At 41.3% G+C, this 57671-nt stretch carries 53 protein-coding genes, 2 pseudogenes and 1 other annotated feature (1 of these 56 only partly in view); of the genes and pseudogenes, 33 read left to right on the top strand and 22 right to left on the bottom strand.

Annotation, left to right across the window (positions count from 1 at the left end; all coding sequences use genetic code 11):
- The 9 genes from ruvA to pal all read left to right on the top strand — a co-directional run.
- A protein-coding gene (gene ruvA, locus F907_RS10165; protein WP_016652017.1) for a Holliday junction branch migration protein RuvA crosses the window boundary here: on the top strand, window positions 1-142 show its 3' end. The gene continues 464 nt to the left of window position 1, outside the view; the window shows 142 of its 606 coding nt (coding positions 465-606); the start codon falls outside the window, past its left edge; it ends in the stop codon at window positions 140-142.
- 7 nt (window positions 143-149) lie between these two features.
- Window positions 150-1148 (top strand): Holliday junction branch migration DNA helicase RuvB, encoded by a 999-nt coding sequence (gene ruvB, locus F907_RS10170; protein WP_016652016.1) that lies wholly within the window; start codon window positions 150-152, stop codon window positions 1146-1148.
- 13 nt (window positions 1149-1161) lie between these two features.
- Entirely contained in the window at window positions 1162-1824 is a 663-nt protein-coding gene (locus tag F907_RS10175) for a hypothetical protein (RefSeq protein ID WP_016652015.1), read from the top strand.
- Window positions 1825-1915: 91 nt separating this feature from the next.
- The gene (gene ybgC, locus F907_RS10180; protein WP_016652014.1) at window positions 1916-2323 is read left to right on the top strand and encodes a tol-pal system-associated acyl-CoA thioesterase; all 408 of its coding nucleotides are present in this window, start codon (window positions 1916-1918) and stop codon (window positions 2321-2323) included.
- A 24-nt stretch (window positions 2324-2347) separates the two neighbouring features.
- A complete protein-coding gene (gene tolQ / locus F907_RS10185; protein ID WP_005242694.1) occupies window positions 2348-3046 on the top strand; it encodes a protein TolQ in 699 nt (232 codons plus the stop codon).
- Window positions 3046-3498: a protein TolR gene (gene tolR / locus F907_RS10190; RefSeq protein ID WP_005274084.1), complete on the top strand. Its 453-nt coding sequence runs from the start codon at window positions 3046-3048 to the stop codon at window positions 3496-3498. Before tolQ ends, tolR begins: the two co-directional genes overlap by 1 nt.
- A gap of 3 nt (window positions 3499-3501) precedes the next feature.
- A complete protein-coding gene (gene tolA, locus F907_RS10195) occupies window positions 3502-4890 on the top strand; it encodes a cell envelope integrity protein TolA (protein ID WP_016652013.1) in 1389 nt (462 codons plus the stop codon).
- Window positions 4891-4989: 99 nt separating this feature from the next.
- On the top strand, window positions 4990-6273 hold the full coding sequence (gene tolB / locus F907_RS10200; protein WP_016652012.1) for a Tol-Pal system beta propeller repeat protein TolB: 1284 nt from the start codon (window positions 4990-4992) through the stop codon (window positions 6271-6273).
- 22 nt (window positions 6274-6295) lie between these two features.
- On the top strand, window positions 6296-6862 hold the full coding sequence (pal, locus tag F907_RS10205; protein ID WP_005242702.1) for a peptidoglycan-associated lipoprotein Pal: 567 nt from the start codon (window positions 6296-6298) through the stop codon (window positions 6860-6862).
- Between the two features lie 58 nt (window positions 6863-6920).
- Here the strand turns inward: pal and F907_RS10210 are convergent, their stop codons facing one another.
- The gene (locus F907_RS10210) at window positions 6921-7106 is read right to left on the bottom strand and encodes an NF038105 family protein (RefSeq protein WP_005274078.1); all 186 of its coding nucleotides are present in this window, start codon (window positions 7104-7106) and stop codon (window positions 6921-6923) included.
- 176 nt (window positions 7107-7282) lie between these two features.
- On the opposite strand from F907_RS10210, the gene F907_RS10215 reads away from it, so the two are divergent.
- The 5 genes from F907_RS10215 (at window position 7283) to F907_RS10235 (ending at window position 10553) form a co-directional block, all read left to right on the top strand.
- The gene (locus F907_RS10215; RefSeq protein WP_005274075.1) at window positions 7283-8254 is read left to right on the top strand and encodes a class 1 fructose-bisphosphatase; all 972 of its coding nucleotides are present in this window, start codon (window positions 7283-7285) and stop codon (window positions 8252-8254) included.
- 56 nt (window positions 8255-8310) lie between these two features.
- Window positions 8311-9087, top strand: a complete 777-nt coding sequence (locus F907_RS10220; RefSeq protein WP_016652011.1) for a TrmH family RNA methyltransferase — start codon at window positions 8311-8313, stop codon at window positions 9085-9087.
- 159 nt (window positions 9088-9246) lie between these two features.
- The gene (locus F907_RS10225; protein ID WP_016652010.1) at window positions 9247-9864 is read left to right on the top strand and encodes an RNA polymerase sigma factor; all 618 of its coding nucleotides are present in this window, start codon (window positions 9247-9249) and stop codon (window positions 9862-9864) included.
- Window positions 9851-10174: a hypothetical protein gene (locus tag F907_RS10230; protein ID WP_005274069.1), complete on the top strand. Its 324-nt coding sequence runs from the start codon at window positions 9851-9853 to the stop codon at window positions 10172-10174. Before F907_RS10225 ends, F907_RS10230 begins: the two co-directional genes overlap by 14 nt.
- Entirely contained in the window at window positions 10164-10553 is a 390-nt protein-coding gene (locus tag F907_RS10235; protein ID WP_016652009.1) for a DUF3106 domain-containing protein, read from the top strand. The genes F907_RS10230 and F907_RS10235 overlap by 11 nt, the downstream gene beginning before the upstream one ends.
- Window positions 10554-10618: 65 nt before the next feature.
- Here the strand turns inward: F907_RS10235 and F907_RS10240 are convergent, their stop codons facing one another.
- The 4 genes from F907_RS10240 to cxpE all read right to left on the bottom strand — a co-directional run bounded on the left by F907_RS10240 (window position 10619) and on the right by cxpE (window position 17052).
- Window positions 10619-13135: a CSLREA domain-containing protein gene (locus tag F907_RS10240; RefSeq protein ID WP_016652008.1), complete on the bottom strand. Its 2517-nt coding sequence runs from the start codon at window positions 13133-13135 to the stop codon at window positions 10619-10621.
- A 16-nt stretch (window positions 13136-13151) separates the two neighbouring features.
- Window positions 13152-15026 carry a rhombotarget A gene (gene rbtA / locus F907_RS10245; protein ID WP_016652007.1) on the bottom strand — a complete coding sequence of 625 codons (1875 nt, stop codon included), beginning with the start codon at window positions 15024-15026 and terminating at the stop codon, window positions 13152-13154.
- Window positions 15027-15139: 113 nt separating this feature from the next.
- Entirely contained in the window at window positions 15140-15838 is a 699-nt protein-coding gene (locus tag F907_RS10250; RefSeq protein WP_005274057.1) for a DnaA ATPase domain-containing protein, read from the bottom strand.
- 20 nt (window positions 15839-15858) lie between these two features.
- Window positions 15859-17052 carry a chloramphenicol efflux transporter CxpE gene (cxpE, locus tag F907_RS10255; protein WP_005274054.1) on the bottom strand — a complete coding sequence of 398 codons (1194 nt, stop codon included), beginning with the start codon at window positions 17050-17052 and terminating at the stop codon, window positions 15859-15861.
- A 134-nt stretch (window positions 17053-17186) separates the two neighbouring features.
- Between cxpE and purM the strand changes: the two genes are divergently transcribed.
- Together purM and purN are read left to right on the top strand one after the other, a co-directional pair.
- The gene (gene purM, locus F907_RS10260) at window positions 17187-18257 is read left to right on the top strand and encodes a phosphoribosylformylglycinamidine cyclo-ligase (protein ID WP_016652006.1); all 1071 of its coding nucleotides are present in this window, start codon (window positions 17187-17189) and stop codon (window positions 18255-18257) included.
- Complete coding sequence (gene purN / locus F907_RS10265) at window positions 18254-18883, top strand: phosphoribosylglycinamide formyltransferase (RefSeq protein WP_171067829.1); 630 nt, start codon at window positions 18254-18256, stop codon at window positions 18881-18883. The genes purM and purN overlap by 4 nt, the downstream gene beginning before the upstream one ends.
- A 35-nt stretch (window positions 18884-18918) precedes the next feature.
- Here purN and F907_RS10270 read toward each other — a convergent pair whose 3' ends face one another.
- The gene (locus F907_RS10270) at window positions 18919-19710 is read right to left on the bottom strand and encodes an alpha/beta fold hydrolase (protein WP_016652005.1); all 792 of its coding nucleotides are present in this window, start codon (window positions 19708-19710) and stop codon (window positions 18919-18921) included.
- 132 nt (window positions 19711-19842) lie between these two features.
- Entirely contained in the window at window positions 19843-20865 is a 1023-nt protein-coding gene (gene sppA / locus F907_RS10275; RefSeq protein ID WP_016652004.1) for a signal peptide peptidase SppA, read from the bottom strand.
- 138 nt (window positions 20866-21003) lie between these two features.
- On the opposite strand from sppA, the gene F907_RS10280 reads away from it, so the two are divergent.
- Window positions 21004-21960 carry a lysophospholipid acyltransferase family protein gene (locus F907_RS10280; protein WP_016652003.1) on the top strand — a complete coding sequence of 319 codons (957 nt, stop codon included), beginning with the start codon at window positions 21004-21006 and terminating at the stop codon, window positions 21958-21960.
- Between the two features lies 1 nt (window position 21961).
- Here the strand turns inward: F907_RS10280 and F907_RS10285 are convergent, their stop codons facing one another.
- The 3 genes from F907_RS10285 to F907_RS10295 all read right to left on the bottom strand — a co-directional run bounded on the left by F907_RS10285 (window position 21962) and on the right by F907_RS10295 (window position 26385).
- Window positions 21962-24388: a DNA internalization-related competence protein ComEC/Rec2 gene (locus F907_RS10285; protein ID WP_032861962.1), complete on the bottom strand. Its 2427-nt coding sequence runs from the start codon at window positions 24386-24388 to the stop codon at window positions 21962-21964.
- 85 nt (window positions 24389-24473) lie between these two features.
- Window positions 24474-25157 carry a lipoprotein-releasing ABC transporter ATP-binding protein LolD gene (gene lolD, locus F907_RS10290; protein ID WP_005273891.1) on the bottom strand — a complete coding sequence of 228 codons (684 nt, stop codon included), beginning with the start codon at window positions 25155-25157 and terminating at the stop codon, window positions 24474-24476.
- Window positions 25150-26385, bottom strand: a complete 1236-nt coding sequence (locus tag F907_RS10295) for a lipoprotein-releasing ABC transporter permease subunit (RefSeq protein WP_005273887.1) — start codon at window positions 26383-26385, stop codon at window positions 25150-25152. Before F907_RS10295 ends, lolD begins: the two co-directional genes overlap by 8 nt.
- Before the next feature lie 25 nt (window positions 26386-26410).
- On the opposite strand from F907_RS10295, the gene F907_RS10300 reads away from it, so the two are divergent.
- Window positions 26411-26992: a PilZ domain-containing protein gene (locus F907_RS10300; RefSeq protein ID WP_016652001.1), complete on the top strand. Its 582-nt coding sequence runs from the start codon at window positions 26411-26413 to the stop codon at window positions 26990-26992.
- Window positions 26993-27004: 12 nt separating this feature from the next.
- Here the strand turns inward: F907_RS10300 and F907_RS10305 are convergent, their stop codons facing one another.
- Both F907_RS10305 and F907_RS10310 read right to left on the bottom strand, forming a co-directional pair.
- Window positions 27005-27898 (bottom strand): DMT family transporter, encoded by an 894-nt coding sequence (locus tag F907_RS10305; protein ID WP_005273881.1) that lies wholly within the window; start codon window positions 27896-27898, stop codon window positions 27005-27007.
- Window positions 27899-27905: 7 nt separating this feature from the next.
- Entirely contained in the window at window positions 27906-28376 is a 471-nt protein-coding gene (locus tag F907_RS10310; protein WP_016652000.1) for a YaiI/YqxD family protein, read from the bottom strand.
- Window positions 28377-28607: 231 nt separating this feature from the next.
- Here F907_RS10310 and F907_RS10315 point away from each other — a divergent pair, with 231 nt between their 5' ends.
- Together F907_RS10315 and F907_RS19030 are read left to right on the top strand one after the other, a co-directional pair.
- Window positions 28608-29546 carry a hypothetical protein gene (locus tag F907_RS10315; RefSeq protein WP_016651999.1) on the top strand — a complete coding sequence of 313 codons (939 nt, stop codon included), beginning with the start codon at window positions 28608-28610 and terminating at the stop codon, window positions 29544-29546.
- Between the two features lie 36 nt (window positions 29547-29582).
- Complete coding sequence (locus F907_RS19030) at window positions 29583-29726, top strand: hypothetical protein (RefSeq protein ID WP_005242759.1); 144 nt, start codon at window positions 29583-29585, stop codon at window positions 29724-29726.
- A 77-nt stretch (window positions 29727-29803) separates the two neighbouring features.
- On the opposite strand, the gene serC is transcribed toward F907_RS19030, so the two are convergent.
- Window positions 29804-30883 (bottom strand): 3-phosphoserine/phosphohydroxythreonine transaminase, encoded by a 1080-nt coding sequence (serC, locus tag F907_RS10320; protein ID WP_005273875.1) that lies wholly within the window; start codon window positions 30881-30883, stop codon window positions 29804-29806.
- Between the two features lie 348 nt (window positions 30884-31231).
- Between serC and F907_RS10325 the strand changes: the two genes are divergently transcribed.
- The 10 genes and pseudogenes from F907_RS10325 (at window position 31232) to F907_RS10370 (ending at window position 41368) form a co-directional block, all read left to right on the top strand.
- Window positions 31232-32728: a TolC family protein gene (locus tag F907_RS10325; RefSeq protein WP_016651998.1), complete on the top strand. Its 1497-nt coding sequence runs from the start codon at window positions 31232-31234 to the stop codon at window positions 32726-32728.
- A 12-nt stretch (window positions 32729-32740) separates the two neighbouring features.
- Complete coding sequence (locus tag F907_RS10330) at window positions 32741-33901, top strand: HlyD family secretion protein (RefSeq protein ID WP_016651997.1); 1161 nt, start codon at window positions 32741-32743, stop codon at window positions 33899-33901.
- A 3-nt stretch (window positions 33902-33904) separates the two neighbouring features.
- The gene (locus F907_RS10335; RefSeq protein ID WP_016651996.1) at window positions 33905-35035 is read left to right on the top strand and encodes an ABC transporter permease; all 1131 of its coding nucleotides are present in this window, start codon (window positions 33905-33907) and stop codon (window positions 35033-35035) included.
- Window positions 35032-36120 carry an ABC transporter permease gene (locus tag F907_RS10340; protein ID WP_016651995.1) on the top strand — a complete coding sequence of 363 codons (1089 nt, stop codon included), beginning with the start codon at window positions 35032-35034 and terminating at the stop codon, window positions 36118-36120. Before F907_RS10335 ends, F907_RS10340 begins: the two co-directional genes overlap by 4 nt.
- A 120-nt stretch (window positions 36121-36240) precedes the next feature.
- Complete coding sequence (locus F907_RS10345) at window positions 36241-37035, top strand: ChbG/HpnK family deacetylase (RefSeq protein WP_016651994.1); 795 nt, start codon at window positions 36241-36243, stop codon at window positions 37033-37035.
- Window positions 37032-37457, top strand: a pseudogene (locus tag F907_RS10350) (glycosyltransferase family 2 protein); the annotation flags it as partial. The gene F907_RS10345 and the pseudogene F907_RS10350, both read left to right, overlap by 4 nt.
- A 49-nt stretch (window positions 37458-37506) precedes the next feature.
- Window positions 37507-38726 (top strand): IS3-like element ISAba19 family transposase gene (locus tag F907_RS10360; protein WP_087486619.1). Its coding sequence is split into 2 segments (ribosomal slippage): window positions 37507-37783 and window positions 37783-38726, totalling 1221 coding nucleotides; the frame shifts between segments, so codons are not numbered across the junction.
- Window positions 37782-37898 (top strand) — a sequence feature (AL1L pseudoknot). It overlaps the preceding gene by 117 nt.
- Before the next feature lie 40 nt (window positions 38727-38766).
- Window positions 38767-39324: pseudogene (locus F907_RS0118000) on the top strand (glycosyltransferase); the annotation flags it as partial.
- Window positions 39324-39707 (top strand): GtrA family protein, encoded by a 384-nt coding sequence (locus F907_RS10365; RefSeq protein WP_016651991.1) that lies wholly within the window; start codon window positions 39324-39326, stop codon window positions 39705-39707. The pseudogene F907_RS0118000 and the gene F907_RS10365, both read left to right, overlap by 1 nt.
- Before the next feature lie 14 nt (window positions 39708-39721).
- Window positions 39722-41368: an ArnT family glycosyltransferase gene (locus F907_RS10370; protein WP_016651990.1), complete on the top strand. Its 1647-nt coding sequence runs from the start codon at window positions 39722-39724 to the stop codon at window positions 41366-41368.
- 46 nt (window positions 41369-41414) lie between these two features.
- Here the strand turns inward: F907_RS10370 and gyrA are convergent, their stop codons facing one another.
- From gyrA to xerA, 4 genes are all read right to left on the bottom strand, one after another.
- Window positions 41415-44144: a DNA gyrase subunit A gene (gyrA, locus tag F907_RS10375; RefSeq protein ID WP_016651989.1), complete on the bottom strand. Its 2730-nt coding sequence runs from the start codon at window positions 44142-44144 to the stop codon at window positions 41415-41417.
- A 741-nt stretch (window positions 44145-44885) separates the two neighbouring features.
- Window positions 44886-45821, bottom strand: a complete 936-nt coding sequence (locus tag F907_RS10380) for an electron transfer flavoprotein subunit alpha/FixB family protein (protein WP_016651988.1) — start codon at window positions 45819-45821, stop codon at window positions 44886-44888.
- A gap of 17 nt (window positions 45822-45838) precedes the next feature.
- A complete protein-coding gene (locus F907_RS10385) occupies window positions 45839-46588 on the bottom strand; it encodes an electron transfer flavoprotein subunit beta/FixA family protein (protein ID WP_005242778.1) in 750 nt (249 codons plus the stop codon).
- Between the two features lie 438 nt (window positions 46589-47026).
- Window positions 47027-47914 carry a site-specific tyrosine recombinase/integron integrase gene (gene xerA, locus F907_RS10390; protein WP_162616968.1) on the bottom strand — a complete coding sequence of 296 codons (888 nt, stop codon included), beginning with the start codon at window positions 47912-47914 and terminating at the stop codon, window positions 47027-47029.
- A 161-nt stretch (window positions 47915-48075) separates the two neighbouring features.
- Here xerA and F907_RS10395 point away from each other — a divergent pair, with 161 nt between their 5' ends.
- Window positions 48076-48690, top strand: coding sequence for a LysE family translocator (locus tag F907_RS10395; protein WP_016651986.1), 615 nt, complete (start codon window positions 48076-48078; stop codon window positions 48688-48690).
- 52 nt (window positions 48691-48742) lie between these two features.
- Here the strand turns inward: F907_RS10395 and dapF are convergent, their stop codons facing one another.
- The 5 genes from dapF to F907_RS10420 all read right to left on the bottom strand — a co-directional run bounded on the left by dapF (window position 48743) and on the right by F907_RS10420 (window position 54472).
- The gene (gene dapF, locus F907_RS10400; protein ID WP_005242784.1) at window positions 48743-49597 is read right to left on the bottom strand and encodes a diaminopimelate epimerase; all 855 of its coding nucleotides are present in this window, start codon (window positions 49595-49597) and stop codon (window positions 48743-48745) included.
- A 6-nt stretch (window positions 49598-49603) separates the two neighbouring features.
- A complete protein-coding gene (gene lysA, locus F907_RS10405; RefSeq protein WP_005273835.1) occupies window positions 49604-50854 on the bottom strand; it encodes a diaminopimelate decarboxylase in 1251 nt (416 codons plus the stop codon).
- A gap of 22 nt (window positions 50855-50876) precedes the next feature.
- Window positions 50877-51116: an LPS translocon maturation chaperone LptM gene (gene lptM / locus F907_RS10410; RefSeq protein ID WP_005273833.1), complete on the bottom strand. Its 240-nt coding sequence runs from the start codon at window positions 51114-51116 to the stop codon at window positions 50877-50879.
- A gap of 141 nt (window positions 51117-51257) precedes the next feature.
- Window positions 51258-52670, bottom strand: a complete 1413-nt coding sequence (locus F907_RS10415) for an amino acid permease (RefSeq protein ID WP_005242790.1) — start codon at window positions 52668-52670, stop codon at window positions 51258-51260.
- 293 nt (window positions 52671-52963) lie between these two features.
- Window positions 52964-54472, bottom strand: a complete 1509-nt coding sequence (locus tag F907_RS10420; protein ID WP_016651985.1) for an alanine/glycine:cation symporter family protein — start codon at window positions 54470-54472, stop codon at window positions 52964-52966.
- Window positions 54473-54831: 359 nt separating this feature from the next.
- Between F907_RS10420 and radA the strand changes: the two genes are divergently transcribed.
- The gene (gene radA / locus F907_RS10425) at window positions 54832-56220 is read left to right on the top strand and encodes a DNA repair protein RadA (protein WP_016651984.1); all 1389 of its coding nucleotides are present in this window, start codon (window positions 54832-54834) and stop codon (window positions 56218-56220) included.
- Window positions 56221-56302: 82 nt separating this feature from the next.
- Window positions 56303-57298, top strand: coding sequence for a Tim44 domain-containing protein (locus tag F907_RS10430; protein ID WP_016651983.1), 996 nt, complete (start codon window positions 56303-56305; stop codon window positions 57296-57298).
- Window positions 57299-57671 lie beyond the last annotated feature (373 nt).

Here is a 57671-nt window from a genome sequence, read left to right as displayed (position 1 = left end):
ACCTGTTGCGGAAGCGGAAGCCGCTTTACAATCGTTGGGCTATAAACCAGCAGAAGCACAAAAAGCAGTAGCAGCAGTCAAAGCAGACTATACTGAATCGGCTGACATTATCCGTGCTGCGCTTAAATCCATGATGAAGTAATAGATATATGCAAGATCGTCTTATTAGCGGAACAGAAAAACCTGAAGATCATTTTGATCGTGCCATTCGTCCAACCTCGTTGGCTGACTATATTGGTCAGCCCGTGGTTCGTGAGCAAATGGAAATCTTCATTGGTGCAGCGCGCGGCCGTGGTGAAGCACTCGACCATACCTTGATCTTTGGTCCACCAGGTTTAGGTAAAACCACCTTGGCCAACATTATCGCAAGAGAAATGGGCGGTAATTTAAAATCAACTTCTGGCCCTGTATTGGAACGTGCGGGTGACCTAGCCGCAATGCTCACCAACCTAGAAGAAGGTGATGTTCTGTTCATTGACGAGATTCATCGTCTTTCTCCAGTGATCGAAGAAATTCTTTATCCAGCCATGGAAGATTACCAACTCGATATTATGATTGGTGAAGGCCCTGCTGCCCGCTCAATCAAGCTAGATCTCCCCCCTTTCACTTTAGTCGCGGCAACAACACGTGCAGGTCTTTTGACCTCTCCTTTACGTGACCGCTTCGGGATCGTACAACGTTTAGAATTTTATTCAGTTGAAGACCTGACCCATATCGTGACACGTTCAGCCAACTTGATGGATGTGCCGATTACTCACGAAGGTTCAACAGAAATCGCTCGTCGTGCCCGTGGTACACCCCGTATTGCCAATCGATTATTACGCCGTGTCCGTGACTATGCCCAAGTCAAAGGCACAGGTGAAGTGACTCAGGAAATGGCACAACGGGCTTTGGACATGCTCAATGTCGATAAAGCAGGTTTAGATACGCTCGATCGGCGTTATCTCAGCATGTTACTGGAACGTTTTGAAGGACGACCAACTGGTGTTGAAGCTTTAGCCGCAGCCATGGCGGAAGATAGCGGAACGCTTGAAGATGTAATTGAACCGTATTTGATTCAGCAAGGTTATGTGATGCGGACTGCACGCGGTCGTATTGCAACCAATATGGCATATTTACAATTTGGTATGACACCACCTGAATCATAAATATAGATAAATCATGACTCAAACCCTAGATGAACAACAACTTATAGAAAGAATTAAAGTATCGTATCAAGACGTTATTTCTGATTTACCGCCTATCGAAGAGTTGCCTCGATATGTTATGTTCTCAGAATATCGCCAAGAACAAAGACAATTTTTAGATGCGCTTCTCAAAGCTCATTCGGCATTGTCACTCTCTTGTCAACTTGTCGATTCAAAACAACAAGCTGTTTCCCTTTCTAGTGAGCAGCTTGAACAATTCAACATTACCTCACATTTGGACTGGTCACTCACAAGCCTTGCCTTTGACCATACACACGCTACAATCTTTATTTCATTATGCTTTCAAGACGATCTAAAGCAGATGGTCGAGGAACATCGCCCACCGTGCAAACCTATACTGAGTTTTAAAAACTTGGCAATTTTATTGATCAGTTGCTGTATGCTCGGCATTTCACTTTACTTATTTAACCAAGCCTCAGAATGGTTGGTATTTATCATTTTTGCAGTTGGTTTTTTAGGTTTATGTATGCTATACGACAGCGTAAAAGATTACGTTCAATACAATAAAGTAAAAGATGATCCTCTAAAAAACCTGATTGTTGCAGGCTATTTCGCTGAACATTTAGAAGATTATGCAACACAGACTTTAATCTTGGATAAAAACTCAAACGAATAGCTTGCTTGATCTGTTGTGCCATTTGCCCCAAAAATCAATATGCTAAACTGCGACACTCTTCAACACCTCGTATCAAGAATGGATTTTTATCATGGTCAATCATTTTGAGTTCAACATTCGCGTTTATATCGAAGATACAGATGCAGGCGGTATCGTTTACCATGCCAACCATATCCGTTTTATGGAACGTGCTCGTACCGAATGGTTACGTGCAGCAGGTGTTGATCACTACTGGCACCAAAAAGATTACAGCTTCGTGGTACATCAGATTCAGGTCAAATATGTACGCCCAATATTAATGGATGATTTAATTACCGTTACAGCACGTGTTATTTCGTGTAAAGCCGCATCTTTTGTGTTGCAACAAAATATTTATCGTGGTGAAATCTTGCTGGCTTCAGGTGAGGTTGTGTTGGCATGTTTAAATAAAGATTTAATGCCACGTCGACTTCCTGATGAAATTCGTGATCTAATTCAAAAAGAGTTAGCACAGGACTAAAATAAACTTTCGGCACAGCGACTTATGGCAACTAACTTAGAATCTTCCCTGCATATTTCTGACCTAATTTTACAAGCAAGTCCTGTTGTACAACTGGTCATGCTGATCTTACTTCTTGCTTCAATTTTTAGCTGGTATTTGATCGCTAAATTACATATGGGCTTTAAAAAAGCAGAACAAGAGGATGAACATTTTCAAAAAATGTTCTGGTCAGGTGCCGAGTTAAATACGCTTTATAACAATGCGCAACTCAATTCTAAGCGCCGTGGTCTAGAAGATATTTTCTACCAAGGCTTAGGTGAGTTTTTCAAGCTACAGAAACGTAAAGCCGATACCAACCAAACCATCGAAGGAACCGAGCGTATTCTTCGTGTTGGCCTAAGCCGTGATCAAGGTGGTTTAGAGCAAGGCTTAGGTTCACTTGCCAGCATCGGCTCTGTTGCCCCTTATATCGGCTTATTCGGTACGGTTTGGGGCATTATGAATGCCTTTATTGGCCTTGCTGCCGTTGATCAAGTGACTTTGGCAACTGTTGCACCTGGTATTGCAGAAGCCCTCATTGCAACTGCAATTGGTTTATTTGCAGCAATTCCTGCGGTACTTGCGTTTAACCACTTTACCGCTAAAGGTGAATCAACCTATTCAGATCGTGCCTTATTTGCAGAAGAAATGGTTGCTCTTTTACAGCGTCAAGCGATTGGAACGACACAGGAAGATGCATAATGGCGATTCAACGATCTGGACGTTTTGAACGCATTAAAAAGCCACTCAAAAGTGATATGAACGTCGTTCCTTATATCGACGTGATGTTGGTGTTATTGGTTATTTTCATGGTGACAGCCCCCATGATCACCAGCGGTATTAAAGTAGATCTACCTCAGGCCAATAATCACCCTATCGAGTCCAAAGATATGCCTGCCATGGTGACGATTGGTAAAGATGGCAATATCTTTTTGCAATACCAAGAACATAAAGGCAGTGACCCTCTTTCGCTCAAAGAACTGGAAAGTGTTTTAAGTGAAGCTCAAACTCAAGCTGAGCAAGACAACAAACAACTAACTGTTCTGGTTAATGGTGATAAATCTCGCCCATATGGTGAAGTAGTTTCACTCATGGCGAGCCTACAAGAAGCAGGCCTTACCCAAGTAGGCTTACTGACAGAGCCGTTAAAATAAGCTATGAAAAAATTTCAAGAGCCACCTTTTAAACAAAATGCGATTGCGCTGAGTTTCACGCTTGGCGTCCATGCAATCGCGATTGTTGGCTTACTGTTTTTAGGCTTGAGTAAACCACCTGAAGAGCCTAAGAAACTCACCACTATTTTGGTGAAGCCAGAAGATTTACCTCAATCTCTACAGCAACCAGAGCAACAAGTCACAGCAGATCACCAAGCTGAACAGGTTGAAAGCCCAATTGTTGATAAGACATTGCCTGAGAATATTCCCGTAATACCTCCACCACCAACTGCGCAACAGCTTGCTGCTGAAAAGCAAAAAGCTGAACAGGCTCAGCAAGCCAAGCTTGCCGAACAAAAACGTAAAGCTGATGAAGCTGCGCGAGCTCAGCAGGTTGAAGAACAACGTAAACTCTCAGAAGCGCAAGCACAAAAACAACGTGCAGACGCTGAAGCCAAACGCCAAGCTGAGGCAAAGGCGAGAACAGAGGCTGAAAAACATAGAGCTGAACAATCTGCCAAAGCCGAGGCGGAAGCCAAAGCACGCCAAAAAGCGGAACAAGATGCTAAATTAAGACAGCAAAAAGCTGCCGAGAACGCAAAACTTCAAGCCCAGCAAGATGCAAAACGTAAAGCCGATGCAGATGCTAAGGCTCGTGCTGAAGCCGATGCAAAACGTAAAGCAGAACGAGATGCGAAAGCTCGCGCGGACGCAGATGCTAAACGCAAAGCTGACGCTGACGCAAAACGTAAAGCCGATGCAGATGCCAAAGCTCGCGCGGAAGCCGATGCAAAACGTAAGGCGAATGCAGATGCCAAAGCAAAATCTGAGGCTGATGCCAAACGCAAAGCCGATGCAGATGCCAAAGCAAAAACGGACGCTGACGCTAAGCGTAAAGCTGATGCAGACGCGAAACGTAAAGCCGATGCAGATGCCAAAGCAAAAACGGACGCTGATGCCAAACGCAAAGCCGATGCAGATGCGAAACGCAAGGCCGATGCAGATGCGAAAGCAAAAGCGGACGCTGATGCCAAACGTAAAGCCGAAGCTGAAGCAGATGCCAAAGCTGCTGCAGCCAAAAAAGCGGAACAAGAAGCAGCTCAGAAAAAGGCTGATGCGAAACGTGTGGCTTCAACGGCTAAACGCGACTTTGAACAAAAAATCTATCGGGCTTGGAATATGCCATCGGGTTCTTCAGGACAACGCGCCAGTGCACGTGTAACCTTAAGTGACAGTGGTGCAGTACTTTCTGTTGTTGTTTCTGCAAGTGATCCTGATGTGAAAGCCAGTGTAGAAGCAGCTGTTCGCGCCGCAGCACCCTATCCAATGCCAGATGATCCTGTTGCCCGCCGTGAAGCAAGAAGCTTTACTTCTAGTTTTACTGCAAAATAGTAATGAATAGTTAACGTTACATGCTTTTAATAGCACAAAGCATGTAACTATGTTAAATAATCAACAGCCACAAAAATACGAACGCAAGTAATTGTAACTATGGACAAGACTCGTAAACACCTCATCTCTTTAGCAGTTTTCACTGCGATTAGCACAGTTGTTCCAACAGCAACTTTCGCACAATTACACCTCGAGATTGCAAAAGCCCCTGAACAAGCCCCTAAAATCGCGATTGTCCCCTTTGCAAATGACAATGCGATCTATCCTATCGTGGAAAGCGATTTAAATCGTTCAGGTCGTTTTACCAGTGCATCTCAAAATTTACCAGCAACTGCGAGCCTGAATCAGGTTCAAGCAGGTGATTGGCAAAATACGGGTGTACCTTACGTTGTCGTTGGGCAAATGAAAGCGGTTGATGCCAATACCTTTGAAATTCATTACCAGCTTTATGATGTACAAAAACAAAAATATCTACTGAATGAGGTACTCACTGTACCAAGCTCACGTATACGCCAAGCTGGTCATATGATCAGTGATACGATTTATCAAGCGTTAACGGGTATTGCGGGTGACTTTAGTGGTCGTATTGCCTATGTATTACGTAATCAGGCAACGCCAGCCCAACGTTATACTCTGCAAATTGCTGATACTGATGGCGAACAGCCTAAAACTGTCCTGTCATCACGAGACCCTATTCTTTCTCCAGCCTGGACACCAGATGCCAAGAAAATTGCATATGTGTCCTTTGAGACCAAGCGTCCTGCGATTTATCTGCAAGACTTAGCCACAGGCCAACGCGAAGTTCTAGCCAGCTTCCGTGGATTAAATGGTGCACCAAGCTTCTCACCAGATGGTAAATCAATGCTATTTACCGCATCGATGAATGGTAATCCTGAAATCTATCAAATGGATTTAAGCACGCGCCAAGTACAACGCATGACCAATGACACTGCCATTGATACTGAAGCACGCTACGCACCTGATGGTAAATCATTCATCTTTACCTCAGACCGCGGCGGTTCACCACAAATTTATCGCTACAGCTTTGATGATAGTTCAGTTAAACGCTTAACCTTCAAAGGCGCATTCAATGCACGCGGTACGCTAAGTGCTGATGGTAAAAAAATTGCTTTAGTGCACCGCCCAAGCGGCAGCAACTATAAAGTAGCAATTCAAGATATCAATACAGGTATTACCAACATTCTTACACCAACCAGTTTAGACGAATCGCCAAGCTTCTCACCAAATGGACAAATGGTGGTTTATGCAACCCGTGAAGGTAGTCGTGGCTTATTATCGGTTATGTCTACTGACGGCCGTTTCCGCATGAATTTACCAAGTGAGCAAGGTGAAGTTCGTGAACCAGCTTGGGCACCAAAATAAGTTTAATTTATTGGAGAATCATATGAACATTAAATATCTAACGCTTCCACTCATTGCTGCAACACTTGTATTTACAGGTTGTGCAAGCCGTAAACCTGCTGCCGAAATTACCACAGGTACTAACCCAAATGGCTCATCAACGGTCAGCACCGAGGGTTTAAGTGAAGATGCAGCACTCAATGCACAAAACTTGGCTGGCGCATCTTCAAAAGGTGTAACTGCTGCAAACAAAGCATTCTTGGCAAAACGCGTTGTTCACTTTAACTATGACAGCAGTGATTTATCAAATGAAGACTATCAGACACTTCAAGCACACGCTCAGTTCCTAGTTGCCAATGCCAACTCTCGTGTTGCTCTTACAGGTCATACGGATGAACGTGGTACACGTGAATACAACATGGCACTTGGCGAACGTCGCGCAAAAGCGGTTGAAAGCTTTTTGATTACCAACGGTGTAAACCCACAGCAACTTGAAGCAGTCAGCTACGGTAAAGAATCACCTGTCAACGCAGGCCATGATGAAGCTGCGTGGAAAGAAAACCGCCGCGTAGAAATTAACTATGAAGCAGTTCCACCACTATTAAAATAATCGTGGTTAGGCTTTAAATAAAAATGCTCACTTTATGTGAGCATTTTTATTTCATTCATCAAGACGAAGATTGAGGGTCGGACTTGTTCTGCATCGACTCAATCAAATCATGCTTGTTAAACTCTTTGTATTCTGGCTTGGCCTCATACTGTTTCCATGCATCCTTCACATTTTCTTTGGAAATCGTATCTAAGCTAATTGGCTCACTTGGCGTGGGCGTTGCCTCAAAATTCTTGGTTGTCATATTTAACCTCCAAACATCCTGTTTAGTATCTATGCAACATAGCATGTAATGACGTACTTGTAATCATAAAAGCAACATAAATAAAGTAAGATAATTTTTATTTTTGCACGATCTCATCTAGAATACCCTCATTCTTTTTTATCAATTTTGACACGGCTAAATCGGAGCTATTCAATATGTCAAACCTTACTTTGACCCAATATCTAGAACAACAAAATGGGAATTTGACTCCAGAGTTGGCACAAGTCATCGAAACAATTGCTGCAACCTGTCAAACCATTGATCAAGCCCTGCAAAAAGGTGCTTTAGCAGGTATTTTAGGTAGTGCTGGCAATGAAAACGTTCAAGGTGAAACACAAAAGAAATTAGACGTTATTTCAAATGACTACCTGATTGATGCATTAAAAGTACACCCTCAAGTGGGTGGTTTAGCTTCAGAAGAATTAGATGACTTCACCCCTGCTCAGGAAAATGGTAAATATCTGGTTTTATTCGATCCACTCGATGGTTCAAGCAATATCGACATTAACATGTGTGTTGGTACAATTTTCTCGATTCTTCCTGCAAAGAATGCAGTGACTCAATCTGCTGACTTTATGCAAGCAGGTACTGAACAAGTTGCTGCAGGTTATGTGCTTTATGGTCCATCGACCATGCTCGTACTTACTGTGGGCACAGGTGTTGTGTTCTTTACGTTTGATCCGACCACAAAGAGCTTCCTGTTAACTACTGAACAAGTGCAAGTTACAGCAGATACACAAGAGTTTGCAATTAACTCATCTAATCAACGTCACTGGGAAAATCCAGTAAAACGTTATATTGATGAGCTGTTAGCGGGTAAAACCTCTGTCCGTGAAAAAGACTTCAACATGCGCTGGGTAGCATGCATGGTCGGTGATATTCACCGTATCTTATGCCGTGGTGGTATTTTCCTTTATCCTTACGATTTAAAAGATCCGAAGAAAGCAGGCCGCTTACGCTTGATGTATGAAGCAAACCCAATGAGTATGCTGATTGAACAAGCAGGCGGTGCTTCTACAACGGGTCGTGTTCGTATCATGGAAATTCAACCGACTGAATTACACCAACGTGTTCCAGTAATTATTGGTTCTAAAAATGAAGTCGAACGCGTAACAAGCTATCACTAATTACTTTTATAATCAGGGTATTATAAATTTATAATACCCTTTTGGATGTTTATCTTATGGCGGTTATTTTCCTAGAATCAAAAGACAATGCAAAAATCAAACATTTGCGTGGGCTGATCGAGCTTAACAGCGCTCGAAAAAAACATCAGCAAACCGTTCTAGAAGGTACACATCTGTGCTTGGCGTGGTTACAGCAACAGAAAAAAATCTTTTCTTTATTTACCACTGAACAAGCCTTAGAACATCCAGACTTACAAGAGGTGATCAAACTCCATCAAGGTCACATCTTCGTTATCAGTGAAGTCCTGTATAAGGATTTAAGCACATTGGGCACCACCCTGCCATGTCTAGCGATTGTCGACCTACCCAAAACTGCTGCCACCATTGATTTTAATGCCGACACTTTAATTCTAGAAAATGTTCAAGATCCTGGGAATGTAGGAACACTCCTCCGCTCTGCTGCCGCTGCAAACATCAAACAGGTGATTTGCACACAAGGTTCAGCTGCACTGTGGTCTCCACGTGTGCTTCGAGCAGGTATGGGCGCTCATTTTAGTCTTCAATGTTTTGAAAACTTCCAGCTCACGGATATTCTGCCAAAATTTCAAATACCTGTGTTTGTCACCAGTTCACACCGCTCAACCAGCTTATACAGCAAGGATTTAACCCAAGCTTGTGTCTGGATTTTAGGCAACGAAGGTCAAGGTGCCAGTGATTATGCGTTAGCACATGCTCAAGCCGTAACGATCCCTCAACCGGGTGGACAAGAGTCCCTCAACGTTGCGATTGCAGGTTCAGTATGCTTTTTTGAAATGGTTCGTCAACGTCAGTAAAAACGTTAAATTATTTTAATTACGGATTTTTTACTGAGAAAATCAATTACACTACTAAAAATAATTGCTTAAGTTGTCAACGCGCCCACCATTTTCAACGTTATATGATTAATGAATTGGAATTAATGGTGGGTATCCATGACAGGATTTTCCATCTCTATGGATTTAGCACCGAAAAAGGCTCGAATTGAAAACAGTACTGATCGTAGTACTGTTGAACAACGTCTGCGTTTTTTTATGCAAGACGTTACAGGTCGTGCCTTGGTTATGATGGAAAGTGCAACGCAGGGACAACAAGGCATTGCGATGGATTTAGTGCAAGAAGCTTTCATTTCATTGCATAAATCATATGCTGATAAAAGTACTGAAGAATGGTATCCCCTGTTCTACACCATATTAAACAATAAACTCCAGGACTGGCGCCGCAAAGAAGCTCGCCGCGCTAGCCCATTCTCATTGTTTAAAAAAATTAGTTTAGATGATGACGAGGAAATCATTGACGTTGTAGATGAATCAACGCCTAATCCATTTGAATTTCTTGATCAGGAAGTCACGATGGAAGAAATTCAAGCAGCGATCAATCAGCTACCTGTTCGTCAACAACAGGCATTTATGCTCAGAGCGTGGGAAGGGTTCGACACAATGACCACAGCACAAATTATGGATTGCAGCGAAGGCAGCGTTAAAACGCATTACCACCGTGCAATTCAGGGACTCCGAATTGCTCTTGAGCATTTAAATCCACATACAGGAGGATCATCAGATGAAAAAAGATGAGTTCACGAACCATGTGACTTCCAGACTTGACCAACTTGCGAAAGAACAGCATCACAACAAAATGCAAGTGATGAATCATGTTCTTGATACGGTACAAAAGAAGCCAACTTCTTATTATAGTATCTGGAAAATGACAGGTTTTGCTGTTGCTGCTGCAATCATGGGAATTGTGGTTCTACCAAGCTCGTTACAGCTTGCTGATCAACCACAAAATCAGGTTGTCGTAAATCCAAAACTTTCGCCGCAAATGGTTGAAGACATGGAGATGTTATTGGTCTTAGGTGAGGATAAGGTTCCACATGGCAGCTAAAAAATTAGCACTTGTTGTGTGTACGCTCAGCTTATTACAAACCAGTTTTGCAGGTTCAGAACGCTTTTGGGTATTTTCTAAACCCAATAAAGCCACAACAGAAGAAGCATGGGACGACCTGTCGCCTGAAGAGCAACGTGTTTTAATTAAACGTTACCAAACCTTGAAAGAAGTTCCTACTAGCCAGAGTTCTCAACTTCAGCAAAGGATGGAATGGTTCACGCAACTGCCAGAAGATGAAAAACAAAAAATGCGCGATGTCTGGCAAAAGATGAGCACACAAGAACGCAATACATTGCGTAAACGCATGCAAAATGCTAGTAGCGAAGAACGGATAACGATTAGAGAAGAATATCTCAGTAAATATTCTGAGCATTAAATTTCAATTTTAAAGTTTATTGCAGTAAAAATAGCGCCATTTAGGCGCTATTTTTATATTTCGAGTTATTTACTTTTAAAGCGGCGATAAGCCAATAATCCCAATAAACCTAACACTGAGTAGAAACTAAAACTACCACCGCCACCACTGCTAGCAGAGCGCGTATCATCAGTCGTTGTTGCTGTGCTAATGGTTCGCACTGTCGCTACATTGGATGATACGCCATCAGCATCATAAACCTGATAGTTAAATGAGAAGTTAAATGGGTTAAATGCATTGACTTCTTGAACATAAATATTCCCACCATAACAAGTTTCTTTTTCATCAGGTGCAGGGCAAGCGCCTTTACGATCTGCCGTAATCCCTAGATCATTAACTGGAACATTGGTTAAGCGAATTGGTAATTCGACTCCTTCTGCATTCTTCCAAAACTGAGGTTTATTCGGATTCTTTTCTGGACCAGGACCACCCTCACCCGTATCACCATTGTCATTTGCAAAGTTCAATAAATTTAAACTTAGCTTTTGCGTTGCTTTATATTTGAAAGTTAAGGATGTATTTGTTACAACAGGTGCAATATTTACAAATGCTGCTCGAATTAAACCAGATGAACTTACTTGTGGGTTTGTTCCTGGTTTAGAGGTAATCGTATATTTACAGAAAATCTTATCGCCAGCTTGAGTTATGCTGTCATCTTTTCGGTAAAAAACAATTTGCTGTAAATCTTTATTCCAAGTGCATACCAAATTTTCTTTATCACTTGCATCTATATCAGTGACCGTATCATTGATCTGCCCTTTACCTAAAGGTTCTGCTGTTACATCATATAAATCTGGACTAAAGAACTGTAATTTATAACTACCATCAGCTTGCTGTACATCTTGTGGTAAAGGGAGTTGGTAATTTCTTAAATCAATATAAATTGCACGATAATGTAAATTTGCCTTGGTATATTGTAATAACTTTTGATATTGATCCAAACGAGACTTGTAATAGGTTAGGAAATCAGGATTATTTGGATTTTTTACCAAGTTATCAAAAAAGTCATATTGTGTTTGATAACTTGTAATCAAACCACTGATCGACGTATTCGTTAAATCCTGTAAATCACCCGCTGTAAACTTCATTAATTCAACTGAACCAATATCACAACGGTTACTTGCTTCAGGATCATAATATAAAGTGCCGTCGGTAAGACGAGCTAAACCACGCTGGTCGGTCAAACTACAATTTATGCCAGCAACATCTAATAAGCCAACTAATTTTGTATTCCCTTTATCATCGCTAGGCACGCGTGTCGCATTTTCTTTAGGGTAATACATTGGCAGGAATGCTGTATCAGCAGAAGCTTTTTGTAGAGGGCTTAATAGCGTGGCAAAATTAATCGCACTTACATTCAAATTGGTTTTATTATCTTTAAGAGACGCTTTCGGTACATCACACACATTGTTTACTGTAGAACTAGAACCATCTTCTTTTAGCGCAAGTGCGTTGTAAGCAATTCCAAACCCTACCCCCTCTTGATCAGCGACATTTCCAAATAAATATCGACAGGCATACGTATTACTATCCCCATTATAAGCAAGAACATTGAACTGTAATAATTTAGCACCAATTTTATCATACAGAAGCGTTGTAAAGCCTTTGTTTTCTACGATGGTATTACTTGTCAAACTTAAAATACTGGTTTTACTTAAAATACTGGAGTTATTATCTTCTACAGTTCCAGCTTTAGTGTCGCCAGTGAACTTAATCAGATTCCCCGTTGAATTGTTTACAATATTTTGTGCAATGGTATTGGTCGTTAAAGTTGCAGTTGATTCCCCACAAAACTCGATCATACTGCTTGAATTTTGCGAACCATTATCGATAAAACTGTTGGATGTTAAATTGACCGTACGTTTTGCATATGTAATATCATTAAAACAACTCATCGACAGTACACTGCCTTTATCCGCCTGATTTCCCTGAATCAGACTCTTATTCAATGTTAAGGTCGTCGAAGGGCCCACTAAAAAAATAGCGCCGCCCTCTTTTGCTTGAGAATTAAGAATTTGTGTACTTTGCAATGCAACATCAGCACCTGCATATATCGCACCACCAAAATCATTAGCGCGGCCACCAGTTAAAATCACATTGGTTAGACTTAAACCTTTTGCACCAAGCGTTGTATTAAAAATACGTGAATTTTCTGCTTTAATTGTTGTTTGCAATGGAATTTGGGCAGGATATTGATTTACTACATCATTGATAAGGACATTTTTTCCTTGCCAATCGACAGGACTTGCCCCCAAAATTGAAACACTCACATTAGGCGTCAATTCCTTTTTCAGGGTATATACACCTTTTTCTAGCTGAATAACCTTTTGCGTACTTGATAAGGTATCCGTTACAACACAACCACCGTAAGACACTCGATCTGCAGCTGTTTTCAATGCTTCACGCAACGAGCAGGCATTTGGATTTTCACCATCCTCATCCACAAATGTGGTTACCTTAATAGGCGTACTGCTGGTGGCAGCCAACAACGGCATAGTTGCCAAAACCATAGTTGCTAATATTGTTTTTCTATAATGTTTCATCTCATCACATCCCTGATTATGATTTTAAGCGGCGCAATCCTATTAAACCAAATAATGCCAAGATCGCCCCTAGACCAAAACTCCCTACATTTACAGTTTTACTTTTAAAATTGTTTGGTGGGTCTTGTACGATTGTTGTTGGAATATCAATAAAATAGTTTGATACATCATTAAAACGAGTTGTCGTCGTCATAACACGTAAGTTAAATTTATCTGCGCCATGCCAATCACTATCAGGAACGTAAGTCACATTGCCATCCTGATCAAGAGTTACTTTTCCTTTAGATGACGTTTGGGTTTGAATCACTTGCAAACAGCCAACTTGCCAAGGCTGACCATCCGAACGCTTACCTAATTGAGCCTCGCATGTGGCTGGATCTAACAATTCACCATCTAACAAACTCTCTGCAATACTGAATTTCGCAATTTGCCCATATAAAATATCTTGACCAACGATTGGAATCTCACCCCGGTTAACAACCAATTCAATTGCCCCCAAGTCACACAACTCATTAAAGCCCGTACGGCTTTTCCCTCGTTGATCAGTTGCTTCACAACTCGCCAAACTAAAGGTCGTACCATCACTATAAATACGTCCTTTATTCACAATGAGCGAATCCGATAATAGCTTATAAGAGGTAAGTAAACGCGGTTTAAAGAAACCCAGCATTTGATCTTTTGGCGTCGAGTATGGACACAATAATCCTTTTGCTGGAGGCGCGGCACATATCCCTTCATCATTTGTACCGCCAGCAATTAACGCTTGCTCAGGATCATTCTGATTCCACATAAAATTTGGTAAACGTTTTTCCGCATTACGATCACAGTCTGATGTGGTTAAATTGCTCTGTACAATGGTGGTATCATCTGAAGTGTTGACACAGTTCGTATTTCCATTCGCAACTAGAATACTATTCGATACATAAGCACTAGGGAACTCTTCAACTTTTGTTTCACCATTTGTAGTTGTAGTCACTTTTCGATTTAACGACTGTAAATATAATCCAGCAGCATTCTTAATAATCGTATTATTATTAAGGATCATGCCTTCGCGAATATTCGCTACATAACCACCTTTATTGTGAAAAATAGTGCTACTACGAATACCAGAAGATCTCCCAGTAAGTGCCCCCGCTATTGTGTCATTATTAAAGCCCGTTTGAACAAATAATAAAGCACCATTTGGCCCTGCTGCACCCTCATTGTCACGTATAACCGATTGTGTAATCAGGTACATCGGCATTTCACTATAAATGACTGCCCCCTGATCCGCTTTATTATTCTGCAAGATACTGTTATTAATAGAAACATAGCCTGCTGTGTTCTTCGCATCCGAAGCAACACCAGCATTATAAATAGCACCACCTCGATTTGCTGCTCCCCCCGTTAAACGAGAATATTGGATCGATAAATTTTCACGATTTAAAATCAAGCCACCGTCATTGACCTTATTTGAAGATCCTTGCAAATTTAGCTCAATTAAACCTACTAAGAGCAAAGCACTTTCAACATTATTATCATCAATTACAAAAAGACGATCAGTTCCCGCCATTTTAAGTGTCGCATTATTCAATCCTTTTTTATTGTCATTAAAACCATCACTGACTGCGGTGCGAATTGTCATCGCAGCTTTGATATTTAATGCTGAGTTAAGCTGATAGGTTTGATCGCGTTGTAAAATAATCGTACTGCTTGCATCTTTGTTACCACATCCGTGATAACCATTTTCAAATTCTTTTTGGCTTCTTTTATTTAAAAACTCGACAGCTTCTCGTAATGAACAAACGGCGTCATCTTTGTCTTCATCAACTAATGTTGTGACTTGAATATCCGCAGAATATGCATATCCAGTAACGGTAAATAAAGCACAGGCAAGCATCCGTTTGAGCATACCAATCTCCTTCTATTTTTCATTTTTCTTCGTCTTACAAACTAGCTGTTTGCAACCACATTCCTTTGTGCGTACTTTGTCATAGCTCTCAAAATTACTCAAGAAATTTTATACTATTGGCGATATTCATCAATCAATGCGTAAATTTGCTTAAGTGTTGTATTTGATAGCTTAGTTTTTTCGCCTTTCAGCATTTTTTCAAGCTGAGCCAGTCTTTGTAATAAAATCGAAGCCTGATGTGGCCCATTACTCAATAAATAGTCAACAATCTGCTGGTCAAAATGAATACCTCGGCGCGTCATCACCGATTGCAACAGGGCTTGTCGATCACTATAAGAACTACCATTGGGTACTTTAACACTGACGGCTTGGGTCAGCCTTGACTGTAAATCAGGTAATTCTAATTTTAATTCAATCGGCGCAACCCGAGAGGAAAAGACCAATTGCCCCTCATGATTATTCATCAAATGAAATACGGCTTTCTGCCAATGTGGAACGCCGCTGATTGCATCAATGTCATCCAAAGCCACCAGATCATAAAATTCTAATGAAGTAATGGCTTCAATCGGCGCATCTAATAATTCGAGTAATGAGACTTTAATTGCCGGGCGACCTAACTCCAGATAAGAATCACAAATCGCAGAAAGTAGATGACTCTTGCCAGTACCAGCCCCACCATAAACATAAAATCGGCTAACTAATCCGGCATGTAACTGTCTAACTGCGTCAACCACAGGCCCCCAACCCGGCCCCGAAAAATCACTGATTCGGGCATCGAGTTGTGGTTCTATATCCAGTTGGAGTTGACGCATATACTTAATTTTTTCCTCAATTACTTTAAGTCATTCGTGTTTGAAGTCTCTGTATCTTGAGAGTTTTTAATTTGAATATCAAGCTCTACATGACCTGTTTCAACATTTATATGCTTGGTTTCTCCTTCTGCCAGCACAACTTCTGTTGGCAGGCCATATAAACGACTTTTTTCATAATTGTCACGCGCATGTTTTAGCAGTACCACAATGACGGCTGCAACAGGCAAAGCGATTAACATGCCAAGGAATCCACCGAGTTGCGCCCCAGCAAGTACGGCAAAAACGACGGCAACTGGCGACAAACCAATTTTATCGCCCAATAAGAATGGTTGAAGAATATAACCTTCGACCATTTGACCAATCATAAAAACAACACCTACCAGCAGCAACTGTGTCCAGTCAAGTCCAAACTGAAACAGTGTTGCAATAACAGCAGCAATGATCCCGACACCAAATCCTAAATAAGGAATGATACTGGCTAGGCCAGCAATCATACCAATGATTAAGCCAACTTCTAACCCAATAAACTGTAAACCAACTGCATAAACAATTCCCAATAAAAGCATGACGAGGAATTGTCCTTTCACAAAAGCACCTAGAACACTATGGCACTCACGAACAATGGTTAAGGTAGAGGCTTCATAGGGACGTGGGATCAAACGTCTAAAGCTTTGTAACATACGATCCCAATCTAGCAAGAAATAGAAAGAGATGATCGGAATCAGCACAACCACACCGCCAATCTGGATAAAATTCAATCCAGACTGAGCAACCCTTAACGCCATGGTTTGGATACTATCCGCACTATAATTGGTTTGAATATAATCCATCAAAGCCTTGGTAATTTGATCAGTATCAATTTCCATTGGAACCACATTGAACGTATGTGATACCCACGGCAGGAAAGTTGCATTCACCCAATGAATACCGGCAGGAATGCTATCTCGAGCGTACATCAACTGTTTCCAAATCAACGGCACCAGGAACCATAAAACCATGGTCAAAGTGACACCAATACCAATAAAAACAATACTGATGGCTAACCAACGCGGCAATTTAATTTTTACAAGAACATCGACTAGCGGACTAAATAGATAAGCAATGAAAAAAGCACCGACAAAAGGGATCACAATGGGCTTTAATAAGTAGAGAACCCAAAGGAATAATGCGAGCCCCGCGAGGATAAAGATACGACGTAGTACCTGATCTTGCATAAAATCTAGCCTTTTTTCGTGTAATCGTTATAAATGAAAAAAAAATTTAATTAAAGATAGCATTTTCGAGCATAAATAACATAAGAGTTTCGTATATTCAGGTTATAATCTGCCGCCACTGCGGAGACTTCATTATGAGCAACTCAACTTCTACCTCAAATACTGGTTTAAGCTATAAAGATGCGGGCGTCGACATTGAAGCGGGCGACGCACTGGTCGATCGTATCAAATCTGTCGCTAAACGTACCACTCGTCCTGAAGTAATGGGCGGCCTCGGTGGTTTTGGCGCGCTATGCAAAATCCCTAAAGGTTATGAAGAACCTGTATTGGTTTCAGGAACAGATGGCGTAGGCACAAAATTACGCTTGGCGCTGAATCTCAATCGTCACGACACCATCGGTCAAGATCTCGTTGCTATGTGTGTAAACGACTTACTTGTTTGTGGTGCTGAACCATTATTCTTCCTCGACTACTATGCAACGGGTCATTTGAATGTTGATGTTGCAGCAGATGTAGTCACAGGTATTGGTAAAGGTTGTGAACTTGCTGGTTGTGCATTGGTCGGTGGTGAAACTGCTGAAATGCCTGGCATGTATGAAGGCGAAGATTACGATCTTGCTGGTTTTGCTGTGGGTGTGGTTGAACATAGTAAAATTATTGATGGAACTAAAGTGAAGTCTGGTGATGTACTTCTTGGTGTCGCATCAAGTGGTGCGCATTCAAATGGTTATTCATTATTACGTAAAATTTTAGATGTTAAGAATGTCGACTTAACTCAAATCGTGGATGGTCGCCCACTTGCCGACGTTGCAATGGAACCAACACGTATTTATGTCAAACCTGTGCTCGAACTGTGCAAACAAGTTGATGTACATGCAATGGCACACATCACTGGTGGCGGTTTACCGGGTAACTTACCTCGTGTTCTTCCAAATGGCGCACAAGCTGTCATTGATGAATCAAGCTGGGAATGGTCTGAATTATTCCAGTTGTTACAACGTGAAGGTAACGTAGAACGCTTTGAAATGTACCGTACATTTAACTGTGGCGTGGGTATGGTGATTGCAGTTGATGCCAGCGAAGCTGACAAAGCAATTGAAGTATTGAATGCGCAAGGCGAAAAAGCATGGAAAATTGGTTATATCCAAGAAAATGCTGAATCAGTTGAAAGTGCTGATGAAAAAATTCGCGTGATCTTTGCATAATGAGAATTGCGGTCCTTGTCTCTGGCAACGGTAGCAACTTACAGGCCCTGATAGATGCAAATCTGTCAGGGCAAATCATTGGTGTCCTCTCAAATAAAGCTGATGCATACGCATTACAACGTGCTGAGAACGCCAATATTGCGACCGCTGTGATTTCACATAAAGATTATCCAAATCGGGAAAGCTTCGATGAAGCCATGCACCAGCAGTTGTTAGCATGGCAAGTGGATTTAGTTATTCTTGCAGGTTTTATGCGAATTTTAACACCAAGCTTTGTGAGTAATTGGCAAGGCAAAATGTTAAACATCCACCCGTCTCTGTTGCCCGTTTATAAAGGCATCAATACACATCAGCGTGTATTGAATACAGGAGACCGCTTGCATGGCTGTACAGTTCATTTTGTCACGGCTGAACTAGATGCTGGACAAAGTATTGCCCAATCCGCGATTCAAGTCAGTGTGCATGATAACGTAGAAAGTCTGGCACGCCGTGTACACGAACTTGAGCATTTTATTTATCCTCAAGTGGCCGAATGGCTCTGTAATGGCCAGCTTAGCTGGAAAAACGGACAAGCCTATTTCAATCGAAAGCCTTTAGAACGACCAATTCAGTTTGGCCAGTTCTAAAATAAAAACGCATCCTTGGATGCGTTTTTTCTTTATTAAATCACCAAGCTTTTAATTTTATCGACTGTTTCCAGTGGATGCTCTAATGGGAACATATGCCCGCCATCCACGACAGAATAAGGAATTCCCAGTTTCTTTTGTGCGACTTGCGGGAACTTTTCTTTCAAGAAAACACTCTCTTGCCCCACCACCAAGTGCACTGGAACGGGCGGTTTTGGCATTGGCAACCACCACATGGAGGGTGTGGTTCTGAACATCGCCACTTCATCATCCTTAGGAATGGTCAGTGTTACACCACCATTTTGAGGATCATCTGTTAATGCATAATCAATATAAGCTTGAAAGCAATCTGGATCAAAGTGCTGATAGAAACCTCTCGTACCTAAAAGCTCCGCAGCTTGCTCACGCGAATCCCAATGATCCCGTCGACGTACCGACAAACCTGCAGGGGTAATTTTATCCACCAGCTTCGGTTTAAAGAGTTTAGCCAGATGAAATACAAACGAAGCTTTACCAATAATTAAGGGTGGATCAAGCATGATCACTTGTGAAAATAGCTCTGGACGACGATAAGCTGCCATCAGTGTCAAGACTGAACCTAATGAATGCCCTAAACCAATCACTTTACGCCCTTGCGCTTGCTGAACAATGCTATCAATCACTTGATCGACTAAATGCGCCCAGCCATGTGTGATTGGGTAACGCTTATCGGTTCCAATTTCAGCAACATAGATAATGTCATATTGATCTTTTAACTGATCAAACAGCTTTTGATAAACTTTAGACGGAACACCATTGGCATGGGCAAAATGAATCAAAGGTTTCATAAGCTTGTCTTTTATTTTCACTGATTGGTCAATTATCCTGCTCTACAAATGTATTGCAAATAAAAAGAAAAACTGTCCAGTTATTTTTAGAATAAAAAAAGGGCTGTGATCAACACAACCCTTTTGGAAATATTACTGCATTTTTGCGTTTTGTTGAGTCTCCAACTGTGCCGCAAGAGAACTACTAATCCCCTCACCAATTTTAGCGCCCATACGCCCCAAGATTGACTCGAATGGATTACGCTGCACCGTATAATCAACCTTTTGTTCAACTTTAAGGTCACGCATCAGTGTCGTTAAACTACCACTGCGATCAGCAACACCTAGTGCAATTGCCTGCTCACCTGTCCAAAACAAACCAGAGAACACCGCAGGATCATTTGATTTCAATCGCTTACCACGGCCTTCTTTCACTGCATTAATAAAGTGAGTATGAACATTATCCAATACGGATTGCACATGTTGCTTTTGTGCAGGGTCAATAGGCTTGGTCATGCTTAAGATATCTTTATTACTGCCTGAAGTTAAAGTACGATCTTCAACGCCCAACTTCTGCGCCAAACCACTCAAACCATAGTTCGGCATAATCACACCAATTGAACCCACAAGGCTGGATGGATTGACAATGATTTCATCCGCAGCAGAAGCGATATAGTAAGCACCTGATGCCCCCATATCACCAATCACAGCATAGACTTTTTTATCTGGATGCTGTTTTTTCAAATAACGGATTTCTTGCCAGATTTCATCTGACTGTACTGGTGAACCACCAGGCGAGTTGATATTGAGCGCAATCGCTTTACTACCACTCGCCTCGAAAGCACGCTTTAAGGCCTTATTGGTATCTTCACTATTGACTGTAGACTGACCTGCAGATGAATCAATGGTTCCCACAATATCAACCACCGCTAAATGATCACTACTTATATTGGTCGTTGATTTTTCTGTCGAAGTTGAACACCCTTTAGTCATTGCGATCAGGACAATCAAAAGATAGGCGAAACCTAGACATTTAAAAAAGATACTCCAACGACGGCTACGACGTTGTTCCTCAACAGAAGCTAAAACAGCTTTTTCTAAAATTTGCCATTCTTTGCCTGTCACATTATTACTATTTGTCGATTCGTTTTGTGGTTTTGGTGGCCAATCGGACATAAGATTCCAATCCAATATGTTTTAAAGTGACTTTATTATATACGCTGATTTGAGCAAAACTGTTTAAATAACTTGTTTTAACTTATAATTATTTTTTACATTATACTTTCCCTTTGTAACTGTTCTCATTTTGAATACATGACTCAATCCAAATCCAGTAGTGCAAGCTATCGTCTGATCAAGTTCGCAAGTCGCCTGCCGATTCAATTTAGCCGTTTTTTTGCCCGTCTGGTTGCAGGATTGGCAAGCACTTTCCAATTCTCTAAACTTTCAAAAATTATTGGGCTGAACATCCAAATTGTATTTCCAGAGATGGATCAGCAACAAAGACAAAAACTAACCAAACAAGCTATTCAAAATGAGTTGATGTCATATTTTGAGTTTTTGAGCATTTGGGGGTCATCCAACCAAAAAAATATTCAACGTATTCAAAAAGTGAATGGTGAACACTATTTACATGAAGCGCTTGCAGAAAAAAAAGGCCTAGTCTTAATTGTTCCCCACTTTGGTACTTGGGAAATTATGAATGCATGGGTCGCCCAATATAGCCCTATGACTATCCTGTATAAACCCGTAAAAAACCCAGATGCCGATCAGTTTGTCCGTGATGCCCGCAGTCGTGAACAAGCTCATCTAGTTCCCACAGACGAAAGTGGTGTCAGACAAATCTTTAAAGCCTTAAAGCAAGGTGGAACTACAGCAATTCTGCCAGATCATACCCCTGACCATGGCGGAGACATGATCAACTATTTTGGTATCCCCCTTGCCTCTAGTAGCTTGAGTGCCAAACTCATTCAAAAAACTAAAGCCAAAGCCCTACTTCTTTATACCAAAAGAAATGATCAAGATGGCTTCGACATGTATATCGAGCCGATTGATCCGAGCATTTATGAAGGCACTGCTGAGGATGGCACCTTAGTCATTCATCAGACCTTAGAACAGCTGATACAACGCTATCCAGAACATTATCACTGGAGCTATAAACGTTTCCGCGCACATCCAGATCTAAAGCAAATCTATGATATCGATGAAAATAAGGCGCTTGCTAAAGTAGCTGAAGTCCGTTTACAAGCCAAACAAAGCGAAAATACTTAGGCTATTCTCGCTGTAGCCATTTTCGCTGCTGTCTCTGCTGCTTTAATTCCACCGTTTCACTGCCAAATATAAAACTTAAACTCCCTGTCTGTGCGGTATTTAACAAGGGAATTTTTAAAGCGTCTAGTCGGCTTTGTAATTCTCGGCTTGGATGACCATAATGATTCTCAAAACCCGCAGAGGCAATCGCAAGTTTAGGCTTTAAAGTCGCTAGAAAATCATAAGTTGAACTGTGTTTACTGCCATGGTGCCCCAAAACCAGTACGTCTACTTTTAAATCTGGATATTGTTTTAACAGTTTATATTCCGTTTCCCAACCTGCATCCCCCATGATCAAAAAGTTTTGATAAGGCTGTGCATTGAAAAACTGTAAATAGACCACACAAGATTGCTCATTCTGTTGATATTTCGCAAAGCTTAAACCCTCACGATCTGGTGATAAAATTGCTATTTTTAGATTTGAATATGACCAAGTCTGACCTTGTTGGCACAATGAGAAATTATTTTTAAAAGGCATTTTTTGATCGCGCTCATTGGACTGCACTTGAGTAATCGCAAAAGCTTTTTGGATTGCAGCAAATGCACCACTATGGTCTTGATCTAGATGAGACAGAACGACATGATCCAACTTTCGTACGCCATGCTGCCTTAAAAATGGAATAATCACACGCTCACCCATCCCAAATCGGGTTTCATCATAAGAGCCACCCGTATCAATCATGAGTGTCTGTTGAGGATGCTGTAAAAAGATGGCCTGTCCTTGCCCGACATCCAAGACATTCAGAATCATCGGTTGGGCTTTGATTCCCCCAAAAATCGGTAAAATGCAGATAGCTCCCCATATTTTAGGAATTGTTCCTGTTGGCATAAACAGAATAACCAACCCCAATGTCAAACTCAGCAACATCAAAGGCGTATAACTAACAGCATAGAGTTGAGGAGATAGCTGCTGTACGTGATTTAATATCCACATTAATATTGACAGCAATCCATCATTAAGCTGGAACAGAAGTCGCCCAAATGCAGGAACTACCAGCCAGATACAGGCTGCAATAATATCCAGTGGTACGATTAAAGTACTTAATAATGGGATCGCGATTAAATTACTGAGCGGCGCAAACCAAGCAATTTGTTGGAAAAAAATTAGGACTAGTGGTAATAATGCAATAAAAACTTTCCATTGTGACTCAATTAAAATCTTAAGCGCCCATACATACTGTTGTGTCTTGGTGAGGACTTGATTTTGCGGCGGGCCTTGTTCAATGCTTTGATAAATGCGTAGCAGAATAAAGCAAGCCCCATAAGACAACCAAAAGGCTGCGGACAGAATACTAAATGGATCATAAATCAAGAGTAAACTGGCGCTATAAATCAGCAAAATCAAAGGTTGAATAGACTGTCGAAACAATAGAAAAAGACTGCCGATAATGACTGTGAATAAGGTTCTCAGTGCAGGAATTTCAAAACCAACAAAAGCCACATACAACAACACACTCAATCCAAAGGGTAAAAGCAATAAAATCTGCCGCGGTTGCCATAAATATAATGTTGGAGCATAACGCTGTATCATGCACTTCAATAACCAAGTCAACATCAATGCAAAAATCAACACATGCGGGCCTGATATTGCCAATAAATGTGAAATGCCCAACTGCTGAAATTGCTGCTTTAAACGATTTGATAATAAGCTTTCATCACCCGTTAATAGAGCCAATAACAATCCTTTATGTTGAAAAGCTGAGGCCTGTAACATCTCACGAAATGACAATCGCATTATTTCAACATTCAATAGAAATTTTGCTTGTAGCCTGTGTTGCTGCTTTAGATGCGGTTGGTAACCCAAACGATCAATCTCATCCTGACTTAAAAGCTGAATATGTCTGACCCGATATGCCGACATGATATTTTGTTGCAAAAACCATTTTTCCTGATCAAATGCGCCTGCCACAGCATAGCTATGCGCAGGTTTAATCGTTCCATGAAGACGGTAATAATGACCTAAGCGTAAGTGCTGTTGGGTAAACTGATCATTCGATTGATTTAGATAAAGCAACCAATCTACAGGCTGAGCATGTCGATTGAGCACTTCTGCTGTCTGTTTAGGCCCCTCCTCCGTGAGCTCATCTATTTTCTTAATATAAACAATTGCTTCAAAAGGCTGCGCCTCCACTTCTCTTAAGCTTAGCCGTTGTTCTAAAGCGGAATCGGCATAATAAAAGCCTGTACAGAACAAAGCCCAACTGCTAATGACTAACAGCAGCAATTTATGCCAAATGGATTGCTGGTAAGAATATCCTTTATATAAACCGGTGCAGAAGATCACAATCGCTAGAATTAGCCAAAGCCACCACGTCCGAGCGGCAAAACTAAAATGATATCCCATCAAAGTTATACCAGCGATCCAGCTGAGTAACATTATTTTCAACATTTTTTAAAATTAAGTTTTAGTTTTTCTAAAGACAAAATTAAAGCCCGTTTTCAGGGCTTTAACAAGAGATAAATCAATTTTTTTCTTATTGATCAATCCACAAACCATCTTGCATATGCAAAATCGAATCAGCGGACTGTGCCAGTTGCTCGTCATGGGTAACAATCAACATTGCCATATTCAGCTCTTTTTTCAAATCTGTCAGTAATTCGAAAATACTGAGCGCTGTTTTACGGTCGAGGTTCCCTGTCGGCTCATCAGCCAAAACCACAGCAGGTTTAGTTACCAGTGCACGTGCTAATGCCACACGCTGACGCTCACCGCCAGACAACTCGCCAGGCTTATGATCCATACGATGAGATAAACCAACACGATCTAATAAATATTCAGCCTGTCTTTTAACATCCTTAAAGTTGCTTTCACTACGCAACATTAATGGCATGGCCACATTTTCCAAGGCAGAAAATTCAGGCAAAAGGTGATGGAACTGATAAACAAAACCAAGATATTGATTACGCTTATAACCACGCTCGGCTTCACCCAAGTTATCAAAACGCTGTCCTTGTAAAAACACTTGACCTTGTGATGGTTGCTCTAAGCCTCCCAACACGTGTAACAAGGTACTTTTACCAGAACCACTTGATCCGACAATAGAGACGAACTCACCGGCATTCACTTGAAGAGATAAACCTTTAATCACTTCAACTTTGCTTTTGCCATCATCAAAATGTTTAAAGATGTTTTTTGATTCCAGAACAATCTTACTCATAACGTAACGCCTCAGCAGGTTGAACTTTGGCTGCACGCAATGCAGGATAAATTGTTGCCAAGAAACTCAATAGCAAAGATACCGTTACAATGACCACCACATCTTGCCATCTGAGATATGAAGGCAAGTAATGTACAAAGTAAGCATCAAATAAATTTAAACCTAACACGGTATTAAACCAGGAAATAATATCACTGATCGTTAAGGCTAAAGTAACCCCTAAGATCGTCCCTGCAATCGTACCAATCACACCAATCACGGTACCTTGTACCATAAAGATCTTGGTAATCATTGAAGGTGAAGCACCGAGCGTACGTAAAATCGCAATATCAGATTTCTTATCGGTTACGACCATAACCAATGAGGACACGATATTAAATGCAGCCACCACAATAATCAGTACCAGCAATAAACCGACCAAGGTTTTTTCCATTTGAATGGCATTAAACAAATTACCGTGCGTATAGGTCCAGTTTGATGCATAGAAATTACTTGGAAGCTGGCTAACGATATCATTGGCCACTTTCGGAGCAGCAAAAATATCATCCAGTTTTAAGCGCACACCTTGCGCACCATCAGGTAAGCGCAATAAGGTAGAAGCATCATTCAGGGCGATATAACCCACCATTGAATCCACTTCTGCACCAACACTGAAGATTCCGACGATTTTAAAACGTTTAAAACGCGGTACGACACCTGCAGGTGATGGCGTTGCTTCAGGCAATACCAAGGTGACATTGTCATTTAAACCCAATCCGAGTGCATCCGTCATGTCCTTACCGAGGACAATACCAAACTCACCTTTCTTCAAGGCATTTAAATCACCTGAAACCATGTGGTTCTGGATAATCGAAACCTTCTTTTCATACTCAGGCTCAATTCCCGTCACCATGATTCCAGCCACTTGACCCTGTGCAGTCAGCATTCCCTGTAACTGGGTAAATGGTGCAACACCCGTGACATGTGGATGGTGCTCAACTTTTTTTACAAGCTCAGGCCAATCTGTTAGAATTTGAGTAGAAGAAACAGTGGCTTGTGGAACCATTCCCAAGACACGAGTTTTCAATTCACGATCAAAACCATTCATGACAGATAATACTGTAATGAGGACAGCAACGCCGAGGGTTAAACCAATCATGGAAACCAAGGCGATAAAAGAAATAAAATGATTACTCCGCCGAGCACGAGTGTATCTCAACCCTATATACAGCGAAATTGGCTTAAACATACCATCTAGTCCGAGGTGATTTATTATGGAAAATTCACAACATCATCTTGTTGACGACAACACTGAACGTCGTGTGATGTCTCGTATTGATGCCGTGTTGAGAATCAACTATCAAATCATTCCAGATGATGTTGCGCTGAATGACCCATATGATTCCCATTTCGTATTGCCACGCTATTTTCTACTACTTGCAGAATTAGATCAATTTGATCATGCGTTTCGCTACGAATTAGAACAATTAAATGAAAAAGATCAACAAATTGCTCGCATCTTATCCCTGATTAACCAGAAATTGAATCTGATTACTGGGTCATATTATGACAATATCGTACAATCTTTACTGCCTGTACCCGAGCAAGTCAACTTTTCCGAAAATGGTTTAAGTTTCTTTAGTTCTCAAGATATTAACGAAGGCACTTATATTCATATTACCTTGAGTCACCCAGAAAACTTCTTCCATATCGCAGCAACCGCACAAGTCGCGTACAGTACTGCAGAAGAGCAAGGTAAGTTCCGCATCGGTGCTTATTTCATTACCTTAAATCCACAAGACCGAGCCAAATTGGCTGCCAGTATTCGTCAATCTCAACTCACTGAAAGCAATTAATTTCTAGCTCACTTAAATCTTTAAACGACGGTAGGCACGTAGGTCTCGAAAGAAATAGAGCAGTAAACCGAAAAGGATAATCGTTGCGCCAACAAAGACCTGAACTGACAACTGCTCATGATTCAGGTATGCCCCAATCAAGATCGCCAACATTGGCGTCATTACTGTGGTTAATGACAAGGTTGTCGCTTGCAGGTTTTGAACCAATTTAAAATAACAAAACATGGCAATCAGCGATGCCATAATCACGGTATACGTCAGTGCCAATAGTGATTTCGCCGATGGAATATGTGTCGGGGCATAAGGCCAAATCCACGGCAATAGCATGACCGCCAATAACGTTGAAACCAGAATTGAACCTGTCGCCTGTGCCATAACAGGCAAATCAGCATTAATCTTTTTGACTAGAAAAATAGATAAGGAATAAGAAAAAACACTGATCAGCATCAAAATAATACCGATGGGCTGGACATGCTTCTGGCTGCCACTCAAACAAATCATCGCCAAACCGACAATTGAGGTGCCCATGCCCAACCACTGTAATCCCGCCAGTTTTTGTTGAAAGCCAAAACGACCAATCAGCCCTGCCATAATGGGTGCCAAACCGAACATCAAGGCAATTAAACCTGAACTTAGATAGGCCGTTGCCGCATAGGTAAAGATTTGTGAACCAATCAAGCTTAATGCACCTGCGCTATAGCTCAACAAGGCAATTTTATGCGTCGGAAACTCAACCTTTAAAAGCAAGACAACACTGACTGCCAAAGGTAGAGCAATAAAAAAGCGAATGACCAGCGCCCACATCGGATGCAAGTCAGAGACACTCCACACAATCGCCAATGGTGTCGTTGCCCAGATAAAAACCAGCAACCCATAGGTCAGCATTAAATTAAAGCGTGATGGCATAATCGACTCAAATCGCCGTTTTACGTTTTTGTTTTAAAATGGTTTGATCCAATGAACTGGAAAACTCACGTTTATCACGTTCTGAAATTGGCTGTGGGCCACCAGTTTGTACCCCTGCACCACGTAAAGTATCCATAAAATCACGTAAATGCAGACGAGCTTTTACATTGGCAGTGGTATAAATCTCACCACGAGGATGAATTGCAATTCCACCTTTTTCAATCACTTGTGCCGCAAGCGGAATATCCTGTGTAATGACAATGTCATTCTCTTGCATACGATCAACAATTTCCTGATCAGCTTGATCGGCCCCGCTCATGACCTGAATGGATTTAATCCGTAACGACGGCGTGATACCAACATTCTGATTGGCAACAAAAGTGACTTCGAGTTGATAACGATCAGATGCACGTAAAATCACTTCACGTAAAATTTTAGGTAAAGCATCGGCATCCACCCATAATTTAAATGGCAGCACGTCGGCAAAAGCTCTTGAGAAAACGCTAGTGTAGCAGATTAAAGTAAAAGTAGAGGTCTGATCATGTCCGCAAATACATTAATTCATGCTTTAGCGAGCAACCGAATCAGTACATTGATATTTCAGGCTAAAAAGTGAATTATTTTTTAACGAATTACATATCCAGACTTGAAATATGAGCATTACCCTCGATTTAATAGAATAAGTTCAATCTTTTTAGCATTTCGCTTTATGAAAAATCAAAACAGTCCAGAAACCATTAAAATTCAAGATCAGAATTTCGGTAATCATGCTGAGCATTGGAATTTACTCACCGATACTCCCGAAAGTGATGTTCCCAAATGGTTAGGATTGGCACTTGATGCACCAGTCATGCCGATGGGGCTCTGTGAAGATGAACATGAGATGGATCAGTCCTTCTGGTTAATTCAGGGGCCAAGTGGACACGCTGTTTCCATTAACCAAATTATTGCTGTCGAAGATCAAAAACCACGTGCATTAAAAACCGCATTCCCAAGCTTTGAAAGTCCATATAAATACGATGCAAAAATTGAGCGAATTATTACCTGTGATTCTGCAACTCAAGCCATATTGCGTTTAAATTTAAATAAAGATACGACGATTTATGCATTTGATAATTTATTCAGTGTAAATAATTGCCAATATGACAAGAATCAAACCTATCAAGTTCAATTTAATGCTTGGGCATATGAATTAGAAACTGTTTCTGAAGATGAGAAAATCATTGTTGATGATCCAGCGTCTATTAAACACCATCGTGCATTAAATGCGATTTTGGCTGAACATAATGGGATTGCGCCTGAAAACTTACAAGAACTGATTAATGAGTGGCAGCCAAAAACACCAGAAGATCAAGAACCTGTTACGGTCGACTTTTCTAAAATGGTGGCTTACTTATTCGGTGAAACTTTAGGTCAGGAAGATGAAGCTTGGTTCCAGGGTAATATCGTGGGTAAAACATCTATGCAGTTTATGCAGGACGAATATACGCTGTATGACGTGACTTTAGTTTTAGAAGATGATTTACCGGCAATCTTAATTCGTATCGCCACTAAAAATGAATTGTATAAAAACTTTAACATTGGCCAATATATTCGTGGCAACCTATGGATTCAGGCCAATATTTATGCTAAAACTGCTATTGAGTGACAAAAAATCACATAAATGGCATTTTTAGGCGTTCTAATGAAAATTATACCAGAACAAACAACCACCAGTCTGATTCATTCGGGTGATCAAGGTCTTAAACTTGATGTTGGTGCTTTTTGCTTTTTTTTACTGGGCATGTTCTTAGCAGCAATAATTTTTCATCAAATTGGCTTTTTCTAATTTTTGACCATAACCTTATTCACACATAAAAGCCCTCACTGATGAGGGCTTTTATTTTAGTAAGACTACTCTATTGCTTAACCATGACGTTTTGCAAATTCATCCATAAAACTCACCAAAGCCTGCACACCTTGTAATGGCACGGCATTATAAATACTTGCACGCATACCACCGACAGAACGGTGGCCTGCCAAGTTCAATAAGTGATGTTGTTCAGCTTCTTTCAGGAAGGTTTTTTCAAGTGCTTCGTCAGCAAGCGTAAACGGAACATTCATCATTGAACGGTTTGGTACGGCGATCGGATTATTATAGAAATCACTTGAATCAATATAACCATAAAGCAGTTTCGCTTTCTCTTGGTTCATTTTATAGATCGCATCTACCCCACCCTGCTCAAGCAACCACTCAAACACCAGACCAGATAAGTACCATGCGTAGGTTGCAGGGGTATTCACCATTGAGCCATTTTTTGCTTGATCAGCATATTTTAAAATGCTTGGAATCTCAGGTTTGGCTTGATCCAATAAATCATCACGGATGATCACAATAGTTAAACCTGCTGGGCCAATATTCTTTTGCGCACCCGCATAAATCAAACCAAATTTGCTGACATCTAATGGTGCAGACAAAATGCTTGATGAATAATCACATACCAACGGTGCATTCACATCTGGAATAGCTGCGAATTGCAAACCACCAATCGTTTCATTATCCGCATAATGAACATAGGCTGCATCGTTTGAAAGGTTCCAAGTACTTTGTTCAGTGATGGCATGTTTACCATCAATTAAAGTACCGGCTTCAACGGTATTAATATCGCCATAGCGCTTGGCTTCTTTTAAGGCTTTTTCAGACCAGATACCTGTATGGATATAATCGGCCTTGTTATTTTTACCTAACAGGTTTAATGGAATCGCTGAAAATTGTAATGACGCCCCACCCTGTAAAAATAAAACTTTATAGTTCTCAGGAATATTCATAAGCTTACGTAAATCAGCTTCAGCCTTCTCCGCCACAGCAACATAGTCATTGCTACGATGACTCATTTCCATGATCGACAGACCTTTGCCTTGCCAATTCAACAATTCTTGTTGAGCTTTTTCTAAAACGGCAGTAGGTAATGCAGCAGGACCAGCGCAGAAATTATAAGCACGCATGAGTTTTCCCTTGTTAAAGTGGAACAGATTGGAATGGGAATTTAATCATAGATTGGCGAAGCTTGCAGCAGCTTATCCAGTAAATATTTAAATATTACTGCAAAAAAACTATTAATTTTTCAATCATGTTTTGTCATTACAATTATTTTAGGCCAGACTGAAATCATCTATTTATTAGCACTCAATGCTTCAATTTACACTGCATTTATTTAGATTAAAAACTCTACTTTTTACAAATTCACTACACCAATCCTTTCCATATAACTATTTAATTAAAAAAATAATATTTAATTTTTATAAAAAGAATTTAGACTTACTCAGGATATTATTAAATTGCGACATGCTCAAATGTTGAAACGACACGATCGACCGAGTTTTAAGCTCCAACGGTTTCCTAAAATGTTAAGCTTGAGTATAAGCTTAATCAGCTGTGCCCTATTTCCTACAGCCTTACTCGCACAGACCTTTAGTTATAGTGACGCTGAACAATATGTTGTGGAAAATGCTTATGCATCGCAGGCACAACAAGCGTTACAACAAGCTTCTCAGCTGGAAATGGAAGCCGTCAAGCATTTGGGACTCCCACGTATTGACTTAAACGCCCGTGCTTACTCATTTCGCAGTGAAACCAGCGTCCCTTTAGAGTCCAGTAAACGTCGACTTGAAAACTCGCTCACACGTGGTTTTGATGACAAATTATCGCAATGGGGAGGCACACTTCCGCCAGAAGTGATTGATCAGGTCAGTCAAGGTTTTGATCAAACCGTCAACGAAGGTTTAAATCAGGTTCCCAATAATCTGGATGTAACGGTAAAAGATCATGACGTTCGCACCTCCATTTCAATGGTTATGCCGCTCTATACCGGTGGTAAAATTAATAGTGCCAAACAAATTGCCAGTATTCAGGCTCAACGCTCGAACATCAGTGAAAAACAACAACAAGACTCACAACGTTTCGAGATGATTCAGTCTTATTTTAACGTGCAATTACAACAGCAATTACTCAATGCCAGCCTTTTCAATTTAAATGCGATGCAAGAACACTATGGCAATGCGCTTAAACTAGAACAGCAAGGTTTTATTAATAAAGGCCAACGCATGCAATTTGAGGTGGCGCGCAATAATGCAGAGCGAACCTATCGAAATGCACAGTCAAACCTGCAAGCCAGCCAATTCAGCTTACAGAATTTATTAAAAACCAAAGAAGGTTTAAAGCTCACCACCCCACTCTTTGTCAATACCGCACAAAATCACTCTTTGGATAAGCTGCTCGCCAATTATGATCAAAATTCAAGTTTGATTAAAAAACTGCAAATGGATACACAACTTGCCAATGAAAATATCAAAGTCCAGCAATCAGCAAAAAAGCCAAGCCTGTTTGCCTTTGGTGAATATGGATTGGACAATAAAGACAACTGGATTGTGGGCGTGATGGCCAAATATAATTTATTCTCCGGGATTGATAACAATAAAAATATTCGTGCTGCTGAACTCAAAAAGTACGCTGCTGAACTGATGACTGAACGGACTAAGCAAGAAGTTGAAAATGTACTGTATAAGTCTTATAGCGAATTGAGCTCCTCTCAAACCAGCCATCAACTACTTACTCAAAATACCAAAGCCGCACAAGAAAACTTACGCATCCAACAGCTTTCATTTAAAGAAGGTATGGGTACGGCAACACAAGTCATTGATGCTCAAAATGCCCTCAGTGCATTAAGAAGTGAAATGGCAATTAACTCCTACAAATATATTCTATCTTTAGCGACCTTATTACAAAGCTACGGTTCGATTGATGAATTCAAGCTTTATGTTAATCAACCACGTACTGACTATATCCGTTAATTGGAGAAATTTATGAGCCAAAACCAATCATCATCCAATTCAGAACGCGATATAGATCAAGTGGAAAAAACGACGACTCAAAGTCCTGAAACAGCAACAGCGCAAGTGAGCCCTGCTGAAAAAGCCAATCAAGCGGAACCTGATAGCAGCACTTCAAATTCGCAACAACCACCCGCTGAGCCACCGAAAAAATCAAAAGCAAAACTGATTGGGCTGATCATTCTGATTCTGCTATTGGGCGTCATTGCATTTGGATTATGGAAAGCTTATCAACCCCAAGCGATTGAACTGCAAGGTCGGGTTGAGTCTGAAACTGTTCATATCAGCACCAAAGTCCCAAGCCGCATTGAAGAATTTTATGTCACTGAAGGCCAGCCGATTAAGAAAGGCCAAGCATTGGTTCGTTTCGTCAGTCCTGAACTCGAAGCGAAAAAAGAACAGGCGCAAGCCGCTTTACAAAGTGCAACAGCGTTCCATTCAACTGTGTATCGTGGTGCACAACAAGAAAATATCGATACACTTTATGCCAATTGGCAAGCGATGAAAACCCAAGCTGAATTGGCCGCAACGACGTATAAGCGTGGTGAGACACTCTATCAACAAGGGGTAATTTCACGCCAACGCCGCGATGAAATGTTGGCAGCACAAACCTCTGCCCGTGAAACAGCAGAAGGATCTTATCAACAGTATGCACGTGCCAAACGTGGTAGTACCGAGCAGCAGAAATCCACGGCTGATGCGCAAGTTGCCATGGCACAAGCTGCGGTCAAAGAAGCCAATGCCCTGACGGAAGAAACCAAACTGTATTCGCCGACCGATGGTACGGTGTCTAAAACCTATGGTAAGCCAACTGAACTCGTTGCCACTGGTGTCCCTGTAGTCAGTATCATTGAAGACCACGATTTATGGGTCAGCCTGAATGTTCGTGAAGATATGTATAGTTCGGTCTACAAAACTAAAACGCTAGAAGGCTTCATTCCTGCACTGAATCAAAAAGCCACTTTTAAGGTGAAAAATATTGATGCTGAAGGTGACTTTGCCACCATCAAAACCACACGCCAAACTGGTGGTTATGATATTCGCAGCTTCAAGTTTCATCTGATGCCTGAACAATCAATTCCTGATTTAAAAGTTGGCATGAGTGTGTTGTTTAAAATTGAAGAGGCAAAATAAGCAATGTTTGCAGTCATGCTGCGGGAGTTGCGCTATTTAAAACGCCATAAAGTTGATCTATTTATGGCGGTGATTGCCCCCTTGTTGGTGATCCTGCTGTTTGGCAGCATGTTTTCAGCAGGTAAAGCCGAACACTTACCAATTGTCGTTATCGATCAAGATCAAAGTGAAATGAGTCGCAAAGTGATTCATGCGCTTAGTATTAACCATACGCTAAAAGTTAAAACCATTACCGCCAGTCAAGATGAAGCTGAACGGCTGATCAACAAAACGGAAGCTTGGGGCTTCGTGATGATCCCTGAGGGTGCTGAACAACGTCTGGTCAGAGCCCAAGATGCGCAGATCAGTATTGCCTATAACCAGTCTTTTTTTAGTATCGGCAATACTATTTCTTCAGCCATGCTAATCAGCACCTTGAATGGCATGGCTGATTACATGGGGCAAAGCTATTTAGCCAATAGCATTCCCTATCTGGATATGCCGACACCACATATCAAGATTTCAACTCTGTATAACCCAAGCATGAGCTATGAACTGTTTCTCGAACCATTTATGGTGCCTGCCGTTTTACACTTATTGTTATGCTGTTGTGTCGCTTTTGCCATTGGACAAGAGTTTAAGCGTAAAACAGTCGGTGAATGGGTCACCTCAAAACAAATTATTTCCAGCCTACTGGGTAAAATCTTGCTTTATGTCTTTATTTTTTGTGCATGGACTTGGTGCTGGATGTTCTGGCTGGCACATATTCGTGGTTACTTCATTGCAGGTTCGCTCAGCTTGATTCTGGTCGCTCAATTTCTATTGTATTTTGCCTATGCCGTCATTAGTAGTACGGTAGTCTTGGCCACCCAGAACTTACCCAAAACCTTTGGCTTTATTGCACTCTACGGTGGATCATCCCCCAGCTTCTCAGGGATTACCCTGCCTTTGAACAATGCACCCGCATTTACTCAATTCTGGTCGATGATTATTCCCTATACGCCTTATGCCAAACTGCAAACCGAGCAATGGATTATCGGCAGTGATCTCTATGTTTCACTGGTTCCATTCGGCATATTAATCCTCTTTGCAGCTTTATTCTTTATATTGAGCGTGCGTCTGTTAAAGAAAAATACTCAGGAGCTTTGTTCATGAAGTCATTTTTCAGTTATTACCTACAGACCTTTAAAAATATTTTTGCCAACAGTTCAGTGTTTACCACACTCATCGCAGCGACTTTGCTCTATAGTTTTTTTTATCCAACCGCCTATAAAGCCCAAACAGCCGAAGATATCCCGATTGTGATTGTGGATGAAGAACAAAGCATTTTGACCTCAAAAATCATTAGCCAAGCTTCAAATAGTCCACATATCAAGATCACAACGGTGACTGATAACTTTTTGGAAGCACAGCGAATGGTTCAAAACCAGCAAGCTGAAGGCATCTTGTTACTCCCTGAAAATCTGACCAATAGCTTAAAACGTGGCGAAATGGGGGGGATTGGTCTATATCTCAGTACCGCTTATTTCATTCGCACCAAGGAAGTCGGTGTAGGCTTAGCAGGCTCAATTGAATATACGCTAAAAGAGCATCTCGAAAAGTTTGGCAATGCCTCTGCGTTTGAACCTGAACTCTCCATCCATCAAATTCCATTGTTTAACACCCTGTCAGGCTATGGTAGTTATATTTTTCCAGCAGTTGCCAGTCTGATTATTCATCAAACCATTTTACTCGGACTTGCCATGCTCATTGCCAGCTATCGTGAAAAGGGTTGGGTCGCTAAACCGGTAGAGTTCTGGGCAACCTTTGCTGCAATTTTTACAACAGGTTGTCTCAGCTGCCTGTATTTGTTTGGCTTTACCTTCTGGTTGTATGAATTTCCACACGGCGGTAATTTCTGGGGCATGCTCCTCGCTGTACCGATCTATGTCAGCTGTGTCATCGGCCTAGGCATGTTGGTCGGTTCACTGGTGGATATGCCTGAACGTGTTGGGCACTTGATCGTGGTCACCTCTGTGCCGCTGTTCTTATTAACAGGAACAGCGTGGCCTCATGAAGCCATGCCGCAGTGGATGCAATGGTTGGCATGGACACTCCCATCCACCCATGGTGTACAAATGTTTGTTCAGCTTAACCAAATGGGCGTACCAACCTCCATTGTGGCACCGAAATTAATTTATCTTGCAACGCTTGCTGCAGTTTTACTGACACTTTCTTATTATCGTCTCGTGAAAAAATAGCTTTTAATACTTTAAGTTGCTATTAAGGATATCTTGGCATATTGCTTTCATCGAAATTAATTAAAAGGTAAGACTAGGTCACTATCTTATCTTTTGATTGGTCTAAATTGAGGCATTGATATGGCTAAAATCTGCTATTGCGCTGATGATTTTGCAATGAACCCTGAAATTTCAGAGGCAATTTTATTGCTAATTAAAAAAGGGGTTTTACATGCAACTTCATGTATGACCCAATCCGAACATTGGCCAATTGCAGCACAACAACTCAAAGCATTAACGGCTCATGTAGAAGTCGGTTTACACCTTAATTTTACCCACGCCTTTCAAGCAGAAACCGTAGCATCACCACTTCCCATGCTGATGTTGAAAGCATGGACACGCCAGTTAGATGCTCAACTGATTCAACGCAGTCTCGAACAGCAATGGAATAATTTTATTACGGCGATGGGCAAACAACCTGATTTTATTGATGGACATCAGCATATCCATCAATTTCCAATCATTCGGGATGTCTTGATTAACTTCCTTAAACAGCAAAATTTTCAGGGATGGGTCAGAAACCTGCAACATCCCCTCACCATTTCTCATTACACCATCAAAACACGGTTACTCTCGGCGCTGGGTGCAACCACATTAGCATCCCAATGTAAGCAAAAAAATATCCCTCAAAACCAATATTTTGCAGGAATCTATGATTTTGAGCACGAAGACTACGCTGGATTAAACCAACAGTGGTTAATGCGCGCACAAGATAATTTATTAATCATGTGCCATCCAGCAACCCAAGCAATTGACCATCAGGACCCGATAGCTCAGGCACGTGTTCGGGAATTTCAATATCTCAGTTCATCTCAGTTTCGTGATGATTGTCGACTCTATCAAATTTCGCTGACCCCAATGGATGCATTACGATGATAAACAGTCCATTTTTATCTTGTGTCGTCCCAGCTTATAACGAAGCAGAGAATCTGAAAAAATTTATTCCTGCTTTGGCTCAGCAACTGGAACAACAAAATTTATGCTATGAAATCATTATTGTAGATGATGGTAGCCAAGATCAAAGTATCGCCGTTCTACAGCAAATGCTTGACGACTATCCATTACGCATACTCACCCTATCGCGTAATTTTGATAAAGAAGCCGCGTTAAGTGCGGGTCTGGACCATGTCACAGGCGATGCTGCTTTACTGATTGATGCAGATTTCCAACACCCTCTGGATGCCATCCCAACCATGATTCAACTTTGGAAAAGTGGTTATGACATGGTGTATGGTATCCGCGATCGAAGTACCGAATCCTGGTTAAAAAAGCTTTTTACCCAAGGCTATTACCATATTGAACCGTACCGGGTTTGTCGGAGAGTCAATATTCTGAGAGACTATCCCGATGACAAAACCAAACTATACCCCCGAAATTAGAGAAAGAGCGGTTCAATTACTAATTGAATCTGAAAAAGATTATCCTTCTACTTGGGCAGCAATCACAGCTATTGCTCCTAAAATCGGTTGTACTCCTGAAACATTGCGTGTTTGGTATTTAAAGCATCTGGATCAACTAAATCCTGCCAAAGTACAACAGATATCTGACCAAGAAAAAATGAAGCAAATGGAACGTGAAATTAAAGAATTAAAACGTGCCAATGAAATTCTACGTAAAGCAGCCGCTTTTTTCGCCCAGGCGGAGCTCGACCGCCCACACAAATAATGGTGGATTTTATCCATAACAATAAAGATCGATATGGTGTTGAAGCGATTTGTAGAATTTTACCGATTGCACCTTCAACCTATTACCGAACTTTAGATCTCACTGACAATCCAGAACATCGAGCGAAACGAGATCTACATGATGAGTATCATGCTGAACAAATTAAACGAATTTGGAAAGAAAGTTCAGGTCGATATGGTGTACGTAAAGTTTGGCAAAAATTGAAACGTGAGGGTTATGTTATTGCACGTTGTACAGTTGCTCGATTGATGCAAAAGCTAGGTATACAAGGTGTTTGGCGTGGTAAGAATAAACAAACCACCCGTAACCGAGATGACCAAAAACGGGCAGATGATTTAGTGAAACGTAATTTTAATGCTGATCATCCAAACCAACTATGGGTGGGTGACTTTACGTATATTCAAACTCATTCAGGCTGGGTATATACCGCATTTGTTATTGATGTGTTCTCACGAGCAATTGTTGGATGGAAAGTATCTACACGGATGAATACAGATATGGTGCTTGATGCATTAGAGCAAGCATTGCATGATCGAGGCATGCCAAAGAATGTGATTCATCATTCCGACAGAGGTGTGCAATATCTTTCCATTCGCTATACCAATCGTTTAGAAGCAGCAAATTTACGAGCATCAGTCGGTACAACGGGTGATTCATACGATAATGCTCTGGCTGAAACGGTGAATGGCTTATACAAAACAGAGGTGATTGAATATTTAAAAGCAGATTGGCAAGGTTTAGCAGATGTACAACTTGCGACACTAAACTGGGTAGATTGGTTCAATAAAAAGCGTGTACACAGTGCACTGGGTTATGTATCGCCTTTTGAGTTTGAAGCAATGTACTATGATAAGATTAACCCGTTAGGTCAGGTGGCTTAACTTAAATAAAAAAGTCTCCGACAAACCCGGTACGGTTCATATCTTAAATCTCAGCTCTACTGTCGATATCCCTGAAAATGCAGGCGATTTCCGTTTACTCGATGCGAAAGTTGTTGAGGCTGTAAAAAACTTACCTGAAAAAAACCGCTACATGAAAGGGTTATTTGCCTGGGTTGGTTTTAAAAGCATCGGGATCCATTTTACCGAGCAACAACGCCAATATGGGCAATCGAGCTTCAACTTTAAAGCCCTGCTCCAGCTGGCCATGTCAGGCTTAACAGGATTTTCAGACTTACCTTTACGTTTATGTATTTATCTCGGTGCCCTACTAGCAGTATTTGCAATGAGTTATGGCATCTGGATCATTATCGAGACCTTAATTGAAGGCATCAGTGTACCGGGTTGGGCGACATTGGCAGCGGGTATGACACTTTTAGGTGGAATTCAACTGCTTTGTATCGGGATTTTAGGTGAATATATTGGCCGTATTTATGCCGAAGTTAAAAACCGACCGAAATACATTGTCTCGGCAGAATATTCACATCTTCAGCCCAAACCCATCATTCAAGATAAACAAAATAATGTAGCTTCTCTCTGATGCAAACTCATTTCCTCCAATTTTTCCGCTTTGGTATTGTTGGTTTAATTGCAGCATGTACCCATTATCTTGTGGTCATTCTGTTGATTCAGCCGCAATACCAAATCGCCCTGAAATACGCCAATCTCTTCGCCTTTTTAATCGCATTCTGGATCAGTTATTTTGGTCACCGTATTTTTACTTTTAAAGCGACCCATCTACAACATAGAGAAACCCTGAAAAAATTTATTGTGGTCGCAGGACTTGGCTTTATTTTTAATGAATCGCTACTGCTCATCAGTCACCACTATCTTGAGACTGAAATCTCCTTACTGGTTATTTTCAGCATTGGTGTTACTTCTCTATTTACCTTTTTACTTAACCGTTATTTTGCATTCCAATAATAGGGATTAAATATATGCAACAATGGCTACGCTCATCCAAGTTTTTGCTTATTTTTTTACCACTTTGGTTATTGATGACCTCATGGATACGCCCGCTATCGGTTCCAGATGAAGGACGATACGGGGATATTAGTCGTTTCATGCTGGAATCTGGGGACTGGCTGATTCCTCGTATCAATGGCTTACCCTTTATGCACAAACCGCCATTGTTGCATTGGCTTTCAACAGCTTTGATGGAAGTCTTTGGTGTGCACATTTGGGTACTGCGACTGGTTCCAACCCTAGCTGCCTGCATGATGCTGATCAGCCTGTTTATTTTTTTAAAAAAACATGTATCAGAACAGATTGCCCAACTCAGCATTATAATTCTGGCAACCAGTTTATTGTTTTATGGAAGCAGTGAATATATCAACCATGACCTGTTAGTGGCCTCATGGATGACGGTTTGTATTTTAAGTTTTGTTGACTTTACTCTCTCAGGAAAAAAGCCAGTTTTATTTCTAGCTTACTTTGCGGCAGCGGCGGGCTTCTTGAGTAAGGGATTGATTGGCGTATTAATCCCTGGCATGGTTTTACTGCCATGGTTGCTTTACACACAGCAATGGCGAAAAATCCCCGCCTTACTCAACCCGTTCGCAATCCTGTTTTTTCTTGCTCTCACTGCGCCATGGGTCTATTTGGTTCAATTAAAATACCCACAATTTTTACACTATTTCTTCATTGATCAACAATTTAGTCGATTCAGCTCCACTGAGTTCAATAATAAACAACCTTGGTTTTTCTATTATCTCATTCTGTTTGTGAGTTTTTTGCCATGGTTCTTTGTCAGTCGGTTTCAATTTCCAAAACGTATTTTTCAAGCATCACTTTCTCCATCTTTATTGGCACTATGCTTATGGTGGTTTATCTCGGTAAGTATTTTCTTCTCAATTCCTCCCTCAAAATTAGCAGGTTACATCTTACCAGCTGTCGCCCCAATGGCGATCTTACTTGCTGTTGCTGTACGTGCCGCATTGCAGAATCCAGAGAAGAATCGATTACAAGTCTGGGGAACGGCTGTTTTTATTTTTGTACTTGGGTTGGCGATCACTTTAGCACCACACTTTATCAAGAATGCACATGCGTTCTACCAAGCACATGCAATTCAAATTTACATCCTAGGCGCAATTTTATGCATCGTTCCTTTTGCTTTAGGCTGGTTATTTAAGCAGAAGAAAATTGATTATTTAACGGCAATTTTCTTAAGTTTAATCGTCTTCTGTACCTCGATTTCAGCTGCTGTACGACTACTCGACAGTAAAAATAACGCGGACCAAGTCGATTTTGCCCAATCAATCGCACCAAATTCAAATGTTGTTTTTTACTATAATTATTTTTATGACGTTCCCTTTTTATTGAATCTGAAAAAACCAGTTTATATTGTCAATGATTGGAACAGTGTCAAAACAGATAACTCATCATTAGAGCTTAAAGATGGGCTGTTATTTGAGCCTGAACGCAAACAATACTTATGGAATAAACAGCAACTTGAAAAAGCTTTAGAGCAAAAACAGCCAATGGTCGTTATTAGTAATCCGAACGGCTACCAAACAGACAACCCAAACATCAAAGTACTTCATTATCGTAACTATGACGTATTTTTAATTAATCAAAATCACTAAAGAAAAAAGGAAGCTAATCAGCTTCCTTTTTTCTTACTTAAAAGAATTACGCGTCAGGCGTATCCTCTTTTGGTTCAGCGACAACTTCCTCAGAAGTAATCGCTTCTACCCCAGTATTTTCTACATCATCAATCGCATCTAACTCTTCGTCATCTTCAACCGCTTCAATAGATACAACACCAACTAAGGTTTCAGCATCGCTTAAACGGATCAAACGAACACCTTGCGCATTACGGCCTGTCGTTGCCACTTCGGCAGCACGAGTACGTACCAAAGTACCACCATCAGAAATCAACATCAGTTCTTTGCTTTCATCAATTGATACTGCGCCGACAAGCTCACCATTACGCTCACTGGTCTTGATCGCAATTACACCCTTACCACCACGTTTCTTGGTTGGGAAGTCATCCACTGGGGTACGCTTACCATAACCATTGGCACATGCACACAGTACTTCACCCGTTTCAGGCACAACAACCAGTGAAACAATGCGGCTGACTAAGTTTGAATCTGATGAATCATCATTGTCATCACTATCATCATTTTCAACATCAGCATCTTCAGCTTCAATAGTATTGCTTGCGAAGCTAACGCGCATACCACGTACACCTTTGGCAGTACGACCCATGGCACGAACATCAGTTTCAGCAAAACGGATTGCCTTCCCTTCATTCGAGAACAGCATGATCTGCTGATTACCATCGGTAATTGCAACACCAATCAAGGTATCTTCTTCATTCAGCTCAATCGCACGTAAGCCGTTTGAACGCACATTACTGAATTGTGCAAGTTCAACACGTTTTACCGTACCTGAGGCAGTTGCCATAAACACATAATGATTTTCAGGGAATTCCGTCAACGGCAAGATCGCAGTCACAGTTTCATTTGCATCTAATGGAAGCAAATTAATAATCGGACGACCTTTGGCACCGCGTGACGCTTGCGGCACTTCAAACACGCGTAAGCGGTAAACTTTACCGACATTGGTAAAGCACAGTACCGTTGCATGGTTCGATGCCACAATTAAATGCTGGATGATGTCATCATCTTTCATTGCAGTTGCAGACTTACCGCGACCACCACGACGTTGCGCTTGATAATCAGAAAGTGGTTGAGTTTTCGCATAACCTGTTTGAGACACAGTCAATACAACTTGCTCTTCAGGAATCAGGTCTTCACGGCAGAAATCAACACCAGACTCTACAATTTCAGTACGACGACCATCACCATATTGTTGCAAGATCAACGCAAGTTCTTCACGAATCACATTCATCAACAAGTTAAAATCATTCAGAATTGCAGTTAATTCAGCAATTTGACCTAAGATTTCAGTATATTCTGCATGTAACTTGTCTTGTTCCAAGCCCGTTAAACGGTGTAAACGTAATTCTAGGATTGCGCCAACTTGAGTCGGTGATAAACGATAGATATCACCAGACAAACCAAATGGGCGTGTTGGGTCTTCACCTTCAATCTCATCTGGGCGAACAGAGATAGCGCCTGCTTTTTCAAGCAAAGCAACCACACCACCACCGGCCCACTCACCTGCTTGTAAACGCTCGCGCGCTTCAGCTGGATTCGCAGACGTTTTGATGGTTTCAATAATGGCATCAATATTGGCTAAGGCAACCGTCAAACCTTCCAAGATATGACCACGCTCGCGTGCTTTACGCAATTCGTACATGGTACGACGTGTCACGACTTCTTGGCGGTGACGAATAAATGCCGCAATAATCTCTCTCAGATTCATCAACTTTGGCTGACCATTGTCGAGACAGACCATATTGATGCTGAACGAGTTTTGTAATTGTGTATGCAAGAATAAATTATTCACCGCAACTTCAGCGTTTTCACCACGCTTCAAGTCGATGGCAATACGCATACCGTCTTTATCAGACTCGTCTCGAAGTTCAGAAATCCCTTCAAGTTTCTTTTCTTTGACTAACTCGGCAATACGCTCAATGGTTTTTGCCTTGTTGACCTGATAAGGAATTTCAGTAAAGACGATCGTGGTACGACCTGTTTTCTGGTCTTCTTCGAAGTGATATTTACCACGAATATGCAAACGGCCTTTACCAGTACGGTAAGCATCTACAATGCCTGATTTACCATAAATAATACCACCTGTAGGGAAATCTGGGCCGGTAATGTGCTCCATCAAACCTTCTACAGAAATATTCGGGTTATTGGCATAGGCCAAACATGCATTGACCACTTCAGTCATGTTGTGTGGCGCCATATTGGTCGCCATACCCACTGCAATACCCGTCGTACCATTGATCAGAAGGTTTGGAATACGCGTTGGCATCACCTGAGGAATACGCTCAGAACCGTCGTAGTTATCTTCCCAATCAACCGTATCTTTTTCTAGGTCTGCTAAAATTTCATGGGTAAGTTTTTGCATACGGACTTCGGTATAACGCATTGCTGCTGCGCTATCCCCATCGACCGAACCGAAGTTACCCTGACCATCAACCAATATGTAACGCAAGCTGAAGTCCTGCGCCATACGAACAATTGTTTCGTATACTGCACTGTCACCATGAGGGTGATATTTACCGATCACGTCCCCGACAACACGAGCAGACTTTTTGTACGCTTTGTTATAATCATTGCCCAATTCGTGCATCGCATATAATACGCGACGATGAACAGGTTTTAGACCGTCTCTCACATCTGGCAATGCACGAGATACGATTACGCTCATCGCGTAATCTAGATATGAATGCTTGAGTTCGTCCTCAATGGCAATCGGTCTGATTTCCGATACGCTCATGCATACTCCTTGTTTACAGGTAGAGAGTTGTACCTGTTTTTATGTCTTCAATCTTGCAAAAATTTAGCTCAAGGGCTTGAACTAAAAATAAAAAATACAGCGGAAAAGTATAGCATAAAGCACTCATCAACTGTGAGTTTATGCTTCTAAAAATAGCATTTTTTTACAATAAAAAATTTATATAAATTAATAACTTAAAATTATCAAATATCATGTATGCCGATAAAAAAGGATTCGTAGACTTTTTGAACAAAAGTTCATCAAATGATTCAATAAAAGTATTGAATCAAATAAAATTTAGCTTCTTCTTTCAGACCGATAAATGCGTATTAAACTTTAGGCAACAGATGACCTAATCTGAACCGTATTTAAAACATCTTGTTCATAAAAGCTCTTCACAGGCTCATAAAATGAAAAAATAGAGCGAAATGTTTATTCAAGAAAAACTGCATTAAAAGAAATGCTGTATCAACATCAGGAAATAGCCCCCAATGATCACAGCTCTGAGTACGAATAGCCCTTATTTTTGATTCTAGCGCCATTCAGGCATCGATTGAGGAGTGTGCATTACTTCATGATGTATTGTTCTTATAACACGAATACAACCCATATTTGGCTCACCACAAGCTTTAGGTACACCGCATAACGAAAACAAAAAATAAATGGTGATAACGATTCCCCCTACATTTAAAGCATAAAAAACGCCCCTTTCGGAGCGTTTTCAACTTTATTCAGAACGAATTAAAGTTTAGATACCAATTCAGGTACCACAGTGTTCAAATCACCGACTAACCAGTAGTCAGCAACACTGTTGATTGGCGCTTCTTCGTCTTTGTTGATTGCAACAATAACTTTAGAATCTTTCATACCTGCCAAGTGCTGAATAGCACCAGAGATACCAATCGCCATATAAAGATCTGGAGCAACGATTTTACCAGTTTGACCAACTTGGAAATCGTTTGGTACGAAGCCAGCATCTACCGCAGCACGTGAAGCACCTTGAGCAGCACCAAGCTTGTCAGCTAATGGGTCAAGTACTTTGTGATAGTTCTCACCAGAACCTACACCACGACCACCAGAAACAACGATACGTGCAGCAGTTAATTCTGGACGATCAAGTTTCACGATTTCTTCGTTAACAAACTTAGAAATACCCGCATCTTTCACTTCAGCAACAGCTTCAACTGTAGCAGAACCGCCTTCAGCAGCAACTGCATCAAATGCTGTACCACGAACTGTACCAACGATAATAGCTTCGTCAGATTGAACAGTTGCAATCGCATTACCTGCATAGATTGGGCGTTTGAACGTGTTTGCAGATTCAACAGCAATAATGTCTGAGATCATGCTTACGTCAAGAAGTGCAGCAACACGTGGCAGAAGGTTCTTACCAGTTGTGGTAGAAGCAGCTAATACGTATTTGTATCCGCCTTTCGCGATGTCAGCAACTAAACCAGCAACGTTTTCAGCCAATTGGTTTGCATAAGCAGCATTGTCAGCAAGTAATACTTTGCTTACACCAGCAACTTTAGCAGCAGCATCCGCAACTGTTTGAGCACCAGAACCAGCAACCAATACAGTAATATCACCACCGATTTTTTGAGCTGCCGCAACAACGTTTAAAGTTGCACCGTTAAGTGTCTGGTTGTTGTGATCAGCGATAACTAAAATACTCATGATTTTATCCTTCTGTATTAGATCACTTTCGCTTCGTTTTTCAATTTTTCAACAAGCTCGTCTACAGACTTCACTTGTACACCAGCTTTACGTTCAGCAGGAGCTTCAACTTTAACTGTTTTAAGTTTAGTACCAGTTGCAACGCCATAATCAGCAGGTGACTTAGTATCAAGCGGTTTTTTACGCGCTTTCATAATGTTTGGAAGAGCAGCATAACGTGGCTCATTCAAACGTAAGTCAGTGGTGATGATTGCAGGAAGTGTAAGCTCAACAGTTTGTAAACCACCGTCGATTTCACGAGTGACCTGAACTTTACCATCTTCAACTTTAACTTCAGATGCGAAAGTCCCTTGACCTGCACCCAGTAAAGCACCAAGCATCTGACCTACTTGGTTAGAGTCGTCATCAATTGCTTGTTTACCAAGAAGAATAAGTTCTGGTTTTTCAGCATCAACTACGCCTTTCAAGATTTTAGCAACTTCAAGAGCGCCAACTTCATCAGCCGTTTCAACTAAAATACCGCGGTCAGCACCTAGAGCCATTGCAGAACGAATTTGTTCTTGAGCTTCTTTAGCACCCACTGAAACAACAACGATTTCAGAAACTGTTCCTTTTTCTTTTAAGCGAACCGCTTCTTCCACTGCGATTTCACAGAATGGGTTGATTGACATCTTAACGTTGGTAAGGTCAACCCCACTATTGTCCGGCTTAACACGAACTTTAACGTTGGCATCAACCACACGTTTTACAGCGACAAGAGCCTTCATGTAATCCTCGGCTGTTCTAAGCAAGTAAATGTAATGAAGAGCATTCTAACTCTTCGATTGAAACTTTTTAGGTGCCCTATCTTGCAATGTATTTGGCATTTCGGTCAAGTCACAATTTCCGCCACAGCCATAAAAAAGATGAAACGCTCAGTTCACATATTGAAAATAGTGATTGGTATTACAAATTTAGTTTATAAACTTAATGAATATTAAACTTTGATTTTTTTAATATTTTATAAAATTCAATGATCTAAAACAGGCATTTTTTATTTCATGAGGGTGTTCTGTAACGGATCGTTTCTGACGAATTTGCAGGTGTTTTCACTTTCGAAAAAATGCGTCAATTAAGTAAGAACATCAATTCAACAAATCTCACCCCAAAAGTGGAAAAGTCATTGATGATTAAATGCTCAATTTTGCAACATAATATATCAAGATTTAGTTTTTTTGCGCACGCGGATGGGTTTGATCATAGACTTTAGCCAGTTGCTCAAAATCAACATGGGTATAAATCTGGGTAGTTGACAGATTGCTATGTCCCAGCATTTCTTGTACAGAGCGTAAATCCCCACTGGCAGACAGCATATGACTAGCAAAACAATGACGCAATAAATGCGGATGCAGATCGACATTGACTCCTGCACGTTGTGCTTGCAGCTTGACCCGATTTTCAATTTGACGCGGTGTTAAGGCATTGCCACGTTGCGAGATAAAAACCGATGAATCTGCATTAAAGTCGCCTTGCCAGATCCGATAGATTTTCAACCATTCAACCAAACTGTCTTTGGCCTTTAAGCCAAAAGGAACAATTCGGGTTTTATTGCCTTTACCTGTGATCCGTAAAAGTTGTCGGTTAAAGTCTACATCTTTAACAGTTAGTCCTTGTAATTCAGCTAAACGCAAGCCGCTCGAATATAAGAGCTCAAGCATTGCCTTATCACGTAACCATAATTGTTGTTCAATCGGCTTTTCTGGTGCAGCTTGATCTAAAATTTGGTGAACCGTTTCAATATCAATCATCCCCGGTAAAGGCCTTGGCTGACGTTTTAATCGAAAGTCTTCAGATGGATTTTGTTGTAAATACTGACCTTGTTCCGCCCACTTCATAAATTGACGAATTGAAGTCAAATGACGCTGTAAACTACTACTACTCAGTTGATCTCGCTCAACCCTTGCAGCCAGATATTCCCGCAAATCAGAGGCTTCGACATCTTGCAATTGCAATTGTTTATATTCACAAAACTTAAAGAAATCGGTTAAATCACGCTGATAGGCTGCAATGGTATGTTCGGACTGATTTTGAATGATCCGTTCTTTTAACCACATGGACAGCAGTTTTTCATGGTTTTCCAAGTTGCTCTCCAGTGTTATGCCAATACCCACAACGACAGTCTAGCAAATTTTACTTCTATTTATCATTAAACAAATATCGAAGAATCCATGGCTCTGTACTACAATCATTTCAAGTTTTAAATGGTGCTTGATCGATGACAGCCATGCTTATTCCTTATCTCATTGCAATTACCCTGCTCACGCTTACACCTGGTTTAGATACTACGCTGATTATTCGAACCGCTACATTAGAAGGTAAAGCCAAAGCATTCCAAGCGGCTTTGGGGATTAATCTCGGCTGTATTGTATGGGGAATTATTGTGGCTTGTGGTTTAGGTGCATTGCTGATGACGTCGGATCTGGCTTTCAATGCCTTGAAATGGATGGGTGCAATTTACCTGACATGGTTAGGACTCAATCTCCTTTTAAAGCCCCGCAGCCAACTTGCGAATTTAAATGATTCAGCAGTAACAACACAAAATTGGTTTATTAAAGGTTTTTGGGGCAATTTACTCAATCCCAAAGTCGGCATTTTTTATATTTCTTTTCTGCCACAGTTTATTCCACAGTCTTCGTCTCCAATTATTTGGACCATGGGGCTGGTGATGATTCATGTGGTAATTGGCTTAATTTGGTCAATTTTTCTGATCGCTGCGATGCAGTCCATTTCAGCTTATTTAAAACAACCCAAATTTATTCGCTATATGGATCGCATCACAGGCAGTATTTTTATCTTGTTTGCACTCAAACTTGCCTTGAGTAAAAGATAGAGAATAAAAAAAGCGCGTTTTAAATAACGCGCTTTTTTTATTCGGTTTTATATCAGCCTTGGAAATATCTTAAATCCAAACGGGCATCGTAAACATGCGTGGTTGGACCAGTCATCCAGACCACATCACCTTCACGCCAAGCGATATGTAACTTACCACCAGCGAGCTGCACTTCAACCTCATTGGCGAGCAAACCACGGCGCATACCGCTGACCGCTGCTGCACAAGCCCCTGTACCACAAGCCAAAGTCTCACCGACACCACGTTCAAACACACGTAGACGGATATGCTTTTCATCCAGAATCTGCATAAATCCAGCATTCACACGTGCAGGAAAACGTGCATGTGATTCCACTTGCGGACCGATATGCTCAACATCAGCTGTTAAAACATCAGGCACGATAGTGACAGCATGAGGATTCCCCATGTTCACGACATCAATATTAATGCTCTGATTATCTGCAAGTTCCAATGCATATAAGCCTTCAATATCTTCATGCTCTTGGGTCACAAATGGAATTTCTTCTGGAAGAAATTTCGGTGGGCCCATATTGACACGAACCCAACCATTGGCACCCAACTCTGGTTCAACGATACCAGCTTTGGTTTGTACACGAATCTTGGTTTTGGTTGTCAATTGACGCTCATGCACAAAACGGGCAAAACAACGCACACCATTGCCACACTGCTCAACCTCGGAACCATCCGCATTAAAGATTCGATATTTGAAATCGACATCTGGCAAATCAGGTGGTTCAACAATCAACAGCTGATCAAAACCCACACCAAAATGACGATCAGCCAAACGTTGAATCGTCACGGTATCTAAATAAGCACGCTGGGTCACAAGGTCAACGACCATAAAATCATTGCCCAAACCATGCATTTTGGTAAATTCTAAATACATCTTCATTTACTCCTCAGGCAACAAACGCTCTTTGTCCCAGAGTGATTCTATGGTTTCACGTTCACGAATTAAATAGGCTTGATCACCATTGACCATCACTTCAGCTGCACGACCACGGGTATTGTAGTTCGAGCTCATCACAAAACCGTATGCGCCTGCACCTAATACCGCCAACACATCATTTTCCTGAAGGGCTAAATCACGCTCTTTACCCAAGAAATCGCCCGTTTCACAGATCGCACCGACCAAATCCCAAGTTTTAACTTCAACATCAGGGTTTGCATTAACAGATTGAATATCCATCCACGCTTCATATAAAGCAGGACGAATCAAATCATTCATGGCCGCATCAATAATGGCAAAGTTACGATGATTGGTTGGTTTGAGTAAATCCACCTTGGTGAGTAATGCACCTGCATTGGCAGAAATACTACGCCCCGGTTCCATATAGACTTTTAGCCCAAGTTTTTCTAAAGCTGGGCGCATGGCATTGGCATACGCTTCAACACTTGGCGGTGTTTCATCTTTATAGCGAACACCTAAACCACCACCAATATCAATATGCTTGAGGTTAATGCCCAAGCTTTTCAACTGCTCAATCATTAAAATGACACGATCAAGTGCATCGACAAAAGGTTTGGTTTCAGTCAATTGTGAACCGATATGACAGTCAATCCCGACAATCTCAAGATTCGGTAACGACGCAGCATATTGATAAGTTTCATTCACGCTATCGCTTGGGATACCAAACTTGTTTTCTTTCAGACCTGTTGAGATGTACGGATGAGTTTTGGCATCCACATCTGGGTTTACCCGTAAAGAAATCGGTGCCTTTTTGCCAAGCTTGGCTGCAACTTTTTGAATTCGATCTAACTCAGCATGTGATTCCACATTAAAGCAAGCAATCCCGACATTGAGCGCTTTTTCGATATCGGCTTCCGATTTGCCCAAACCAGAGAATACGATTTTGGCAGGTTCACCACCCGCTGCAAGTACACGAGCCAATTCTCCACCCGTCACGATATCAAAACCTGCACCCGCTTTTGCCAATACATTCAGAACAGCTAAATTTGAGTTTGACTTCACTGCAAAACAGATTTGATGATCAATAAAATCAAAAGCACGGTGCATATCCAAATAATGCTTTTCAAAAGTTGCTTTTGAATAAACATATAAAGGCGTGCCATATTGCTGTGCGAGCTGATCCAGTGAACATTGCTCAGCGTGCAATACTCCATTAATGCGAGTGAAACTCATGAAGATGTCCTTATTTACAAACTTAAGGGGAGATTGTTTGTGATTGAGTCGTTGACGATGTTGCTTGGTTTTCCACGTCTACTTGGTCTGCTTTAGCAGCCGCTGACGCTTTTTTCTGAGATGCTTCATTTTTATAAAGCAGATATTTCGCGCGTTTATCTTGATTCTGATCAGATGGTAATTGCAATGCACCTGACTGACCACATGCAGTTAAAATAACGCTGCTCAGCAACACACTGATAGAACAAATGACTTTAAGCATCTGTGCACCTAACTTTTACAATTCGGAGCAGTATAGCGTGATCATCCCATTGGCTAAAGTCTAAACTTGAATGAATCAAACAATAACCATAAAAAAACGCCGACTCTGAAGTCGGCGTTTTTGATTCAATTCGCTCAAAAATTACTTTTTCTTATAGAAGAAATAACCAATCGCCAAAATAACAAACCAAAGTGGACTTACCTTCAGTGATTCCAAAGTCGTTTCATCCAAGGCAAGGAAATAGATCGTTGCAAGGAAGAAAATAATCACCACCCAACAGGTAAACACGCCACCAGGCAGTTTAAATGTTGATTGCGCATGTAGCTCAGGACGATTTTTGCGGTAGTTGATATAACTCCACATAATAATGATCCATACACAGATGAACAAAATCGTTGATAGCGTTGTTGCTAAAGTAAAAGCCGTCACTTCATCATTGGTACCCGTTTGTAATTTATAAACAAACTGAACGAATGCACCAATAAAGATACAGATTGATGAGAAAATCAACGCTTTTGCAGGAACTGCAGACTTAGATAATTTACCAAACAGCTTCGGTGCTTGTTCATCCGTCGATAAACCAAACAACATCCGGCTGGTTGAGAATACACCACTGTTCATGGATGACATCACTGAGGATAACACCACCAAGTTCATGATAATCGCAGCAGAAGCAATCCCTGCTTGCGAGAAGATGTTGACGAATGGACTAACTTTAGGATTGATTTGATCCCAAGGCGTGACACACATCACCACGAACAATGCCAATACATAGAAAATAATGATACGGATTGGAATCGAGTTAATCGCTTTCGGTAAGTTGCGCTTTGGATCTTGCGTTTCAGCAGCCGTGGTACCAACCAATTCCACCCCGACAAAGGCGAAAATTGCAATCTGGAAGCCAGCCAAGAAACCGTCAAGGCCTTTCGGGAACATCCCACCATGTGTCCAAAGGTTCGAAACGCTTGCAACCGTACCCGTGGCATTGGTAAATCCAGTAAAGATCATCCATAAACCAACAGCAATCAAGACAATAATCGCCGTGATCTTCACCATCGCAAACCAGAACTCCATTTCACCGAATAGTTTTACGGTGACCAAGTTCAAGCCCAGTACAAAAGCAATAGCAACAGTACTAATCAGTAAACCACCCAATGGGGTAAATGACTCACCACCATTAAAGAATTCCAGATAGTAAATAATGGCTGATAAATCTGCGATACCAATGGTCACCCAACACAGCCAGTAGGTCCAGCCGACAAAGTAACCTGCCCAAGGGCCAATTAAATCAGTCGATAAATCAATAAAAGACTTGTAGTTGAGGTTGGATAATAACAACTCTCCCAATGCACGCATTACGAAGAACACCATCAAACCAATGGTCATATAAATAAACAGAATAGATGGCCCAGCCAAACTAATGGTTTTACCAGACCCCATGAACAACCCTGTTCCGATTGCACCGCCAATCGCAATCAACTGTAGATGTCGATTAGATAGACTACGGTGAAGTCCGCTTTGCTCAGCAGCCTCACTCAGATTTTGATTCGACATTTTACAAAAACTCTCCAGTGTTTTTAGTTCATTAACTAAAGTCCGCTCTTAATAACGATTCGTACCATTTTCGGTATCTTTTCTCGTTATCTATAGGTTGGCTTACTCCAGCTAAGCAATTTTTTACCTGTATTTTTAAGTTAAATACAATTGAATTCGATCATACGCACAAGGCCAAAACAATACAATGAACTTGTGAGGACATCATAAATACAGTAAATCGTTGAATCCATAAAAAAGAAGTCAGGAATATTCGTCCTCACCTCTTTATCTCGAAAATATTAATTTATAATTCAATCATTAGATGACTGTTGCTGTTTCTTCTTCAAACGCTCCTCCCAGAATGTCGCATTTCGAATACCAAGTTTAACTGGATCAAATATAAACTCTTTGACACCCGCTTTTTGCTGCTCTTCATAATCTCGCAGTGCTTTAATGGTCGGTTTCCATACAAAGTAGGTCACAATAATGCCTATGATATTGATCCAAGCCATCAGGCCTACCCCAATATCACCGATCCCCCAAATATAACCTGTTGCACTAAGTACGCCATAAGCCACGGAAATCATAATGAAACATTTGGTGATGAATAAAAGAGAGGGCGTTTTAGTGATATAGCTCAGATAAGTGATGTTTGTTTCAGCAATATAGTAATAGGCCACAATTGTCGTAAAGGCAAAGAAGAATACCGCCAAAGCGACAAAGATCTGACCAAAACCACCAAACACTGTACTGACAGCCATTTGCGTAAATGCAGGCGAGCCAATTTCAGTGTTGGGCGCAATATTTTGCACGATAAACTGCCCAGCTTCTAAAGTCCCCTGTACGTTATACATGCCCGTAATCAAAATCATAAAAGCTGTTGCAGAACACACAAATAGTGTATCGACATAAATTGAGAAGGCTTGAACAAAACCTTGTTGCGCTGGGTGCTGAACTTCTGCGGCTGCAGCTGCATGCGGTCCAGTACCTTGTCCTGCCTCATTCGAGTAAACACCACGTTTTACTCCCCAACCAATTGCAGCACCAATCCCTGCCATTGGAGAAAATGCATCTTCAAAGATCAGTTTGATCACGCCAGGCAATTCTTGGATATTCATCGCAACGATAATCACAGCCATTAGGATATAACCCAAGGCCATAAACGGAACAACGAATTCTGCGAAGCGAGCAATACGTTTAATTCCACCAAAAATAATGATTGCCAATAAAGAGACAATCACAACTAGGGCTAATAATTTATAAGTCCCGACATTGCCGAACACGATGGCGCCCTGACCTGTAATTTGGGTAAATGCATTACCCACCGCATTTGCTTGAATGCCAGGGAGAAATAAACCGCAGGAAACAATTGCAGCAATGGCAAAGAGAATCCCTAACCAACGCTGGCCTAAACCACGATCAAAATAAAATGCAGGCCCACCACGATATTCACCTTGATATTCGACCTTATAAATTTGACCGAGTGTTGACTCGACATAAGCGGTACTCGCACCCAAAAATGCGACCAACCACATCCAAAACACAGCGCCTGGGCCACCGAACCCAATTGCTGCCGCCACCCCCGCAATATTACCCACCCCGACACGTCCAGATAAGGAGACTGACAGGGCCTGGAATGAGGAAATTCCTTGCGCGGAGGATGAACCATTAATTAACAGCTTTGCCATTTCCTTAATCTGGCGAACCTGCACAAACCGAGTTAAAATAGAAAAAAATAAACCAGCACCTAGGCATAAATAGATCAGCGCTGGGCTCCAGATAATTCCATTTACCCAATTTACAATTTCTGCTGCACTCATAGACATCAACCTTTTATTATATATTTTGAAAAAATAGCCACCGCTAAATTTCCATTCGTCTGAGCATGAGCAATATCTATGCCATTCGATCAAAATCGAATGACAACAAATAAGCGAACACACCAACACCATCCTTGGAAAAAGCGAATTGAACAAAAAAGTGATTGCTAAAAACACACTGTCTATAACTTGTAAAAGTCGTATATCATGTTATTTTTCTGAGCACTTCCCTTTAACCAATCTGCGACGAAATCATGCCGTCTTCGTTTTGTTATTCCTTAAACAACGATTAGCATTGTTAGAAATTTTCGTCCTGATTCTTTTTTATCTAATTTTAAGAAACTTTTCAATTTTATCTTATGGCAAAAATTAAAACCGTTTACCGATGTGAACAATGTGGTGCAGACCATCCCAAATGGACGGGTCAATGTACTGAATGTGGCGAATGGAATAGTCTGCTCGAGGTTCGTATTGAACCAGCAGTGACGCATCGTGGCCAACCTAAAATAGGCGGCTATGCAGGACAAGCGGCTAGCATTACCACGCTAAACCAAGTCACAGTCTCCAATGAAAGCCGTGTTCCGACAGGAATTAGTGAATTCGATCGCGTGCTCGGTGGTGGTTTAGTCATTGGATCTGTCGTATTGATCGGCGGTGACCCCGGGATTGGTAAATCAACCATCCTACTGCAAACCGCAACGCATATGGCCAGCAAAAAAAGTACAGCCCTTTACGTCACTGGTGAAGAATCCTTATCGCAAGTGGCTTTACGTGCACAACGTTTAGATCTACCGACAGACTCACTCAAAGTCATGGCGGAAACCTGTGTAGAACGTATTTGTGAAGTACTGGCACAAGAACGTCCAGTAGTGGCCATCCTCGATTCGATTCAAACCCTCTATACCGAGACGTTGCAGTCTGCCCCAGGGGGTGTTTCACAGATTCGTGAATCTGCTGCCCTACTGACTCGTTTCGCCAAAAATAGTGGCACCGCTTTGTTTATTGTAGGTCATGTCACCAAAGAAGGCTCTCTTGCAGGCCCTCGTGTTTTAGAACATATGGTCGATTGCGTCCTCTATTTTGAAGGACAATCTGATTCTCGCTATCGTATGATTCGTGCGGTAAAGAACCGTTTTGGTGCGGTTAATGAACTCGGTGTGTTTGGCATGACCGATAAAGGTCTGCGTGAGGTTGCCAACCCATCGGCGATTTTTCTGAGTCGTTATGATGAAGCCATTCCGGGCTCTATTGTGATGATTAGCCGTGAAGGTACTCGCCCACTACTGGTTGAGGTGCAAGCACTGGTTGATGATGCGCATGGGCAACCCCGTCGTGTTGCACTCGGTTTAGAACAAAACCGTTTGAATATGTTGCTTGCAGTCATGCACAGACATGGTGGTGTACAAACCTCAGGACAGGATGTTTATGTCAATGTCGTCGGTGGTTTAAAAATTACTGAAACTGGCTCAGATTTGGCTGTATTACTTGCTTGTGCTTCCAGTTTAAGAGGCAAAGCCTTACCACAGCAATTGGCTGTCTTTGGTGAAGTTGGACTCTCTGGTGAAATTCGCCCTGTACCGAATGGTCAGGAACGTTTGAAAGAAGCGGTAAAACATGGCTTTAAGTATGTAATTTTACCTCGAGGCAATGCGCCACAAAAAACAATTGAAGGTGTCCAAATCATTGCGGTTGCACGTTTGCATGAAGCTTTGACTGAAGCAATGCAACTGAGTGATGAATTGACATAAAAAAACATACTTTTGTTATTGAAATTCCATGCAAATACCTTCATAAATACACTTACGAATTGGATTTAAATAGGAATTTTCGATGAAAGCAAAGCAGCGTAGTTTAGTCGCAGCGCTTTTAATGGCAACTTTGGTTGCTGCACCACTTGCAGAAGCAAAACGTGCAGGTGGTGGTAAAAGTCATGGGATGAGCCGCTCTAGTTCATCTAGTCAATCTTATAACCAGTCTTACCAACAGCCACGTCAAGCTGCTCCTGCACCACAACAAGCTGCACCGCAGAAGTCTGGTCCAGGTGTTGGTTCAATGGTTGCTGCGGGTGTTGCTGGTGCTGCGATTGGTGCTGTAGCAGCGAATGCGTTAGCAGATGATAAGCAACACAATCCAACAGCAACTGAGCAGCAGGCAACCAATGCTCAAGCAGCTCAGCAACAGCAAGCTCAAGAGCAAGAGAAAAAAGGCGGCATTCCAACGTGGATGTGGTTATTGTTAATTGCTGGGGGTGCCTTCTTTATTTTCCGCCGATTCAGCGGTAAACAAAAAGTTGCAGCAAACAACCCTTATGCACCAAATAACAATGGTCAAAACAACTTCACTCGTCAAGCTGCACCACAAGCAAATGATAACACCAATATTTTTGGTCAATCTGTAAATGGTGGCGCTGCACCGCAAGCACCGTTTGGTAGCGCATCGATGAATAGTGGCAACCAATTACAAGATGGTACAGAACCTGCTGCATTCTTACGTATTGCACGTCAACGCTTCAACCACATTCAATCAGTCAACAGCGCCAGTAATGTTGAAGAAATTCGCCGTTATTTAACCCCTGAACTGTATGATTCAATGTACAACGACATCATGTCAAACCAAGACCAAGACGTTGCTGAGTTTAGCAACCTCAATGCAATGGTTGTTGAAAGCGCAACTGAAAATGGTCAATACGTTGTAAGCGTACGCTTTACAGGTACAGTAAGTGAAGACTTAAACAGCTTGCCACAACCATTCACTGAAATCTGGCATTTTGTAAAACCTGCCGGTTCACAGCAAGATTGGGTTGTTGCGGGTATCCAACAAGCTTAATTGCTTGGTGAAATAAAAAAGAGCTGTTTTTAACAGCTCTTTTTTATTGGCTGAATATTATAGGTACAAGACATCATAACTAAAAAAAGCCACTCTCTATATCGGAGAATGGCGGAGTGTAAATAGAACAACATTTTATGTTTATTATTACCGTGAAAACACAACCTCGCACGATCTGTCTCTTGATACTAACGGATATGATCATAGAAAAACTATTCCTCTTTTGGGGAATATAGCCGACTTTATTGGGATCATTTTAGCTTAACTCAAATCCCCCACTATTCAGCTATTCAGCTATTCAGCTATTCAGCTATTCAGCTATTCAGCTATTCAGCTATTCAGCTATTCAGCTATTCAGCTATTCAGCTATTCA

Origin of the sequence: Acinetobacter colistiniresistens, assembly GCF_000413935.1 — a bacterium.
In the GTDB taxonomy this organism is placed as follows: domain Bacteria; phylum Pseudomonadota; class Gammaproteobacteria; order Pseudomonadales; family Moraxellaceae; genus Acinetobacter; species Acinetobacter colistiniresistens.
Note: the sequence above shows the minus strand (reverse complement) of the source record. Positions and strands in the feature narration are given on the sequence as shown.

What these genes read in the sequence shown, in the direction of transcription:
- ruvB (WP_016652016.1), top strand. Translation starts at nt 150, where the DNA reads ATGCAAGATCGTCTTATTAGCGGAACAGAAAAACCTGAAGATCATTTT.
- F907_RS10175 (WP_016652015.1), top strand. Translation starts at nt 1,162, where the DNA reads ATGACTCAAACCCTAGATGAACAACAACTTATAGAAAGAATTAAAGTA.
- ybgC (WP_016652014.1), top strand. Translation starts at nt 1,916, where the DNA reads ATGGTCAATCATTTTGAGTTCAACATTCGCGTTTATATCGAAGATACA.
- tolQ (WP_005242694.1), top strand. Translation starts at nt 2,348, where the DNA reads ATGGCAACTAACTTAGAATCTTCCCTGCATATTTCTGACCTAATTTTA.
- tolR (WP_005274084.1), top strand. Translation starts at nt 3,046, where the DNA reads ATGGCGATTCAACGATCTGGACGTTTTGAACGCATTAAAAAGCCACTC.
- tolA (WP_016652013.1), top strand. Translation starts at nt 3,502, where the DNA reads ATGAAAAAATTTCAAGAGCCACCTTTTAAACAAAATGCGATTGCGCTG.
- tolB (WP_016652012.1), top strand. Translation starts at nt 4,990, where the DNA reads ATGGACAAGACTCGTAAACACCTCATCTCTTTAGCAGTTTTCACTGCG.
- pal (WP_005242702.1), top strand. Translation starts at nt 6,296, where the DNA reads ATGAACATTAAATATCTAACGCTTCCACTCATTGCTGCAACACTTGTA.
- F907_RS10210 (WP_005274078.1), bottom strand. Translation starts at nt 7,106, where the DNA reads ATGACAACCAAGAATTTTGAGGCAACGCCCACGCCAAGTGAGCCAATT.
- F907_RS10215 (WP_005274075.1), top strand. Translation starts at nt 7,283, where the DNA reads ATGTCAAACCTTACTTTGACCCAATATCTAGAACAACAAAATGGGAAT.
- F907_RS10220 (WP_016652011.1), top strand. Translation starts at nt 8,311, where the DNA reads ATGGCGGTTATTTTCCTAGAATCAAAAGACAATGCAAAAATCAAACAT.
- F907_RS10225 (WP_016652010.1), top strand. Translation starts at nt 9,247, where the DNA reads ATGGATTTAGCACCGAAAAAGGCTCGAATTGAAAACAGTACTGATCGT.
- F907_RS10230 (WP_005274069.1), top strand. Translation starts at nt 9,851, where the DNA reads ATGAAAAAAGATGAGTTCACGAACCATGTGACTTCCAGACTTGACCAA.
- F907_RS10235 (WP_016652009.1), top strand. Translation starts at nt 10,164, where the DNA reads ATGGCAGCTAAAAAATTAGCACTTGTTGTGTGTACGCTCAGCTTATTA.
- F907_RS10240 (WP_016652008.1), bottom strand. Translation starts at nt 13,135, where the DNA reads ATGAAACATTATAGAAAAACAATATTAGCAACTATGGTTTTGGCAACT.
- rbtA (WP_016652007.1), bottom strand. Translation starts at nt 15,026, where the DNA reads ATGCTCAAACGGATGCTTGCCTGTGCTTTATTTACCGTTACTGGATAT.
- F907_RS10250 (WP_005274057.1), bottom strand. Translation starts at nt 15,838, where the DNA reads ATGCGTCAACTCCAACTGGATATAGAACCACAACTCGATGCCCGAATC.
- cxpE (WP_005274054.1), bottom strand. Translation starts at nt 17,052, where the DNA reads ATGCAAGATCAGGTACTACGTCGTATCTTTATCCTCGCGGGGCTCGCA.
- purM (WP_016652006.1), top strand. Translation starts at nt 17,187, where the DNA reads ATGAGCAACTCAACTTCTACCTCAAATACTGGTTTAAGCTATAAAGAT.
- F907_RS10270 (WP_016652005.1), bottom strand. Translation starts at nt 19,710, where the DNA reads ATGAAACCTTTGATTCATTTTGCCCATGCCAATGGTGTTCCGTCTAAA.
- sppA (WP_016652004.1), bottom strand. Translation starts at nt 20,865, where the DNA reads ATGTCCGATTGGCCACCAAAACCACAAAACGAATCGACAAATAGTAAT.
- F907_RS10280 (WP_016652003.1), top strand. Translation starts at nt 21,004, where the DNA reads ATGACTCAATCCAAATCCAGTAGTGCAAGCTATCGTCTGATCAAGTTC.
- F907_RS10285 (WP_032861962.1), bottom strand. Translation starts at nt 24,388, where the DNA reads ATGTTGAAAATAATGTTACTCAGCTGGATCGCTGGTATAACTTTGATG.
- lolD (WP_005273891.1), bottom strand. Translation starts at nt 25,157, where the DNA reads ATGAGTAAGATTGTTCTGGAATCAAAAAACATCTTTAAACATTTTGAT.
- F907_RS10295 (WP_005273887.1), bottom strand. Translation starts at nt 26,385, where the DNA reads ATGTTTAAGCCAATTTCGCTGTATATAGGGTTGAGATACACTCGTGCT.
- F907_RS10300 (WP_016652001.1), top strand. Translation starts at nt 26,411, where the DNA reads ATGGAAAATTCACAACATCATCTTGTTGACGACAACACTGAACGTCGT.
- F907_RS10305 (WP_005273881.1), bottom strand. Translation starts at nt 27,898, where the DNA reads ATGCCATCACGCTTTAATTTAATGCTGACCTATGGGTTGCTGGTTTTT.
- F907_RS10315 (WP_016651999.1), top strand. Translation starts at nt 28,608, where the DNA reads ATGAAAAATCAAAACAGTCCAGAAACCATTAAAATTCAAGATCAGAAT.
- F907_RS19030 (WP_005242759.1), top strand. Translation starts at nt 29,583, where the DNA reads ATGAAAATTATACCAGAACAAACAACCACCAGTCTGATTCATTCGGGT.
- serC (WP_005273875.1), bottom strand. Translation starts at nt 30,883, where the DNA reads ATGCGTGCTTATAATTTCTGCGCTGGTCCTGCTGCATTACCTACTGCC.
- F907_RS10325 (WP_016651998.1), top strand. Translation starts at nt 31,232, where the DNA reads ATGTTGAAACGACACGATCGACCGAGTTTTAAGCTCCAACGGTTTCCT.
- F907_RS10330 (WP_016651997.1), top strand. Translation starts at nt 32,741, where the DNA reads ATGAGCCAAAACCAATCATCATCCAATTCAGAACGCGATATAGATCAA.
- F907_RS10335 (WP_016651996.1), top strand. Translation starts at nt 33,905, where the DNA reads ATGTTTGCAGTCATGCTGCGGGAGTTGCGCTATTTAAAACGCCATAAA.
- F907_RS10340 (WP_016651995.1), top strand. Translation starts at nt 35,032, where the DNA reads ATGAAGTCATTTTTCAGTTATTACCTACAGACCTTTAAAAATATTTTT.
- F907_RS10345 (WP_016651994.1), top strand. Translation starts at nt 36,241, where the DNA reads ATGGCTAAAATCTGCTATTGCGCTGATGATTTTGCAATGAACCCTGAA.
- F907_RS10365 (WP_016651991.1), top strand. Translation starts at nt 39,324, where the DNA reads ATGCAAACTCATTTCCTCCAATTTTTCCGCTTTGGTATTGTTGGTTTA.
- F907_RS10370 (WP_016651990.1), top strand. Translation starts at nt 39,722, where the DNA reads ATGCAACAATGGCTACGCTCATCCAAGTTTTTGCTTATTTTTTTACCA.
- gyrA (WP_016651989.1), bottom strand. Translation starts at nt 44,144, where the DNA reads ATGAGCGTATCGGAAATCAGACCGATTGCCATTGAGGACGAACTCAAG.
- F907_RS10380 (WP_016651988.1), bottom strand. Translation starts at nt 45,821, where the DNA reads ATGAGTATTTTAGTTATCGCTGATCACAACAACCAGACACTTAACGGT.
- F907_RS10385 (WP_005242778.1), bottom strand. Translation starts at nt 46,588, where the DNA reads ATGAAGGCTCTTGTCGCTGTAAAACGTGTGGTTGATGCCAACGTTAAA.
- xerA (WP_162616968.1), bottom strand. Translation starts at nt 47,914, where the DNA reads ATGTGGTTAAAAGAACGGATCATTCAAAATCAGTCCGAACATACCATT.
- F907_RS10395 (WP_016651986.1), top strand. Translation starts at nt 48,076, where the DNA reads ATGACAGCCATGCTTATTCCTTATCTCATTGCAATTACCCTGCTCACG.
- dapF (WP_005242784.1), bottom strand. Translation starts at nt 49,597, where the DNA reads ATGTATTTAGAATTTACCAAAATGCATGGTTTGGGCAATGATTTTATG.
- lysA (WP_005273835.1), bottom strand. Translation starts at nt 50,854, where the DNA reads ATGAGTTTCACTCGCATTAATGGAGTATTGCACGCTGAGCAATGTTCA.
- lptM (WP_005273833.1), bottom strand. Translation starts at nt 51,116, where the DNA reads ATGCTTAAAGTCATTTGTTCTATCAGTGTGTTGCTGAGCAGCGTTATT.
- F907_RS10415 (WP_005242790.1), bottom strand. Translation starts at nt 52,670, where the DNA reads ATGTCGAATCAAAATCTGAGTGAGGCTGCTGAGCAAAGCGGACTTCAC.
- F907_RS10420 (WP_016651985.1), bottom strand. Translation starts at nt 54,472, where the DNA reads ATGAGTGCAGCAGAAATTGTAAATTGGGTAAATGGAATTATCTGGAGC.
- radA (WP_016651984.1), top strand. Translation starts at nt 54,832, where the DNA reads ATGGCAAAAATTAAAACCGTTTACCGATGTGAACAATGTGGTGCAGAC.
- F907_RS10430 (WP_016651983.1), top strand. Translation starts at nt 56,303, where the DNA reads ATGAAAGCAAAGCAGCGTAGTTTAGTCGCAGCGCTTTTAATGGCAACT.